Raw genomic sequence first — 40,417 nt, 5'->3', positions numbered from 1 at the left:
GGTACTGCAGGGGGGACCCTGTGGGAGAGTAGGACGCCGCCGAACAATCATTGTGGGAAAGCCCCGCACCTTATGGTGCGGGGCTTTTCTGCGTTTAGGGTACGGATATGCGATACGACCTGGTCATCTTCGACAACGACGGGGTGCTCGTCGACAGCGAGCCGATCTCCAACACGATCCTGGCCGGCTACCTCACCGAGCTCGGGCACCCCACCTCGTACGAGGACTCGTTGCGCGACTACATGGGCGCCGCCGTGCATCGCGTACACGATCTGATCGGGGAGCGCACCGGGCAGCGGCTGCCCGACGACTTCGACGAGACCTTCCACGCACGGGTCTTCGCCGCCTTCCACCGGGAGTTGGAGGCCGTCGCCGGTACGGCGGGGGTGCTCGAGCAGCTCGTCGAGGACGGGGTCCCCTACTGCGTGGCCTCCTCCGGAAGTCACGAGCGGATTCGGGTCGGACACCGGAAGACCGGACTCGACCAGTGGTTCCGGGACGAGAACGTCTTCAGCGCCGAGGACGTCGGCCGGGGCAAGCCCGCCCCCGACCTCTTCCTCCACGCCGCCGCACGCATGGGAGCCGCCCCCGAGCGGTGCGTCGTGATCGAGGACAGCCGGCTCGGTGTCCAGGCGGCCCTCGCCGCCGGGATGGACGTGTACGGCTTCACGGCGATGACACCCGAGGAGAAACTGGCCGGAGCGCGCGGATACTTCGGCGACATGCGCGAGCTCCTGGCCCTGCTCGGCCGGCGGCCGACGGAGATTGGGTAGGTGATCCATCTACCCATGGGTAGACCCGGGTCCTACGCTGTGCCGCCATGACGGATGCGCGGTTGCGGCGTGGGCGGGGCTCTCTGGCGGTCAGCTTCTTCGTGCAAGGGGTGACGTTCGCGCTCCTCGTGACCCGCATACCCGCCATCCAGGACCGGTACGGGATCTCCGACGCGTTGCTGCCCGCGTTCCTGGCCGCCGTGCCGATCCTCGCCGGAGTGGCCAGTGTCGCCACCGAGAGGATCGTGGCCCGCGTGGGGCCCGGGAAGGTGCTGCGCGCCGCCCAGCCGCTCGTCCTCCTGGCGCTCCTCGCGGTCGGTGCCGGAAGCGGGATGTGGCAGGCCGCCGTCGCGCTCGGGGTGTTCGGGCTCGCGGTCGGCGCCCTGGACGCGTCCATGAACATGCTGGGGGTCAGCCTCCAGCGGGAGTACGGGCGGAGCATCATGCTCGGCTTCCACGCCACGTACAGCCTGGGCGGGATCGTGGGGGCCTCGCTCGCCTGGGCGGGGGCTCACTGGGACCTTCCGCTCGTCGTCTCCTATCTTCCGGTGGTGGCCGTGCTGCTGCCCGCCGCGTGGATCGGCGGCCGGTGGTACGTCGACGGGAAGCCGGGGCCCGAGGCCGAGGGAGCGGGGGCCGCGGGCGGTACCGGGGTGGGGTTCGCACTGCTGCTGCCGCTGTGCCTCGTCATGACCTTCGCCTACATCGGGGACTCGACGGTCTCGAACTGGTCCGCGAAGTACCTGCAGGACGTGCTCGGCGGCTCGGAGGAGCTGGCGACCGTGCCGTACAACGCGTACATGGTCACCACGCTGCTCGGGCGGTCGGTCGGGGACTTCGGGGTGCGGCGGCTGGGTGCGGCGGCGGTGGTGCGGTGCGGGGCGGTGCTGGCGGCGCTCGGGTTCGCCGTGGTGGCGCTGGCGCCGGGGCCCTGGGTGGGGATGGCCGGGTTCACGGTCCTCGGCCTCGGCCTCAGCGTGATCGTGCCCCAGACCTTCGCCGCGGCCGGGAGGCTGTTCCCGGGGGCCAGTGACGCGGCCGTCGCCCGGCTGAACGTCTTCAACTACGTGGGGTTCCTGATCGGGTCGCCGTTGGTCGGGGCGCTCGGGGACGCGTGGAGCTATCGGGGGGCGATGCTCGTGCCGATGGTGTTGGTCCTGGTGACGGTGGCGTACGCCACGTCGTTCGGTTCTCAACGGGCCCGATACGGTGACGGGCATGAGCGGCCGCGCACTGTTGATGTGGGATGAAGCTGTCACCGGGTACGACTTCGGGTCCGAGCATCCGATGGACCCCGTACGGCTCGCGCTGACCATGGGGTTGGTGCGGGCGTACGGGCTCGACCGGGCCGTCGACGTGGTGGCGGCGAAGCCGGCCGGGGAGTCGACGCTGCGGCTCGTGCACCGTGAGGACTACGTGGCCGCGGTGCGGGCCGCCTCGGCGCGGCCGCGGGCGGCCGACCAGGCGTACGGCCTGGGGACCGTGGACGATCCGGCGTTCTCCGGGATGCACGAGGTCTCGGCGCTGATCGCCGGGCAGTCGGTGGGGGCAGCGGAGGCGGTGTGGCGGGGGGAGGCCGCGCACGCGGTGAACTTCGCCGGCGGGCTGCACCACGCGATGCCGGGCAGCGCGTCGGGGTTCTGCATCTACAACGACGCGTCGCTGGCGATCGCCCGGCTGCTCGAGCTGGGCGCGGAGCGGGTCGCCTACGTGGACGTGGACGTCCACCACGGGGACGGGGTGCAGGCCGCGTTCTGGGAGGACCCCCGGGTGCTGACGATCTCGCTGCACGAGCACCCGCGGACGCTGTTCCCCCAGACCGGATGGCCGGAGGAGACCGGAGCGGCGGGGCCGGGGGAGGGCTCCGCGGTGAACGTGGCGCTGCCGGCGGGGACGGGCGACGCGGGGTGGCTGCGGGCGTTCCACGCGGTGGTGCCCGAGCTGATCGCGGACTTCCGGCCGCAGGTCCTTGTGACCCAGCACGGGGCGGACACCCACTTCGAGGACCCGCTGGCGCACCTGGCGGTGTCGCTGGACGCCCAGCGGGCGGTGCAGGAGGCCTGTCACGACCTGGCGCACGCCCATGTCGAGGGCGGTCGGTGGGTGGCGCTCGGCGGGGGCGGATACGCGGTGGTGGACGTCGTACCGCGGTCGTGGACGCATCTGGTGGGGATCGCGGCGCACGCTCCGGTCGAGCCGGAGTCGGTGATCCCGTCGTCGTGGCGGGACGAGGTGTACGCGCGGACGCGGCAGCTGGGGCCGGCGCGGATGACGGACGGCCGGTGGCCGGTGGAGTGGCGGGACTGGTCGGAGGGGTACGACCCGGCGGACCGGCTTGACCAGTCGGTGCTGGCGACGCGGCGGGCGGCGTTCCCGCTCCGGGGGCTGCTGGCGTAGGACGCCGGCGGGACGGGTCCAGCAGAGGTCCGTGGTTACGCCAACTGTGCGGTCTCGAGGCGCTTTTGGCCCCGAGAGGGCCTCGCTCGGGCAGCATCGAGAGGGTGCTGAGTACCGGAGCGCTGCGGGCGCATCTGTTGGCGGCGGGGTTGGCGGGGACCGTGGCGACGTCGCGGGAGGAGAGCCTGCGCAGCTATCGGCTCTTCGCCGCGCGGGATCCCCGGGTGATGCTGGGGCTCGATCCCGCCTGGGCCTGGGGTGAGGCGGAGTTGCTGCACCTCATGGCCGACAAGTGCGGGGTCTCGCCGGATCCGGCGCACCGCGCGGGGCCCGATGTCATCGATCCCGAACGGACGTTGAGCGGTCTCGACGCGTTCGCGGCGCGGCTGGGGGAGGCGGCGAGGCGGGGGGCTCCGGTGCTGTTCGGGACGGGCCATCCGCACCGGCTCCTGGGGTTCTACGCAGCGCTCGCAGACGCCCTATCGGCGGTGGGATGTCTTGTCCTCACACCCGCGCAGGGGAGATCTGTCGACATAACGACCCGGTTCGGTCTACGCACGTACCTCCTCGACTACGTACGAGGTGTCGCGTTGGTGCGAGAACCCGGTCTGTCGGCGACCGGGCGTGAGACGGGGGCGCACACGCATTCCCCGCTGCCGGTTCGGGCCGCCCTGGAGGGCGCCGTGGAGGGCGGCTGGCCGCTTCCCGAGCTCGTCGTCGGTGACCACGGATGGGTCTGCGGTGCAGGTCAGCTGGGTATCGAGGCCATCGGCCTCGCGGACACCGACGATCCCGCGCTGTTCGTCGGAGAGGCCGAGGGGCAGGTGTCCGTGGCCGTTCCGCTTGATGACGCCGTACGGTCCGACTACTACCGTCCGCTCACTCGCTATGTACTCAATCGAGCGCGTCTGTCACGGTAAACGGCCGATGGCTGCTCCTCTTCCCCACTCGTACCACCCGCCCCTAGTCTGGAGCGTGAGCGCACAGCGACGCAGGGTCACCGGAGGGGAAGCCGGTGGGCGTCGTGTGCGGAAGGTACAGGTGGGTCATGGCTGCTGGCGATCGGCCTCTCAACGAGGTCAAGTTTCTGACCGTGGCGGAAGTCGCCTCGGTGATGCGAGTGTCGAAGATGACCGTGTACCGCTTGGTGCACAGCGGTCATCTGCCGGCGATCCGGGTGGGAAGGTCCTTCCGGGTCCCGGAACAGGCGGTTCACGAGTACCTCAGGGAGTCGTTCGTGGGGGTGGAGACCGCGTAGCGAGCGCGCGGCCGGAAGCTCAGGGAGTCCCGGTGGGCCCTCGGATTACAAGGTGCGGCGCTCATGCCGGTAGGCTAGGCCGACGTAGGTCGTGTGGGCCCAGACGCCCCGCACCAGTGAAGAGAAGTGAGCGAGGGTAGTCGTGGGCTCTGTTATCAAGAAGCGGCGCAAGCGGATGGCCAAGAAGAAGCACCGCAAGCTGCTCAAGCGCACCCGCGTTCAGCGTCGCAACAAGAAGTAAGCGACGGCTGTAACGACGGCTGATTGTGCGTCGGGCGTGGCCCCCCACCGGTTCGGTGGGGGGCCACGCCTTTTTGGTCCCGTTGCCCACGCCGGTCGCCGCGGGGCGGCGACGAGGCGCTACGGTGGCGCAGAGGCCCCTGGGGAGCACCCGGGGCATCGAACCGACGGAAGGCGCGGATCTTGGGCAAGGTCGTGCTCGTCACCGGTGCGGCCCGGTATCTGGGAGGGCGGTTCGTACGACGCCTTCAGCGGGACCCCGAGGTGGACCGGGTGGTCGCCCTGGACGCGGTCGCGCCGGCGCACGACCTGGGGGGAGCCGCCTTCGTCCGGGCGGACATCCGCCAGCCCGCCATCGCCCGGGTGCTGGCCGAGTACGACGTGGACACGGTCGTCCACATGGACGTCACCGGGACGGCGCTCGGCGCCGGCGGCCGTACGTCGGTCAAGGAGACCAACGTCATCGGCACCATGCAGCTCCTCGGGGCCTGCCAGAAGTCGCCTCGGATCTCCCGGCTGGTGGTGAAGTCCAGCACGAGCGTGTACGGCTCCGCGCCGCGTGACCCGGCCGTGTTCCTGGAGACCACGCCGCCCAAGTCGCTGCCGAGCGGGGGCTTCGCCAAGGACGCGGTCGAGGTCGAGGGGTACGTACGCGGTTTCGCGCGGCGCCGTCCGGACGTGGCCGTGTGCGTGCTGCGGTTCGCGAACATCCTCGGGCCGCGGGTGGATTCGCCGCTCGTCGAGTACCTGTCGCTTCCGGTGATGCCGACCGTCTTCGGGTACGACCCGAGGCTTCAGTTCGTCCACGAGGACGATGTGATCGACGTCCTGCACGTCGGGTCGAAGGAGCCGCGGCGAGCGACGCTGAACAGCGGCACGTTCAACATCGCGGGCGACGGGGTGCTGCTGCTGTCGCAGTGCGCGCGGCGGCTGGGGCGGCCGACGGTGCCGGTGCCCATGCCCGCGGTCACCTGGGTCGGCTCGGCGCTGCGGACGGTCGGCGTGACCGACTTCTCGCCCGAGCAGATCCGTCTCCTGACGCACGGCCGGGTCGTCTCCACGGTCCAGATGCGCGAGACACTCGGGTTCGCACCGAGGTTCACCACGGCGGAGGCCTTCGCCGACTTCGCGGACAGCCGCGGTCCGGGGCTGCTGCCGCCGGAGCGTCTGGCCGGGGCGGTGGACCGGGTCGCGGACCGGCTGACGCACACCCCTGTTGAGAGCGGCGACTAAGGAGCCCACGTAACGATGGCGGACGCCAAGGTCATTCCGTTCGACGACGACCGCTCACGGGCGCGGCGGCGCCCTGCCCGGGCCGGGCAGGAGGCCGCCGTGCGTTCCCTGCCGGGGCAGCAGGGCCCCGAGGAGCATCTGTCGGCCGCCGGACCGGGTTCCGGGGCCCCGGAGGACTCCGAGGGCTCCGACGGCCCCGTGGAGGCCGAGGGCGGCGCGCGGCGTGCGGCCGAGGGCCGGGGCGGCTGGGAGCGGCGGCTCGCGGGCGGGCTCGCGTTCCTGCGCCGGAGGGTGACGGGCGAGTACGAGGTCGACGAGTTCGGTTACGACAAGGAGCTGACCGACCAGGTCCTGATGTCGTTGCTGCGCCCGCTGTACGCGAAGTACTTCCGGGTGGAAGTGAAGGGCATCGAGAACATCCCCGCCGAGGGGGGCGCCCTGGTGGTCGCCAACCACTCCGGGACGCTGCCGTTGGACGGCCTGATGATGCAGGTCGCCGTGCACGACAACCACCCGGCGGGCCGTCACCTCCGGCTGCTCGCCGCCGATCTGGTCTTCATGCTGCCGGTGGTCAACGAACTGGCCCGCAAGGCCGGCTCCACGCTGGCGTGCGCGGAGGACGCGGAGCGGCTGCTGCGGGCCGGGGAGATCGTGGGTGTGATGCCGGAGGGGTTCAAGGGCATCGGGAAGCCTTTCGGCGAGCGGTACAAGCTGCAGCGCTTCGGCCGGGGCGGGTTCGTCTCGACGGCGTTGCGGGCCGGGGTGCCGATCGTGCCGTGCTCGATCGTGGGCGCGGAGGAGATCTACCCGATGATCGGCAACGCGAAGACGCTGGCTCGGGTGCTGGGGATTCCGTATTTCCCGATCACGCCGACCTTCCCGTGGTTGGGGCCGCTGGGCGCGGTGCCGCTGCCGACGAAGTGGACGATCCAGTTCGGCGAGCCGATCGCCACGGACGGGTATCCGTTGGAGGCGGTGGAGGATCCGATGCTGATGTTCAATCTGACGGATCAGGTGCGGGAGCAGATCCAGCACACGCTGTACAAGCTGCTGGTGCAGCGCCGATCGGTGTTCTTCTGAGCTGTTCCGGCGTGGCGCTGTTCCGGCGCGGGCCGAGGGGTGCGCCGACGGCACGCCTGGCCGAACGGCGGTTGACGGTACGGGAAGGGGGCGCCCCGAGGTGGTGGGGCGCCCCCTTCCCGTGTCAGCGGGCGTCCTCGCTGTCGATGCCGAGGCCCGGGAGCAGGCCCGGCAGCAGCGGCGGGATCTCCACGTCCGGCACGGGGGGTGGTGACTGGTCGCCCGACGGGGTCGGGGTGGTGCCGGGCGGCGGCGGGTCGAGCAGTCCCCCGGTGTTGCCGCCGAGCAGGCCGTCGTTCTCCGCGGAGCCGCTGCCGGAGCCCGAGGGCTGGGGCCGGCTGGTGCCGGCGCCGGTGGAGGGGGCGGCCGGGCTGGACGGCGGGCGCTGGGTCCGCGGTCCGGAGGAGGAGTCCTGGCCGGTGCTGGGTGTGCTGCTGCCGACCGCGCCCTTCTCCGGCGTGCGGGGGAGCATCGCCTGGAGCGGCTCGACCTCCTCGTCTATGGCGACGAAGACGTCGTTCACTTCGTTGCCGACGTCGGTGAGCTGGACGGGCAGGCGCTCGCGCAGGCCGTTCCAAGTGGTGCGGTGGGCCTGGGCGAAGGAGTTGAGCCGGGCCATCGGGGCGATGGCTCCGTCCCGCTCGTACGCCTGGCGCAGCAGCCGGTGGCCTTCGGAGGCGTCGTGCTTCATGCCTCCGAGGACGCGGCGGATCTCGCCGAGGGACTCGTGGTCGAGTGCGCCGGCGCGGCCGCGTTCCATCAGCCTGCGGGCCTCGCTGAGCCGGGTCGATGCCTGGTCCAGATAGATCCCGCCCCGGTCGGCGTCGTCGTCCGCCATCCCGAGCTTGATGTCTTCCATGCCGCGCTTCAGCCCGTAGAGCGAGTCACCCGGGAGGGCGTCGGAGCTGGCAGCGGCGACACCGCTGAAGGCGCCCGCCGCCACACCGACCGTGAGGCCGCCCGCGGCGATCCCCTTCGACCAGCGGGAGCGGGGACGCAGTTTGCGCAGGGGGGAGGCCCGGTGGGCTCCCCGTCCGCTTGAGGTCCGCTGCTCCGGCACGGTAGGGCCCGCGGCAGCGCTCCCCTCCGCGAGCATCGCTTCCATGGCGGCGACGAGCTGGGCTCGTTGCACCACTTTGACCTCGGGGTCCATCTTCGGTCTCGGCAGTTCGCCGAGACCGTTCGCCAGCGCCAACAGCCGCCCCTGCCCGGCCGGTTCGGCCGATGCCTCGGGCTGCTCGGCCGCCGCGCCCTCGGACGCCCGATCCTCCAGGGCCTGGGCGAAGGCGTTCGCCCGCCGGTGCGCCGATACGTTCGCGATCACTGGCGGCACCTCCTCTCGTCATGACGGTCGACTCCCCGGGGTGTCCGGAAGGTTGCACACCTTGAACACATCCACACGAAAGAGTGAGTGGCTGCGGGCAAAGCGTGACCACAGGGAGCCTGCATTCCGCACAACGAGCGGCGCGGCACTTGGGTTACGCGCGAAAGATGATCGGACCAGTGCGTCATCGAGGCGTCACCGACTGTGAGTTGGACGGGGGTCGGGGGGTGTGGGGGGAGGTGGGGGACGGAAGGGGGGAGCAGGGGGGTGGGAGCGCGTGTGGGGGGCGCCGGGTGGTCAGCGGGCGTCGTCCGGGAGGAGGCGTGCCAGGGTGCGCACGGCCCGGTACTGGAGGGTCTTGATCGCGCCCTCGTTCTTGCCCATGACCCGGGCCGTCTCGGCGACGGAGAGGCCCTGCAGGAAGCGCAGGGTCACGCACTCCTGCTGTTGGGGGTTGAGCCGGCGTACCGCGTCCAGGAGGGCCGCGTTGGAGAGGGACTCCAGGACGGAGTCCTCGGGGCTGCGCTCGACCTCGTTGGCGTCGAGCATCTCTCCCGTGGTCACTTCCAGCCGGAAGCGGCTCGACTTGAAGTGGTCGGCGACCAGGTTGCGGGCGATCGTGACCAGCCAGGCGCCGAAGTCGCGGCCCTGCCAGGTGAAGGTGGAGATCCGGCGCAGGGCGCGCAGGAACGTCTCGCTGGTCAGGTCCTCCGCCGTCGCCTTCCCGCCGACGCGGTAGTAGATGTAGCGGTAGACGGTGTCGCTGTACTGGTCGTACAGGCGGCCGAAGGCCTCGGCCTCGCCGGCCTGGGCGCGTTCGACCAGGTCCATCATGCGAGCGCTGTCGCTGTCGGCGGTGGGGCGGCGGGCGGCGGTCGAGGTTCCGGTGCCGCCGCGGCTGCCCCTTCTGCCGACAGCGGCACCGCTCTCGGCCAGGGCATAGCAGGGACCGGCGGGTGCCGGTGCGGCGAAGGCAAAGGCGGGGACAGGGACGGCGTACGCGGTGGGGACGAAGCCGCGCAAGTGGTCGAGGACCGTTGCGCGCAGCGTAGCCAGGCCCGAGGCGTCAACCCCGACGTGTGGGTACACGGGACTCCCAGAGGCAGAGCTTCCATCACGAGCAGTGCGGGACCGTTCACTCGTCGTGGCGACGTGTGGGTTCCGTTGTGCGTCTGAGGAGAATAACGCTTCGTACAGGCAGCGCTACACCCAGTTGCTCAAATCATCGATTACGTCGTATCTGTTACCGCTTGCGGGCGGATACGTGTGTACTTCGTGACCGCTTGTTGATCGGATTGCTTCCGAGTGTGACTACGTGCACGCTCTGTTGTGCTCGAGTCCGGGGCGGGGGAGTGATCTGGGCCGCTGCTGGGTAGGGAGCCGCGAATGCCTCGGAGTCGACCTGTGCGGCGTTGTTCGACCACGTACGGGTGACGAGTGCTGGTCCCGTGTTGTCGCAGGTGATCGCAGCCGAAACGTATCGGCAGTCCGGCGGTGTCCCGCGGGGTCGGAAGGGCCGCTCAGCGGCGGCGGCGGTGCAGGGCGACCGCGGCGGCCGTCCCGCCCGCCAGCGCGCCGACGCCCGCCGCGGCGGGGATGCCGACCTTGGCCGCCTTGCGGCCCGTGCGGTAGTCGCGCAGTCGCCATTCGCGGGCCTTGGCGTACCGGCGCAGCTTGGTGTCCGGGTTGATGGCGTAGGGGTGGCCGACCAGCGACAGCATCGGGATGTCATTGTGGGAGTCGCTGTAGGCGGCGCAGCGGTTCAGGTCCAGGCCCTCGGCGGCGGCCAGGGCGCGCACCGCCTCGGCCTTGGCCGGGCCGTGCAGGGGCTCGCCGACGAGCCTGCCGGTGTAGACGCCGTCGACGGACTCCGCGACGGTGCCGAGCGCGCCGGTGAGGCCGAGGCGGCGGGCGATGATCGTGGCCGTCTCGACGGGGGCGGCCGTGACGAGCCAGACCTTCTGACCGGCGTCCAGGTGGGCCTGGGCCAGGGCGCGCGTGCCGGGCCAGATCCGGTCCGCCATGTACTCGTCGTAGATCTCCTCGCCGATCGACATCAGCTCGGAGACGCGGTGGCCCTTGACGATCGACAGGGCGCTCTCGCGGGCGTCCTGCATGTGCTCGGGGTCCTCGACGCCGGCCAGCCGGAACCACGCCTGCTGCCAGGCGAAGCGGGCCAGCTCGCGGCGCTGGAAGAACTGCCGCTTGTAGAGGCCGCGGCCGAAGTGGAAGATCGCGGCGCCCTGCATGACGGTGTTGTCGAGGTCGAAGAAGGCGGCGGCCTGTACGTCGCCCATCACGGGGAACTCGGGCTCGGACGGCGCGGCGCCCCCGGCGGCCTCCTCCCGCTCGCGCTCGAGCTGCTGCGAGGTCTTGCGCGCTGCCTCGGCAGCGGCCTCGCCTGCCAGGACGCTGCGCGCGGTGGCGGAGCGCCGGTGAGAGGTGAGCCATCCCAGTGCGGCCATGGCGTGAGCATAGCCAGTCTGTTCGGTACTTCCCGACCTGTGGGGATGCCGAGGCGTGAACACTCCGCGACGCTCCTGTCGACGGACGGTGGAGCGGGCGGGGAGCAAGGGTCCCGCGCGGGGCCGGGCGCGGCGTAACGGCGGAGGTCCCGGGCCGGGCCGGGCGCGGCGCAGAATGGAGGGATGTTCGGACGGACGAAGAAGAAGGACAGCCCCACCGCTCCCGGGGCCTCCGCCCCGCGGACCGTGACGCTGATCGGCAAGCCGGGCTGTCACCTCTGCGACGACGCGCGCGCCGTGATCGAGGCGGTCTGCGCCGAGACCGGGGCGAGCTGGGAGGAGAAGGACATCACCCGGGACGAGGAGCTGCACCGGGCGTACTGGGAGCAGATTCCGGTGGTCCTGGTCGACGGCGAGCAGCACACCTTCTGGCGGGTGGACCCCGCGCGCCTGCGGCGCGCACTGGGTGGCTGACCGGAAGGCGGCTACCATCAGGGACGTTTTGGTGGGTTCCGGGGGCATGATCGTAAGGAGAGTGTGCGGTTATGCCCCCTTCGTGTTCCCAACGGGTTGACGGGCTCCGCGGTTCCGTCATGGCGCGAACCGGTCGCGTGACCCCGGTCACTTTGGCCGGACAAAACGGACACCATCTTTGTGCACGCGTTCACAAAGACATAGCCTGCACTAGACGGGGCGGTCGAGGGACACAAGGCCGCCTACAGCCCCGCTCATCCCGCAGGAGCACCGTGGCAACTGGCCGAACTCACCGACCGGCGACCCGCAGCCGAGGAATTCCCGAGGCCACCGTCGCCCGCCTTCCGCTGTATCTGCGTGCGCTCACCGCACTGTCGGAGCGCTCCGTACCCACGGTCTCCTCCGAGGAGCTCGCAGCCGCCGCGGGGGTCAACTCCGCGAAGCTGCGCAAGGACTTCAGCTACCTCGGGTCGTACGGGACGCGCGGCGTCGGCTACGACGTCGAGTACCTCGTCTACCAGATCTCGCGCGAGCTCGGCCTGACCCAGGACTGGCCCGTGGTCATCGTCGGTATCGGTAACCTCGGCGCCGCCCTCGCCAACTACGGCGGGTTCGCCTCCCGTGGCTTCCGCGTCGCCGCGCTGATCGACGCCGACCCCGCCATGGCCGGCACGCCGGTCGCCGGGATCCCCGTCCAGCACACGGACGAGCTCGAGAAGATCATCGAGGACAACGACGTGTCCATCGGTGTCATCTCGACTCCGGCCGGTGCCGCCCAGCAGGTCTGCGACCGGCTCGTGGCCGCCGGAGTCACCTCCATCCTCAACTTCGCCCCGACCGTGCTGTCCGTGCCCGACGGCGTGGACGTGCGCAAGGTCGACCTCTCCATCGAGCTGCAGATCCTCGCCTTCCACGAGCAGCGCAAGGCCGGCGAGGAAGCGGACGCCGTGGACGCCGCCGCCGCGGCGCCCGCCGTTCGCGGCGGCGCCACGGGCCCGGCCCGGAAGGGACCCGACGGGGACGTCCCCGCCGTGATGCCGGCATGAGCCTCCTCGTCGTCGGGCTGAGCCACCGCAGCGCCCCGGTCAGCGTCCTCGAGCGGGCCTCGCTCGCCTCGGACACGCAGGCCAAGCTGCTGCAGGACACCCTCGCCGCCGAGCCGGCCGCCGAAGGCGCGGTCCTGGCCACCTGCAACCGCATCGAGCTCTACGCCGACGTGGACAAGTTCCACGCCGGTGTCGCCGAGCTGTCCACGCTGCTCGCCCAGCACAGCGGCGTCGGCCTCGAAGAGCTCACCCCCTACCTCTACGTGCACTACGAGGACCGGGCCGTCCACCACCTCTTCTCGGTGGCGTGCGGGCTCGACTCCATGGTCGTCGGCGAGGGGCAGATCCTCGGCCAGATCAAGGACGCCCTCGCGCTCGGCCAGGACCTGCACACCGCAGGCCGGCTCCTCAACGACCTGTTCCAGCAGGCCCTGCGGGTCGGCAAGCGGGCCCACAGCGAGACCGGGATCGACCGGGCCGGGCAGTCGCTCGTCACCTTCGGTCTCGAGCAGCTCGCCGACGGCACGGACGTCGACGTCTGGGCCGCGGGCAAGCGCGCCCTCGTCATCGGCGCGGGGTCGATGTCCTCGCTGGCCGCCGCCACGCTCGCGCGCGCCGGGGTCTCCGAGATCGTGATCGCCAACCGCACCGCGGCCCGCGCCGACCGGCTCGTCCAGATCCTGACCGAGCCCGGGGGCCCGGGTGTGGCCGCGCGCGCGGTGGACATGGTTGCCGTCGGCGACGAACTGACACGTGCCGACGTCGTCGTCTCCTGCACCGGCGCCACCGGCCTCGTCCTGACCGCCGAGGCCGTCGAGACCGCCCTGGCCGGCCGGACCTCCGCCGAGGCCACGCCCGACGGCGCCCCCGCCCTCGCCCTGCTCGACCTCGCCATGCCCCGCGACATCGACGCGGCCGCCCACCGGATGCCCGGCGTGCGCCTCGTCGACATCGAGTCGCTGGCCGAGGCATCGGCCGACGCGCCGATGGCCGCCGACGTCGACCGGGTCCGCTCGATCGTCGCCGACGAGGTGGCCGCCTTCGGCGCCGCCCAGCGCGCCGCGCACATCACCCCGACCGTGGTCGCGCTGCGCACCATGGCCGCCGACGTGGTCGCGGGCGAGGTGGCCCGGCTCGAGGGCCGGCTGCCCGACCTCGACGAGCGGCAGCGGGCCGAGATCACCCAGACCGTCCGACGCGTGGTCGACAAGCTCCTGCACGCGCCGACCGTACGGGTCAAGCAGCTGGCCAGCGAACCCGGTGGCGCCGGGTACGCCGACGCGCTGCGGACACTCTTCGACCTCGACCCGGAGACGGTCGCCTCCGTCTCCCGGGCCGACCTGAATGACGCCGACGTCAAGAACCGAGGGCGAGTATGACCGAGAGGGCACTGAGGCTCGGGACCAGGCGCAGCAAGCTCGCCATGGCCCAGTCCGGGCAAGTGGCCGACGCCGTCCGGCAGCTGTCCGGCCGGCCCGTCGAGCTCGTGGAGATCACGACGTACGGGGACGTCTCCCGCGAGCACCTCGCGCAGATCGGCGGTACGGGCGTGTTCGTCGCCGCCCTGCGCGACGCGCTCCTGGCCGACGAGGTGGACTTCGCCGTCCACTCCCTGAAGGACCTGCCGACCACCCAGCACCCCGATCTGGTGCTGGCCGCGATCCCGCGCCGCGAGGACCCGCGTGACGTCCTCGTCGCCCGCGACGGCCTGACGCTCGACCGGCTGCCCGAGGGCGCCCGGATCGGCACCGGCTCCCCGCGGCGCACGGCCCAGCTCAACGCGTACGCGCGCAGCCACGGGCTGACCATCGAGACCGTGCCGATCCGGGGGAACATCGACACCCGCGTCGGATACGTGCACAAGGGCGAGCTGGACGCGGTGGTTCTCGCCGCGGCCGGTCTCCACCGCATCGGCAGGACCGACGAGGTGACCGACTTCCTGTCGGTCGACTCCGTCCTGCCCGCCCCCGGCCAGGGGGCCCTGGCGATCGAGTGCGCGGCTTCCGCCACCGACCTCGTCGCCCTGCTCGCCGGACTCGACGACCCGTACACCCGGGCCGCCGTGACCGCCGAGCGTTCCCTGCTCGCCGCCTTGGAGGCCGGCTGCTCCGCACCCGTGGGTGCGCTGGCCGACCTGCTGGCCGAGGATTCCGGCCGCGGGCAGACTGTCACCGAGATGCGCCTGCGCGGCGTCGTCGGCACCACCGACGGCTCGACGCTGGTGCAGCTGTCCACCACCGGTCCCGTACCCACGTCCTACGACGAGGCGATGGCGCTCGGACGCGAACTCGCGGACGAGATGCTCGCCAAGGGTGCGGCCGGTCTTATGGGGGAGCGAGCACTTTGAGCCCCACCAGCCCGACCACCAGCCCCCTGTCCCCGGTCTTCGCCGGCCACGGGAACGTCACCTTCCTCGGTGCCGGACCAGGCGATCCCGGACTGCTGACCCTCCGGGCCGTCGAGGTCCTGGCCGGGGCGGACGTCCTGATCGCCGAGCCGGAGGTTCTCGAGGTCGTCCGCGGCCATGCGCGCGCGGGCGTGAGCACGCCTGAGCTGACGGTTGTTGACGAGGCGTCAACAACCGCCGGTGTCCCGGTGTTGAGGGACGCGACCAATCTTGTCATGGAGGCCGCGCGGGGCGGCAAGCGGGTCGTCCGTGCGGTGACCGGCGACCCCGGGCTCGACGGTGACGCGGGGAGCGAGATGCTCGCCTGCGCCGCGGCGGGCATCCCCTTCGAGGTCGTACCCGGTGTCGCGACGGCGGTGGGCGTACCCGCGTACGCCGGTGTCCCGCTGCGCGACGCGCAGGGCACGGACGTGCGCTTCGTGGACGCCCGTACCGCCGACGACCGGTGCTGGAGCGAGGTCGGCGCCTCGGACGGCACCGTCGTCGTGTCCACGTCGCTGGACTCGGTGGCGGCGGCGGCCGGAGAGCTGGTGGCGGCAGGCCGTAAGCCGGACACCCCGCTCACCGTGACCATTGCCGGCACGACGACGCGCCAGCGGACGTGGACCGCGACGCTGGGCACGATCGCGCAGGTCTTCAAGCAGGGCAAGGTGCTCCCCTCGCCCGAGGGCCACCGGCCCGTCATAGCCGTGGTCGGCGAGCGCAGCGCACCGGCGCAGCGGGACCAGCTGGCGTGGTTCGAGTCGAAGCCGCTCTTCGGGTGGCGGGTGCTGGTGCCGCGTACGAAGGAGCAGGCCGCGTCGCTCTCCGACCAGTTGCGCAGCTACGGCGCCGTGCCGCACGAGGTGCCGACGATCGCCGTCGAGCCGCCGCGTACGCCGCAGCAGATGGAGCGTGCGGTCAAGGGTCTGGTGACCGGCCGCTACGAGTGGATCGCCTTCACCTCGGTCAACGCGGTCAAGGCGGTGCGGGAGAAGTTCGAGGAGTACGGGCTCGACGCCCGGGCGTTCGCCGGGATCAAGGTCGCGGCCGTGGGCGAGCAGACGGCGGCCGCGCTCGTGGACTTCGGTGTGAAGCCGGACCTCGTGCCGAGCGGGGAGCAGTCGGCGGCGGGCCTCCTGGAGGACTGGCCGCCCTACGACCCGGTCTTCGACCCGATCGACCGCGTCTTCCTGCCGCGTGCGGACATCGCGACGGAGACGCTGGTCGCGGGCCTGATCGAGCTCGGGTGGGAGGTCGACGACGTGACCGCCTACCGGACGGTGCGCGCGTCGCCGCCGCCGGCGGACACGCGCGAGGCGATCAAGGGCGGTGGCTTCGACGCCGTGCTCTTCACGTCCTCGTCGACCGTGCGGAACCTGGTGGGGATCGCCGGGAAGCCGCACAACGTGACGGTCATCGCCTGTATCGGCCCGGCGACCGCCAAGACGGCGGAGGAGCACGGCCTGCGGGTCGACGTGCTGTCGCCGGAGCCGTCGGTGCACAAGCTGGCGGAGGCGCTGGCGGACTTCGGGCTGCGGCGGCGGGAGGCGGCGCTGGAGGCGGGCGATCCGGTGACGCGTCCGAGCGAGCGGAGGCCGGGGGCGCGGAGGCGGCGGACGACCTGACGGTCGTGGCGTGACGTGACGCGTTCGGTGGGGTGCGGGGCCTTTTCAGGCTCCGCGCCCCTTCGGCGTTTGCGGGGCCGGGTGGGGGCGTCGGGGTCGTGGTGGGCGGGAGGTCGGGGCGGAGGCGCCCGCGAGGGCGCCGTCCCGTTGTGCCCACCCGTCCCGCCCCCCGCGGGACGAATGCCCACAACGGTGGTGCCGGGGTGGGGCGTGTGTCCGCAGCGGTGGTGCCGGGGTGGGGCAACAGGGTGTCGGTAAGTGGAGGGGTGGGGCGGGCGTAGCCTCGGGGGCATGAACTCGTACGGATCCTTTCCCGGGGCGCGGCCGAGGCGGCTGCGGACGACTCCCGCCATGCGGCGGATGGTGGCCGAGACGCGGCTGAGTCCGGCCGATCTGATCCTTCCCGCGTTCGTGCGGGAGGGCATCGGTGAGCCCGTGCCGATCGCCGCGATGCCCGGCGTCGTGCAGCACACGCGGGACACCCTGCGGAAGGCCGCCGTGGAGGCGCTGGAGGCCGGGGTCTCCGGAATCATGCTCTTCGGCGTCCCCGAGGACGCCAAGAAGGACGCCGCCGGTACGGCGGGCACGGACCCGGACGGGATCCTCCAGGTCGCGATCAGGGACGTGAGGGCCGAGGTCGGGGACGACCTCGTGATCATGTCCGACCTCTGCCTGGACGAGTACACGGACCACGGTCACTGCGGGGTCCTGGACGCGAGCGGCCGGGTCGACAACGACGCCACGCTGGAGCGCTACGCCGAGATGGCGCAGGTCCAGGCGGATGCCGGAGTCCACGTGGTGGGGCCGTCCGGGATGATGGACGGCCAGGTCGGCGTGGTCCGCGACGCGCTGGACACGATCGGCAAGGAGGACGTGTCGATCCTGGCGTACACGGCGAAGTACTCCTCCGCCTTCTACGGGCCCTTCCGCGAGGCCGTCGGCTCGTCGCTGACCGGCGACCGCAAGACGTACCAGCAGGATCCGGCGAACCTCCGCGAGTCGATGCGCGAGCTGGCGCTCGACCTGGAGGAGGGCGCGGACATGGTCATGGTGAAGCCCGCGGGCCCCTACCTCGACGTGCTGGCGAAGGTCGCCGAGGCCGTGGACGTGCCGGTCGCGGCCTACCAGATCAGCGGTGAGTACGCGATGGTCGAGGCGGCGGCCGAGCGGGGCTGGATCGACCGGGACAAGGCCGTCCTGGAGACCCTGACCGGGATCAGGCGCGCGGGCGCGCGGATGATCCTGACGTACTGGGCCACCGAGGCCGCGAGGATGCTCAGCCGCGAGGTCTGACGAGTCCTCGGCAGGGACGGAACCGCACGGCGGTTCCGTCCCCTTCGTCGTCGTGGGCGGTGAGGACGCGCACGGCCTTGCCGTCCTCGCCGCGGTGGACGTACTGGGCCACCCCCGTCTCGGACGGGGCGGTGCCGAGCGTGCGGAGAGGCCCCTCCCGGAGGACGACCGAGCGTTCGTAGCGATACCGGCCGGGCGGGCCGACCGAGATCAGGGCCTGGACGGAGTCGGCGATGGCCCGCTGGTTGGCCGGGTCGGCGGCGAAGGCGTGGTGGGCGGCGGCGTCGGTCCACTGGGCGTAGTTGAGGATCGTCAGCCCGTCGGAGCCCGCCAGGCAGTAGCGGCCGAGGAACGACTCCGGCAGCCGGGCCTCCGCCCAGGCGTCGATGACGCCGTCCATGACCGCCTGCCGGCGCTCCGCGTCCGGTGTCCGCCACTCCGAGATCAGCACCAGGCCGGCGTCCGGGCGGCCGAAGTCGGGGAACGACGAGGACTCCACTAAAACGTTAGTCATACCTAACAGTTTCCGGACCTGGAACCGACCGTGCAAGTGAATTAACGGAGAGTGAGCATCGGCGTGAGCCGGGACAGTCCGTCCGCCGCGTGCCCGGCGGCGACGGCCCGGTCCAGGAGCGCCTGGAAGGGCTCGAAGAGCTCCCCGCTGATCCCCTGGTCGCGGTAGGCCGCCAGGAAGTTCGGGAAGGCCGCCCGGTTCACCGCCAGGCTGGAGACGTCGGTCAGGTGCTGCCCCGAGTCGACCGCCCGGGCCATCTCCGGGACCGTACCGAGCATCGCGGTGATCCAGGCCACCAGCAGCTCGCCGAACTCCTCGGCGCCGACGTTCTCCGTACGGGCCAGGGCCAGGGCCTGCACCACCCCGATGACCATCCCGTACATGCCGGTCAGCAGACCGAGGTCGTACAGGGCCGCGAGCCCCGGGTCGCCGCCCGTCCAGCGGGTGCCGCCGAGGGCCGCGAGGGTGGGGCGGTGGGTCTCGTACGCCGTCTCGTCCCCGCTGTAGAAGACGTACGCGTGCGGGCCGGCGATCATCTGCGGGACCGCCATGATGCCGCCGTCGACGTACCGGGCGCCGTGCCGCTCCGTCCACGCGGAGAGCGCGCGGGCCTGTGCGGGGGTGCCGTTGGTCAGATTGACCAGGGTCCTGCCCTCCAGCCGGTCGGGGAGCGTGGCGAGGAGGCCCTCGACGTCCTCGTTCGTCAGCAGGCACAGGACCACGAGCGGGCTCGCCGCCACCGCGTCCGCCGCCGACCCGGCGGGCAGGGCGCCCCGCGCGACCAGCGGGCCGGTCTTGGCGGGGGAGCGGTTCCAGACGGTGACCCGATGGCCGGCGTCGAGGAACGCGGCGGCCAGGGCGCTGCCCATCATGCCGAGGCCGAGGACGGAGACCTGGGCGGGGCTCCGGGCAGGGTCCTGGGCAGGCTCCTGGACGGGGTCCTGCCCAGGACCCTGGACGGTGGGCTCGGCGCGGGGGCTGACGTTCTCGGACAGGGGAGTGGACGGGGTTTCGGGCATGGGGGTGCTCCAGGACTCGGGACCGGGGTGTCGGGCCGCCGTCTCGCGGCCCGACGCCGATCCTTCTCCGGGGCGGTTCGCCCCACAAGTACCGACTTTCCGGTCAGCTACGCACCGATTGGTAAGGATGGGCCGGGCGGCGCACCCTGGTAGTACCGCTGGAGGTGGTCCTCATGCAGACACTCGTCGGCTGGCACATCGAGATGGAGTTCCAGGAGGACGGCGACCGGACCAGGGCCGCCGCCATGGTGAGGCTCGGCGACGGCACGGAGTACCGCGCCCAGGGCAGCGCGCACCGGCATCCCTCGGATCCGGAACAGCTGCGGGTGGGAGAGGAGATCGCGGGCGCACGCGCGCTCATGGACCTCGCCTCCCAGCTGTTGCAGAAGGCGCACACGGAGATCGACGAGGTGTCGGGAAGGACGTCCCACCCCCTCGGCTGACCGGCTCAGAAGGTCAGTGCCTGGTCCATCTCGCGCTGCCAGTACGTGACCCTGGCGTCGTCGTCGGCGTACGTGCCGCTCGGCGCCGCCAGCGTCGTACCGCTGCCCACCGAGCCGCCCGAGCCGCCGCCCGGGGCGAAGTGGACGGACAGCTTCTGCACGGTCCGGCCGTGCGCCTCGGGGCCGCCGCCCCGCTCGCCCGAGAGCAGGACGGAGGCGTGGGCGGAGGCGCCCGGGGAGAGGGTGACGACGGCCTGCGGGCGGGACGCGTCGACGACGCCGAGGGGGGCCTGGGCGTCGTCGAACCCGACGAACGGCGCGCCGTAGGCGTTGCAGGCGCGGCTGCCGGTGTTGGTCACGGTCAGGAGAAGGTGGTTGAGGGGGCGGGTCACCTTGCTCGCGACGACCTTGGTCGTGGCGCCGGTGCAGGGCGTGGTGACCGGGCCGTCGTCCTCCGCGTCGGCCCGGTGCTTTCCGCCCGGCTTCGACGACCGACCGGGCGACCCGTTTGCGGACGAGGCGCCCGAGGACCGCTCGTTGGACGGCTCGGTGGACGGCTTCGCCGCCGGGTCCTGCCCGGTCGAAGGCGTCGACGCCGATGGCTTCGGGGCGGAGGCGGCGGGCTCGCCGCCGTTCCCCTGGCAGGCGGTGAGCGACAGCGCCGCGAGCAGGGCGGTGGCGGCGGTCGTGGTGACACGAGTGGTGAGGCGCATGGGTGTTCCCCCGTGAAGTCCGATGAACGGCCTGATCAATGACGGTTGATCAGCGCGATGACGATGACGGTGCAGGCGATCAGCACCGCGGCGGCCACGGCGTCCGTGGCCCGGCTGCTCGGCATGGCTCATACCCTGCGGCCCCCGGCGCTCCGTCGGCAATCGGCACGGGACAATGGGGGACGCTGGAACGCACGCACCTACCGTGACCTGGGGGAACGACCCTTCCCTGGAACGCGTTCCTGAGACGGCGAAACGAGGGGGACGGGGCAGGTGGCAACGGAGACGGGCGGTTTCGCGGAGCTCGTACGCGGACTGAAGGAGCGATCCGGGCTCAGCTACGGGGCGTTGGCCAAGAAGCTGCACATGAGCACGTCGACGCTGCACCGGTACTGCAACGGGGACGCCGTCCCCACGGAGTTCGCGCCCGTCGAACGGCTGGGGCGGCTCTGCGGTGCGACGCGCGAGGAGATGATCGCCCTTCACCGCAGCTGGATCGTGGCCGACGACACCAGGAGGCGGCGATCGGTCACGGAGCCGGCCGCCGCGGTCACTCCGGCTGCTCCGGCTGCTCCGGTGGTGGACGTGGCGGCTGATGAGGTGGCTGAGGCCCGTGGGGTCCCTGAGGCTCCTGGGGGGCCGTCAGCCGCCGAGACGGCAGCTGACGCGGCGGTCGAGTCGGTCGAGACCGCCGGGATCACCGAGTCGGCTGGGAGCGCGGGGACTGCCGCGACCGCCGGGACCACCGAGGCCGCCGCGCCTGCCGTGTCCGCCGAGCCGGGCGACTCGGAGAGGGACCCGACCGGCCGGCCCGAACCCGTCGTCACCGTCGGAGCCTCCTCCCCGGCCGCTCCCCGCTCCCGCAAGCGGCTGCGGATGGTTCTCGCCGCGGCCGCCGTCGTCGCGCTCGCCGTGCCCTTGGCCTACGGCATCGGCCGGACGGTTTCCGAAGATCCCGTCGGCGGGAACAAGGGCGGGCGGGCCGCGGCCGGTCCCTCCGAGGTGCCCGGCGTGCGCGTCTCCCCCAGCGGCTCGCCGGCCACCACCTCCCCGTCCGCCTCCGCACCCACCGCCTCCGCGAAGCCCTCGGGCGCGTCCGCGCCTCCGAGCCGTACGAAGGACACCGCGGCGCCCGGCGGCAAGTCGGCCGGAACTCCCCTGCGCGCGGGCGTGAGCTCGTACAACTGGGCGGGACCCTGCGGGCAGCACTACCTGCTCGACCGGCGGCCCGACCAGGTCCCGCCGCCGCCCTCGCCGCAGGAGTCCCGCCGCTGGGCGGCGCCGTTCGACGGGGTCGACGCCGGCCATGTGTACCTGGAGCTCACGGCCACCGGCCGCACGGACGCCGCCGTGGTCGTCACCGGCATCCACGTACGGGTGGTGGAGCGTGCCGAGCCCCTCGACCGGGCGGTCTACGCCATGGGCGAGGGCTGCGGCGGCGGCGTCACGCCCCAGACCTTCGACATCGACCTCGACGCGGCGCGCCCGTCCGCCAGGCCCATCGCGGGCCAGGACGGCGACAACAGGGTGCCCGCCAAGGACTTCCCCTTCAAGGTGTCCACGAGCGATCCCCAGGTCTTCAACCTCGACGTGCACACCGAGGGACATGTCGTCTCCTGGTACCTGGAGCTGGAGTGGAGCGACGGCGAGCGGCGCGGCACGATCGTCGTCGACGACGGCGGCAAGCCGTTCCGGGTCAGCGCCATGGAGGGCAGGAAGCTCTACACCTACCAGTACGACAAGAACGAGTGGGCCGCGGGGGAGTGAACGAAGGCCCCGGCGCCGTACGGATACGGTGCCGGGGCCCTCGTCGTGACGCGGTGTCCCGTCAGAGACGCTCGGGCGTCCGGATGCCCAGCAGGGCCAGGCCCCGGTGGAGCGTGCGGGCCGTCAGGTCGCAGAGGAACAGCCGGTTCTCCGCGACCTCCTTCGGCGGCGCCGGCTTGATGACGGGGCACTGGTCGTAGAACGTCGTGTACAGCGACGCCAGCTGGTACAGATACGCCGCGACCTTGTGCGGGGCGTACTCCTCGGCGGCCTCGGCCAGGGTCTCCGCGAACCGGTCCAGGTGCAGACCGAGCGCGCGCTCCGCCGGGGCCAGCTCCAGCTCCGGGTGGGCGACCGGAGTGAACTCGCCCGCCTTGCCGAAGATCGACCTGATCCGCGCGTACGCGTACTGGAGGTACACCGACGTGTCGCCGTTCAGCGACACCATCTGGTCCAGGTCGAACTTGTAGTCCCGCGCCGCCGACGTCGACAGGTCCGCGTACTTCACCGCGCCGATGCCGACGAACCGACCGTTCTCGGCGATCTCCGCTTCGGTCAGGCCGACCTTCTCGGCCTTCTCGCGCACGACCGCCGTCGCACGGTCCACGGCCTCGTCCAGCAGGTCCACCAGCCTGACCGTCTCGCCCTCACGGGTCTTGAACGGCTTGCCGTCCTTGCCGAGGACCGTGCCGAAGGCCAGCTGCACGGCCTTGACCTCGTCGTTCAGCCAGCCGGCCCGGCGGGCCGTCTCGAAGACCATCTTGAAGTGCAGGGACTGCCGGGCGTCGACCACGTACAGCAGGGTCGTCGCCTTCAGGTTCCGCACCCGGTCGCGGATCGCCGACAGGTCGGTCGCCGCGTAGCCGAAGCCGCCGTCCGACTTCTGCACGATCAGCGGGGTCGGGTTGCCGTCCGGGCCCTTGACGTCGTCGAAGAAGACGCACAGCGCGCCGTTCGACCGCACCGCGACGCCCGACTCCTCGAGGATGCGGCAGGTCTCCACCAGCATGTCGTTGTAGCCGGACTCGCCGACGACGTCCGGGTCGCGGATGTCCATGTCGAGCTTGTCGAAGACGGAGTAGAAGTAGATCTTCGACTCGTCGACGAACCGCTGCCACAGCGCGAGGGTCTGCTCGTCGCCCGCCTGGAGGTCGACGACCCGCGCCCGAGCCCGCGTCTTGAACTCCTCGTCGGAGTCGAACAGCGCGCGCGAGGCCTTGTACAGCCGGTTGAGGTTCGACATCGCCTCTTCGCCGGAGACCTCCTCGCCGGAGGAGTGGTCCAGCTCGTGCGGGTGCTCGATCAGGTACTGGATGAGCATGCCGAACTGGGTGCCCCAGTCGCCGATGTGGTGGCGGCGGACCACCGACTCGCCGGTGAACTCCAGGATCTCGACCATCGCGGCGCCGATCACGGCGGAGCGGAGGTGGCCGACGTGCATCTCCTTGGCCACGTTCGGCTGGGCGTAGTCGATCACCGTCGTGCCCGCGTCCTCCGCGAACGGCACGCCGAGACGGTCGTCGGCCGCGCGGGCGGCGAGGGTCCGCACGATCGCCTCGTCGGTGACCGTGATGTTCAGGAAGCCGGGGCCCGAGACCTCGATCTCCTTCAGGACGTCGTTCGCCGGGATCGCGCCGACGACCTGCGTCGCCAGCTCACGCGGATTGCCCTTGAGCCGCTTGGCCAGGGCCAGGATGCCGTTGGCCTGGAAGTCCGCCCGGTCGCTTCGTCGCAGCAGCGGGTCGGCGGAACCGGCCTCCGGCAGGGCTGCCGAGAGACCTTCCGCGAGGCGCTGCTGCACGGTCGAAGCGAGGGAAGGGACCGAGGCCATGAGCTTCCGTTCCTGAGTCGTCGTGTTCCGGTTCCCGGGTCGGTTCCGGAAGGGCTGTTTCGCCTGTCAAGTGTCCCATGGGCGGGCAACGCGTTTTCGCCGCCCGCTCGCGCCCCTTCGGCCGGTGGTTCGGCCGGTGGACGGACTCGGACCTGTGGACAACCTCCGAGCGCGTCGTTCCGTCTGGGAGAATGACTGACGTAAGGCTGTAAGGCTCCGAGGGAACCAAGGAAGAAGGACGAACCGACCGTGGCTCAGAGCAGCACCGAGACCGACTGGGTCTCCCGTTTCGCGGACGAGGTCATCGCCGAGTCGGAGCGACGTGCGCCTGGCAAACCGGTGGTCGTCGCCTCCGGCCTCTCCCCCTCCGGCCCCATCCACCTGGGCAACCTCCGCGAGGTCATGACCCCGCACCTGGTCGCCGACGAGATCCGCCGCCGGGGCCACGAGGTCCGGCACCTCATCTCGTGGGACGACTACGACCGGTACCGCAAGGTGCCGAACGGCGTCGAGGGCGTCGACGCGTCGTGGGAGCAGCACATCGGCAAGCCGCTGACGTCCGTGCCCGCCCCGGCCGGATCGGCGTACGCGAACTGGGCCGAGCACTTCAAGGCCGCCATGGTCGAGTCCCTGGCCGAGCTGGGCGTCGAGTACGACCCCATCAGCCAGACCGAGCAGTACACGGCCGGCACCTACCGCGAGCAGATCCTGCACGCGATGAAGCACCGCGGCGACATCGACGCGATCCTCGACCAGTACCGCACCAAGAAGTCCCCGGGGAAGAAGTCGCAGAAGCCGGTCGACGAGGCCGAGCTGGAGGCCGAGGAGGGTTCCGGCGCGGCGAGCGAGGACGACGGCTCCGGCGGCGCCGGCGGGTACTTCCCGTACAAGCCCTACTGCGAGCGGTGCGAGAAGGACCTGACGACGGTCACGTCCTACGACGACGAGACGACCGAGCTGGCGTACACCTGCACGGCGTGCGGCTTCGCCGAGACCGTCAAGCTGAGCGAGTTCAACCGCGGCAAGCTGGTCTGGAAGGTCGACTGGCCGATGCGCTGGGCCTACGAAGGCGTGATCTTCGAGCCGTCGGGTGTGGACCACTCCTCGCCGGGCTCGTCGTTCGTCGTCGGCGGCCAGATCGTGCGGCAGGTCTTCGACGGCGTCCAGCCGATCGGCCCGATGTACGCCTTCGTCGGCATCAGCGGCATGGCCAAGATGTCCTCCTCGCGCGGCGGCGTCCCCACGCCGGCGGACGCGTTGAAGATCATGGAGGCGCCGCTGCTGCGCTGGCTGTACGCGCGCCGCAAGCCCAACCAGTCCTTCAAGATCGCCTTCGATCAGGAGATCCAGCGGCTCTACGACGAGTGGGACAAGCTGGAGTCCAAGGTCCAGGACGGGAGCGTGCTGCCCGCCGACGCCGCCGCGTACGCCCGTGCCGCGCGCACGGCGGCCGGTGAGCTGCCGCGCACCCCGCGCCCGCTGCCGTACCGGACGCTCGCCTCGGTCATGGACATCACGGCCGGACACGACGAGCAGACCCTGCGCATCCTGACCGAACTGGACCCGGAGAATCCCGTCAGGTCCCTGGACGAGGTGCGGCCGCGCCTCGACCGCGCCGAGAACTGGATCACCACCCAGGTCCCCGCCGACCAGCGCACCATCGTCCGCGCGGAGCCCGCCACGGAGCTGCTCGGCTCCCTGGACGACGAGGGGCGCGAGTCGCTTCGCCTGCTCCTGGAGGGCCTGGACACGCACTGGTCGCTCGACGGCCTGACGACGCTCGTCTACGGCGTCCCGAAGGTCATGGCCGGACTCGACCCCGAGGCCAAGCCGACCCCGGAGCTGAAGGTCGCCCAGCGCGCCTTCTTCGCCCTGCTCTACAAGCTCCTGGTGAGCCGCGAGACCGGACCGCGTCTGCCCACGCTGCTCCTTGCCGTGGGCGCGGACCGGGTGCGCAAGCTGCTCGGAGCCTGACGGCCCGCGGGAGGCCCGCGCCTGCCACCGGCCGCCTGGCGCTTGACGCCTGTAAGCCTGGCGAACGAGAAGGCCGCCGCCCGAACCCCGGGCGGCGGCCTTCCGCGTCCCCATGGCTCTCGGCGCCTTCCGCGACTCTCGGCCTCCCGCGGTCCCTCGGGCCTTCCGGCGCCTTCCGCGGCCCTTCTGCATCCTTCGGACGAGGCGCGATTCGGTCGTGGGCATGACGCACACGCGCGAGAGGCGGGAGACCGTGGAGGCATGAAGAACGAAGCCATCGCAGTCATCGGCTGGATCGCCCTCGTCCAAGGGGCACTCGGCGCGGGAGGGCAGCTGTTCGGGGACAAGCCCTGGGGACTGCTCCACAAGTGGTGGGACATCCCGACGGCCGGCTACCTCGTCATCGCGGCCGCCGGAATCGCCCTCGCCCTGTGGGGCGAGAGCGCGAAGAAGCGCCCCACGACCTGAACACCGCGCGCGGTGATCAGGCGATGTGGTTCTCCGCCAGCTCCTGCTCCATGCGCTGCCGCAGAGCGGGCATCAACTGGCGCAGCATCGAGGCGCTGCGGGGGTGCCGCACGCCGTACCGGTCGCTCAGCAGTATGTCGAGCTGCTCGACGCTCGGCGGCTGCTGGTTCTCCTCGACGTACATCCACATCGCCTTGTACGCGACGTCCGCGAACTCCTCAAGCGGCGGCTCCGGCTCGACGTACTCCGCGTACTCCTCGAACCGCTCCGGGTGCTCCGGGCCCGCGGCCGGCACGTCCTCGGGGCCCTGCGGAACGGCCACCGGCGTGGGCTCCAAGCCCTCGACGTACTGGGGGGCGTAGGCGTTCTCGTACGCCTCCGGGGGAAGCTGCTGGGCCTGGAACCACGGGCTCTCGTGGTTCGCGGCCGCCAGCTCCTGCGCCGCGAGCTCCTGCGCGGTCGGCTCCTGTCCGCCCTGCGCGCCCGGTCCGGTCCGGTCCTGCGCGGCCTGGCCCCGCGGGCCCCGCACCAGCTCCGGAGTCTGCGGCTGGGCCTGCACCTGCGCCTGGGGACGGCCCGAGGCGAGGGACCCGAGCGGACCGGACGCCGCGGGCGCCGCGGGTACCAGCGCCGGCTCCACGCCCGCCGCGGCGAGACCGGCCGCGGCCGTCTCCGCCAGCGGCACCCCGTACTTCGCCAGCCGCAACGGCATCAGCGCCTCCACGGGCGCCTTCCGCCGCCACGCCCGCCCGAAACGGGCCTGCAGCCGCGCCTGGTAGATCAGCCGGTCCTGCTCCAGCTTGATGACCTGCTCGTACGACCGCAGCTCCCACAGCTTCATCCGCCGCCACAGCCGGAACGTGGGGATCGGCGACAGCAGCCAACGGGTCAGCCGGACGCCCTCCATGTGCTTGTCGGCCGTGATGTCCGCGATCCGGCCCACCGCGTGCCGCGCCGCCTCCACCGCGACCACGAACAGCACCGGGATGACGGCGTGCATGCCCACACCCAGCGGGTCCGGCCACGCGGCCGCGCCGTTGAACGCGATCGTCGCCGCCGTCAGCACCCACGCCGTCTGACGCAGGAGCGGGAAGGGGATCCGGATCCAGGTCAGCAGCAGGTCGAGTGCGAGCAGCACACAGATGCCGGCGTCGATGCCGATGGGGAAGAAGTAGGAGAAGTCGCCGAAGCCCTTCTCCACGGCGAGCTCGCGCACGGCGGCGTACGAACCCGCGAAACCGATCCCGGCGATGACCACCGCGCCGGCGACCACCACCCCGATCAGAATCTTGTGCGTGCGTGTCAGCTGCACCGCGGCCACCCGCGATCCCCTCCCGTCATTCGACATCTCGCGGGCACAGCGTGGCACACGTGTGCGGAGCCCGGCCCTCGGGGGAGGGCCGGGCTCCGCGGAAACCTGCGCATATGCGGGTGTTCGAGGTGAGTCGAGAACCTACTTGTTGGCCGCCGCGACCGCTGCCACGGCCTCCCGGGTGGCCTTCACCGCGCCGTCCAGGATCGTCTTGTCGCTCGGGGTGGCGGCCCCGGCGTAACCGGCTCCGTTGTAGGAGAGCAGCACGACGACGTTGCCCGTGCGCGCCACGATCGAGGCGTACTCGAAGTCCTCGTTCGTCTTGCGCAGTTCGTAGGTGACGGCGCTGGCCTCGTCGCCGATGCCGCCCGCGGCGGTCGTCCGCAGCTTCTTGGCACCCTCGGTGGCCTGGATCTTGGCCAGTTCCTTGGCGAGGTTCTCCTGGGCACGGTCCTGACCGCTGCCGAGCGAGTCGTCGGACGTGTACCGGTAGAAGGAGATGTCGAGCCAGCGGTACTGGGAGCCCTTCACGCCCTTCTCGTCCAGACCGTTCCACGAACAGCCGCCGCGCCGGGTGAGGTCGGTGGACGCCGCCGCCGTGCCGTTCTTCGTCTTCGCCTTGGGCACCAGGGCCGCGGTCGTCTTCGACGAGATCGACTTGCAGAAGTCGGGCAGCTTCGCGTACTTCGCGGGCTCGACCTTCGGCTTCGACGGCGTGGGCCGCGGGGCGGCGGAGGACGCCGACCCCTTGCCCTTGTCCGGAGCCGAACCGGAACCGCCGTCGGAGTCCGAGGAGCAGCCGGCGACGACGAGCATCACCGGGACGGCTGCGCAGGCGAGTATGCGGGTGAGTCGCGGGGCTGATCGGTGCATGGTTCCTTCAGTCGCTTGTCGTACGGGTCGGTCGCTTGTCGTACGGCCTGGGCGGCGGCCACGGTACGCCGACACGGTACGTGGTCGCCGCGGCCTCACGGAGCGTCGCCGTCCGGCTACTCCTCCAGGCGCTCGGCGAGCAGACGGGCCAGATTCTGGGCCCTTTCCTGCAGCTCCCGGCTGTCCGGCGCCACCGTGGGATCGGTCACCTGCTCCAGATATTCGACGGTCACGATCACGTTGGATGTGCGGAACACCACGCTCACCGCGCGATGGTGGTCGCTGGATCCCCCGGTGACGAGGGCGTCGTCGAGGAAGGCCACGTCGCCGAGGCCGTCCAGGACCCGGGGCTCCAGACCGGTGGGAGAACCGGTGGCCGGGGCGGTCGGAGGCGTGCCGGTAGGGGTGCCGGGGCTGCCGGTGGTGGCGGTGGGACTCGGAGTGCCCGAGGCGCCGGGTGTGCCGGTGCCCGAGGCGGCGCCGGTCCCGGGTGTATCCGGGGTGCCCGGCGTGCCGGCGGGAGTCTGCGGGGACGGCTGCGTCCGGGCGGGCTGCGGGAGGTCCGCCGCCGTCTGCTTGCGGTCGAACACCTCCTGCGCGCGGTCGTCGTCGCTGACGGCGGGGTCGTACGACACCACGCGTTCGATGTCGAGGACGAGACGGTGCGAGGCGTCGGGGGCGTCGGCCTTCCAGGTGCAGCCGACGCGGCGGTCGGTGTCGTACGTGGCGGTCGCCGTGCCGCGGTACGCCTTGTTCCGCTCCGGCTCCGGCAGTTCGGCGGCGCCGGGCAGCAGGTCCTTGAGCGTGGCCGGCGCGACGGCGCGGCAGGGCTCGAAGAGGGTGCGGTACCGGCCGGGCGGGGCGACGGCGGTGACGGGGCCCGCCTTGGAGTCGACGGTCGCGTGGCCGCCGCCCCCTCCCGCCGAACATCCGGTGAGGCCCGCCCCGATGCCGATCCCCAGCGCCAGCGCGGCCGCCGTGAACGCCGAGGGCCGTGTGCGGCCGGGTCCGTACGCCTGTCGCTGCACGCTCCCAGGCTCCCTTCTCCCGGGGTCGCCCCCGAAAACTGTTTGCCGCCGGATGTCGGCCGATGGACACAATGTGTATCGCACGCACTGCCGTCGATGCCGGTCCGTCGTCACCTGTACGGGCCTTGGTGCCGGTTTTTGCGTTTTCAGGCTTTTCGGGGGAATCGAGGAAGTATGTCGTACGTGGAAGTACCGGGCGCGCAGGTGCCCATCCGGATGTGGGCCGATCCTTCCACGGTCGAGGGCGGCGCCATGCAGCAGCTCCGGAACGTGGCGACGCTGCCGTGGATCAAGGGCCTGGCCGTGATGCCGGACGTGCATTACGGCAAGGGCGCGACGGTCGGGTCGGTGATCGCGATGCAGGGGGCGGTGTGTCCGGCGGCGGTGGGCGTCGACATCGGCTGCGGCATGTCGGCGGTCAAGACCTCGCTGACGGCGAACGACCTGCCGGGGGACCTGTCGCGGCTGCGGTCGAAGATCGAGCAGGCGATTCCGGTGGGCCGGGGGATGCACCGGGACGAGGTGGATCCGAAGCGGCTGTACCAGTTCCCGACGTCGGGCTGGGACGACTTCTGGTCGCGGTTCGACGGGATCGCGGATGCGGTCAAATTCCGTCGCGAACGTGCCGCGTTGCAGATGGGAACGCTCGGATCCGGGAATCACTATGTCGAGTTTTGTATCGATGTGTCCGGTTCTGTCTGGCTTACCCTGCACTCGGGGTCGCGGAACATCGGCAAGGAGCTGGCCGAGTACCACATCGGCGAGGCGCAGAAGCTGCCGCACAATCAGGGGCTGGTCGACCGTGACCTGGCGGTCTTCGTCGCGGACACGCCGCAGATGGCGGCCTACCGGAACGACCTCTTCTGGGCACAGGAGTACGCGAAGTACAACCGCGCGATCATGATGGCGCTCTTCCAGGAGGTCGTGCGCCGGGAGTTCCGCAAGGCGAAGGTCACCTTCGACCAGATCATCTCCTGTCACCACAACTACGTGGCGGAGGAGCGGTACGAGGGCATGGACTTGCTGGTCACCCGTAAGGGCGCGATCCGGGCCGGCTCCGGAGAGTACGGGATCATTCCGGGTTCTATGGGGACGAGCTCGTACATCGTGAAGGGTCTCGGGAACGAGGCGGCGTTCAATTCGGCTTCCCACGGCGCGGGCCGGAGGATGAGCCGGAGCGCGGCGAAGCGCCGTTTCACGACGAAGGATCTGGAGGAGCAGACGCGGGGCGTCGAGTGCCGTAAGGACTCCGGCGTCGTGGATGAGATTCCGGGTGCCTACAAGCCGATCGAGCAGGTGATGGAGCAGCAGCGGGACTTGGTGGAAGTAGTCGCGAAGCTGAAGCAGGTCATCTGTGTGAAGGGTTGAGCGGTACGGCGCCGGAAGAGGGCCGACGCTCAGCGGTGGCCCCCTTCCGGCGTCGGGGTCAGCTCTTCTTCGACAGCCGCCAAAGGCGGAGCTTGCAGGATGATGGGGTCCTGCCCAGTCGGGCAGCGACCTCATCGATGCTTGTGGCGTCGATCAGGGCGTGATCCTCCATGGCGGTCCACGAGCGTTTCTGGCGCAGCGGGGGCATGTCGGCGGGGCGGGCCCAGGTGCTGACGTCAGCTGCCGCAGCCCTCTTGCGTTCGAGCGCGAGGGCGCCAGGGGTGTAGAGGTGTCGGGCGACCGCGACGCCAGCCTCGCGCATGTACATGATGTTGTAGACGCCGTCACGCGCATTACGCCCGGCCAGTCGCTGGATGCCGAGCGCTCGCTTCGTGTAGTGACACAGGTAGGCGGCGATGGCCGTGCTGGCGGTCGTGAGGCTCACGAACGGGAGGCCGTCCTTGGTGAAGCCCACCGATCCGTCGGCGTCGATGATGCCTCGGAGGTAGTCGGGGCGGGAGAAGGGAACGCGTGGGGGAGCGATTCCTTTCGACTTGCGGCCGTAGGGGAGGCCAAGCCGATTGAGGGTGGTCCGGGCCTCCAGCGCGCACAGGGTCCAGGTCGCCGAATGATGGTTCTGTGCGAAGTTCGTGGTGCGCACCCGTTCGGTGATGCGGGTGCTGTAAGGGGTCATCTGCTGGAACGCACGGAGGATGGCGATGTCCCGCACGTTGAGTTCCACGGTCAGTCGCCCCTTGAGGCCGGTACCGGCTGCGAGGTGGCCGTCGGCTTGCAGAAAGCCGAACATGTAGGCGTAAGCGGGGTCTTCCAGATCCATAAACGAGGCGGCCGTGGGTCCGAGAGCGTTGATGTCGAAGAGCGCGGGCGCGCTAGGGTCCTGTTCAGCCATGGGAAGTCGAGCCTTCTGATGGTGAGGCCCTCGGCCGGGATTGCCGTCCCGGCCGAGGGCCGTTCTGTATGGAGTTGTCACCGAAGTTAGGCCGGGTCTTCGAAACGCGTCCTGGTATTCGCGATCGTTCACACGGACGTGTGAACGCATGGTCAGATCTCGCGGTGGACCTTGGTGTTGGAGGCCTGGGCGCGGGGGCGGACCACCAGGAGGTCGATGTTGACGTGGGAGGGGCGGGTGCAGGCCCAGGTGATGGTGTCGGCGACGTCGTCCGCGGTAAGGGGCTCCGACACGCCCGCGTAGACCTTGGCGGCCTTCTCGGTGTCGCCGCGGAAGCGGGTGGTCGCGAACTCGTCGGTCTTCACCATGCCGGGGGCGATCTCGATGACGCGGACGGGGGTGCCGACGATCTCCAGGCGGAGGGTCTCGGCGAGGACGCGGGCGCCGTTCTTGGCGGCGACGTAACCGCCGCCGCCTTCGTAGGTCGAGTGGCCCGCGGTGGAGGAGAGGACGACGACCGTGCCGTCGCCGCTCGCGATGAGGGCGGGGAGCAGGGCCTGGGTGATGTTGAGGGTGCCGATGACGTTGACCTCGTACATCCGGCGCCAGTCCTCGGGGTCGCCGGTGGCGACGGGGTCCGCGCCCAGCGCGCCGCCCGCGTTGTTGACCAGGACGGCGATCGTGCGGAAGGCCGTCGCGAAGGTGTCGACGGCGTCCCGGTCGGTGACGTCGAGGGCGTACGCCGTGGCCTGGTGGCCGGCCTCGTTGATCTCGGCGGCGAGGGTCTCGATGCGGTCCTTGCGGCGGGCGGTGAGGACCACGCGGTATCCGGCCGCGGCGAGCTGCCGGGCCGTGGCCGCGCCGATGCCGCTGCTCGCTCCGGTGACGACGGCGATGGGGGTGGCGGCGGCAGTCATGGCGTGCTCCTCGCGCGTGGGTTCGATGACGTCGATCGCTTGGTCAGGATAGGTGGCGGGCGTCGTCGCCCGTCAGCGGGCGCGGGGCGCGTACATGATCACGGCCATGCCGGCGAGGCAGATCAGCGCCCCGATCACGTCCCACCGGTCCGGGCGGTATCCGTCGGCCACCATGCCCCAGGCGATCGAGCCGGCGACGAACACTCCGCCGTAGGCGGCGAGGATGCGGCCGAACTCGGCGTCGGGCTGGAGGGTGGCGACGAAGCCGTAGACGCCGAGGGCGATCACTCCGGCGCCGATCCATGCCCAACCGCGGTGTTCCCGGACGCCCTGCCAGACGAGCCAGGCGCCGCCGATCTCGAAGAGGGCGGCGAGGGCGAACAGGGCGGCGGAGCGGGCGATCAGCATGCGGTCAGCGTGCCATGGGGACACGCGGGCTGATGGATAGTCAGACGATATGCGGATCTATCGGTATCTTCGGGGCATGTGTGCGATGCGCAAGGCTCTGCTCGGTGCGGCCCTGGTGGCCGCTGTGATGGTCGGTGCGGGCGGCACGGCCCGTGCGGCCGGTCCGGAGGCCGCTCCCGAGGCGGACCTGGCCCACCACGGTCATGTGTCCCTCTGGGACGCGCGGCTGGGGCTCCGGCTGGTGAGTGAGAACCACGGGCCGGCGCACGTGTCCCAGGCGACCGTGCGACTCGGCTTCTCCCATCCGCTGGCCGGCGGGCAGCGGCTGCCGGCGGCCTGCCTGTGGGTCAGCGACCGGATCATCGCCTGCCGGACGGGTGAGCTGCGGGCCGCGGGGGCGGCCGGCGAGCTGACCTTGGACCTGCGGGCGGCAGGATCCCCGGACGAGCTGACCGTCGACATCGGCACCGTCTGGAGCGACGGCGCCGCCGACCGCAACCCGGAGAACGACCGGCACCGCGTGCTCGTCCTGGCGACCGGCGACCCCTACGTCTTCTGACCTCGGGACAGGGCTCTCAGCCGCTCGCGCGGCCGGTCCGGAGTGCGTAGCCGTCGGGGCGGACCAGCAGCACCGTGCGGCGGGCGGGGTCGGCCCAGGTCGCCCGTATGAGACGCGCGGGCGAGACGGGGGCGGCCGGTGGGAGGGACGGACGGGCGCCGGCGGGGGCGATGAGGACGAATTCGCCCCCGCGCAGCAGTTCGTAGAGCCTGCCCTCGCGCAGTTCGACGTCCGGGACGCGCGCGCCGTCGCGGCCGTACGCGATGCCGATCCCGCTGACCATGCCCATGATCTTGGCGGAGACGGGCCTCATGAGCGTGACCAGAGGGGGGACGACGGTGCGGGCGGCGCGCAGTAACGGGCCGCGCGCCATGGCGAGGCGGATGATCGCTCCGCTGCTGCGCAGCACGGCCGCGCCCACCGGGTGCCGTTCGGTCTGATAGCTGTCGAGGAGGGCCTCGGGCTCGGCGGTGTCCCCGCGCAGGACGGCGGCGAGCTTCCAGGAGAGGTTGGCGGCGTCCTGGAGGCCGGTGTTCATGCCCTGTCCTCCGGCGGGGGAGTGGACGTGGGCGGCGTCCCCGGCGAGGAAGACGCGGTTCACGCGGTAGGCGGGGGCCTGGCGCTCGTCGCTGTGGAATCGGGAGATCCAGCGCGGGTCGTGCATGCCGTAGTCGGTGCCGAAGGCGCGGCGGGCGATGGCGCGCACCTCTTCGAGGTCGACGGGCTCGCTGTCGGGGACCTGGCGGCCGCGGTCCCAGCCCATCACGCGATACCACCCGTCACCGAAGGGGGCGATGAAGCCGAAGGCGTCCCCGACGCCGTTGACCGTGAGGAGCTCCGCCGGCGCCTCGGCGAGGCGGACGTCGGCGAGCACGAGGGAGCGGATCACCGACGAGCCGGGGAAGGGCAGTCCGAGCGTGGCGCGCACGGCGCTGCGCACACCGTCGGTGCCGACGACGTACCGCGCGCGGAGGGTGCCGGGGGTGCCCTCGGGCCCGGTGATCGCGGCGGTCACGCCGTCGGTGTCCTGGGTGAGCCCGCGCAGCTCGGTGTCGTGACGGAGATCCACACCTGTGGACAGCGCGCGGTCCGCGAGCAGCTTCTCCACTTCGTACTGCGGGGTGACGAGGAGGTACGGGAAGCGGGAGGGGAGCCGGCCCAGGTCGAGGGTGAGACGGCGGAAGAGGCGCAAGCGGGTGATCCGGCTGCCGGTGGCGACCAGGTCGTCGGCGAGGCCGCGGGCGTCGAACAGCTCCAGGGTGCGGGCGTGCACGGCGAAGGCGCGGGTCATGTTGGCGATGCCGGGCGGGCGCCGCTCGATCAGGGTGACGCGCGCGCCGGAGGCGGCGAGGTCACCGGCGAGGAGCAGGCCGGTGGGGCCGGCGCCGACGACGAGCACGTCCGTGTCCAGGTGGTGGTCCATGACTGCCTCCCAGGGCCGGGGCCGGCGCGCGGACGCGCCGACACAGGGGCTGCGACGTAGGCCAACGGGTGTTGGTCAACGCTTGTTGGCAACGTTACGGCCGCCTGCGATGGAGTGTCAACACCCGTTGGCCTACACTTGTGGACATGACGACCGCCCGCCGCTCCGACGCCACCCGCGCCGCGATCCTCGAGGCCGCCCGCGAGCGTTTCGCGACGGACGGCTACGAGCGCGCCACCATCCGGGCCATCGCCCGCGACGCCGACATCGACCCGTCGATGGTGATGCGCTACTACGGCAACAAGGAGGGCCTATTCGCGGCGGCGTCCGAGTTCGACCTGCGCCTGCCCGAGCTGGGCGCGCTGCCGGACCGGCACGTGGGGGCGGTTCTCGTCACGCACTTCCTCGACCGGTGGGAGCGTGACGACGTCCTGACCGGGCTGCTGAGGGTCGGCGTCACCAACGCCGTCGGCGCCGAGCGGATGCAGGCGATCTTCGCCGAACAGCTCGGTCCCGTCACGCGCGGAGTCTGTCCCGACCCCGCCGACGCGCCTCGGCGTGCCGCGCTCGTCGCCTCCCAGATCCTCGGCGTGGCGCTGACCCGCTACGTCCTGCGACTGCCGCCCGCGGTCGAGATGTCCCGCGACGAGATCGTCGCGTGGCTCGCCCCGACCGTCCAGCGGTACCTGACGGCCGAGCGGCCATAGGTCACACCGGCCGTGGAGGACACCGGCCGTGGAGAACACCGGCCATAGGCCACACCGGCCGTGGAGGACACCGGCCGTGGAGAACTTCGGCCGTGGAGGCCATGGGCCGTGAAGAACACCGGCCGGAAGGAAGCATGCCGGCAGGAAGCCAGGCGGAAGGAGGCCAGGCGGTGGTGGCGGGAAGGCCGTCACCGGCTGCCCGCGTGGGCCGCCCGCGTGGAACGGCCGGTCACGCGGCCCGACCCCCGGGAGCGCCCGTCATCCGGCCGTCCTCATCCGGCCCAGGTCCGCCGCCGCCCGTCATCCGGCCCCGGTCAGCGGGCCGTCGCGCCGCCGAAGTCGCGCAGGGCGTCGGTGACGATCGCCTCCAGGCGGGCGTGGTGGGCGCCCCGCCAGTACACCCGCTCGCACGCCGTGCACCGCGCGAAGACGTCGTACGTCTTCTCCGTGCCCTGCTCCAACTGCTCGCGCACCGAGTCCTTGTCCGCGTCCGTGAGCTCGCCGTTGCAGGCGGTGCAGCGGGTCCACGGCCTCAGGGCCGGAGCGAACCGCTCCAGTACGTCCCGGAGCTGGTCCTCCGGCCGGTCGCTGTACACGTACGCCCCGGCCCACAGCTCCCGCCTGCGCAGCAGCCCCCGGTCCCGCGAGAGCATCACCCGCCGCTCCCGGGCCGACAGCGCGGCCAGCGCCGGATCGCCGATGTCCTCGCTCTCGTAGGCCGCGTCGACCCCCAGCAGCCGCAGGCGCCTGGCCAGCGTGCCGAGATGGACGTCCAGCAGGAACCTGAGCGGGGCGCCGGGCACCGGCTGGGGACGTTCGACGCCCTCCACCTCCACCGTCTCGCCCGCCGCCGGGATGTGCGAGACGCCGACCGGGACCCCGTCCACGAACAGCCGCCCCGCCTCGGTCAGCGGAACGCCGAGCGACTCCACGACGTGGCCGAGCGTCGAGACGCCGTCCGTCACCACGGTGGTGCGCCCCGAGCGCCGGTCCGCGGCCACGAAGAGCCGCAGGCCGGGCGCGAAACTGATCTGGATCTCCGGTCCGTTCACGGGGACAGGATGTCACCGGCGCCCGCCGTCCGGCCAGGGAATTCGGACCGCCGCCCCGGCCGCCACCCCTGCGATACGGTCCCGCCATGAAGATCATCGACCTCCCGCCCGGCGACCCGCGCCTGGAGTCCGACCTGCTTCCCGTCCTGAGCGAGCTGCGCCCCCACCTGACCCCGCGGCTCTTCGCCGAGGTGTACGACCGCGGCCACGCCCAGGGGCTCCGCTTCTCCGCCGCCTACGGCGACGAGAGCACCTGCGTCGGCGTCGCCGGCTGGCGGATCGTCGACAACACCAGCGCGATCCGCACGCTGTACGTCGACGACCTGGTGACCGCCGCCTCCGCCCGCTCCACCGGTGTGGGACACGCTCTCCTGGCCCACCTGGAGGAGCACGCGCGCGAGGCCGGCTGCCACGCGCTCAATCTCGACTCCGGCACGCACCGCACCGGTGCCCACCGCTTCTACCTCCGCGAACGCCTCGACATCGTCGCCTTCCACTTCGCCAAGTCGCTCGCCGCCCCTGCCGAGACTCCTTAGCCGTTCCGTCCCGGCGGGAGCAGCTCCAGACGCCAGTCGTTGCAGCGCATCGGGCGGCCGGGCGGGTACTCGAAGGCCTCCTCGCCGAGCAGTTCGAAGCCGGCCTTGCGGCACACGGCGTTCGAAGGACCGTTGTCCGTCGAGGGGAAGGCGTGCAGGAAGCGGTACGCGCCCCCGGTCCGGGCGCTCTCGGCCCGGGCCCGCTCGGCCACCGCGCGCGTGGCGGCGGTCGCGACGCCGCGTCCCTGGAAGCCGGGGAGCACCGTCCAGCCCGTCTCGTACACCTGCTCCCCGTGCCAGGTCTTCTTCCAGAAGCCGATGCTGCCGACCGCGACCTCCTCGGGGAGGAGCACGATCCGGAACATCCGCCCCGCGCCGGTGGTGTCGGCGCTGAGATCCACGTAGCGCCGGTGCCGCCCGGCAAGAGCCTCCTCCGGCTCGGGGCCGCCGAGATGCTCCATGAGTTCCGGCGCGTTCATGGCCCGCAGCAGCTCGACGTCGGACGCGGCCCACGGCTCGAGACGCACGGGTGAGGCAACGAGGTCCATGGCCGGACTCTAGGGCGTGCGCCGCGCGGCCGGATCCGTGACCGGGATTCCGGCGGCCGGAGTCCCGGGGCGGGCTCAGCGCAGCCGGCCTGCCGAGCCCAGGGAGAGCCGGGAGACCACCTGGCCGAAGGTGTCCTCCTCCGCCGCGGTGAGCGGGATCGTCTCCCTCGGGTGCCAGACCCGGTCCAGAGGGGTGGCCGCCCGCGCGCGGCGGGCGCGGGAGCGCAGGCCGTAGGCCGTCCCCAGCGCCGCCGAGACGGCGAACAGGCCGAGGAGCGAGAGCACACGGGGGGCCGAGTACGGGCGGTGCGAGGACGACATGGCTGACTCCAGGCGAGAGGGCCGCTACGCCGGTGCGCCTCGGTGGACGATGCGTACCTCCGGCGCCCGCGTACGGCGCTGACGGTTCCTACTGCTTCCTCCCGACCTGTTCAGTAAACACCCGTCGACGGCCTTTCGGCAGGGCGGGCCGGAACGGGCCGCGCGCGGCGGCCGGGATGCGCCGGAGGGAGGCGCCGAAGACCGCCGGAGGCGCTCTTGTGCGGGTGCGGGAAGCCCTCCAAGGTGGCGGGCAGAGGGTTATTTCCGGCCGGGGAGGGAGCAACCGGATGTCGGACGCGGGTGTGTGGGAGTTCGTCGACGACAGGGGCGCGGCGGTGACGGCCGCGCGGAAGCCGGAGCGGGTGGTGGCCTACGTGCGGGCCGGGGCGGCGCTGCGGGACCTCGGGGTGACACCGGTGGCGGTGTACGGCTCCGGGCACGACGGGACCGTGCTCGATCCGGTCAAGGCGGGCGACCTGGCGGCGGCCGGTGTGCCGTACCTCGGTCCCGGGCGGAGCCTGGACGAGGAGGCGCTGCGCGGCCTGCGGCCCGACCTGGTGGTCGAGGTGACGTACGACGGGAAGAGCCCGTACGCGCTGGACGAGGCCGTCGCCGAGCGGGTCGGGGTGCCGCTGGTCGCGCTGTCGGTGGGCAACGAGACGACCCTGGCGGAGATCATCGGACGGTTCGGCGAGCTGGGGGCCGCGCTGGGGGCGGCCGACGGGGGCGCGGGGCCGGGAGCGGGCGCGGATGCGGGCTCCGACGTGGACTTCCGCGCGGGCTCCGGGCCGCTTCCCGGTGCGGGCTTCGGCGCGGTGGAGCAGGCCGAGGACACCCTGCGGGCCGCCGTCTCCGACGGAGGAGCCGAGATCGGCGTCCTCGTGCTCTCCGGCGCCGGCCGCGACCAGGCCCACCTGGCGCGTCCACACGCCTGGCCCGAGCTGGCGCGGCTCGTCGAGCTGGGGGTGCGGGTCCTGGACCCGGGGCCCGGGCCCGGCGCGAACTGGCTCACCGCCGACTGGGAGCACGCCGCACGGCTCCGGCCGGATCTCGTCCTCTTCGACAGCCGGGCCAACGCCGTCCAGCCCTCGGACCTCCCGCCCGTGGGCCACGCGCGCGTGGCGCCCTGGAACCCGGAGACCCCGCCGAGCCCCGCGGCGTACGCCCGCTTCTTCGACGACCTCGCCCGGGCCCTGCGGGACCACCGGACCGAAGCCGCTCCACCGAGGTAGCCACGCCCGCGCCGCGCGTTCTTTTGGGGCTCGGTTCGCCTCCGGGCGCTGAGAGCCGGGCTCACACGCCCGTACGTGCTCACCCGACTTCCTCTCGGGGGCTCGGTTCGCCCCCGGGCGCTGAGAGCCGGGCTCACACGCCCGTACGTGCTCACCCCCTCGTTCCTCGGGGGCTGCGCGCGTTCGTCCGTGTTCCCCCGGCGCGCCCTTCGGCTCACTCGCCGGGGCCCATGCCTGCGGTTCGCCCCCGGTCAGCCTTGGCCGGACCCGTCCGCGTCGCGGGAGCCCCCCGGTCCGCCTTGGCCGGACCGTCCCCGCCGAGGGCATCCCCGCCGCGCTGGTGCGGCCCCGTCGCGGGAAAGACCGCCACGCGACCGGCCGGCCCTCGGCCGTGCCCGCCGAAGCAACCACGCCCCGCCGGCCCCGGCCCCCTCGCCGCGCCCCGCTCACGCCGGCGTGGTCGTCCCGAGGCAGGCGCGCAGGGAGCCGGCGAACTCCTCCACGCGGGCGAGCTGCTCGCGCAGTTCGGCGACCCGTGCGGTGGCAGCCTGTTCGTACCCGCGAACCCGTGCGGCCAGCGCGGACCGCTCCTCGGGGGAGAGTTCCGCGTCCGTGCCGGGGTGGTCCACGGCGAGCCGGTCCATGGCCTCCAACAGCTCGCGGGTCTCCTCCAGGGTGAAGCCGAGGGGCTTCATCCGGCGGATCACCAGGAGCCGGTCCACGTCGGCGTCCGTGTAGAGCGGGAAACCTCCCGGCGAGGAGGCCGAGGGGACCACCAGGCCACTGTCCTCGTACTGGCGGATGGCCCGCAGGGACAGTTCCGTCCGCGCCGCGACCTCCCCGATCTGCATGGGTCCGTCCGCCACGCGCACTCCGCGTACACCGCTCACGTCGTCG

General features: G+C 71.9%; 41 protein-coding genes. 23 read left to right on the top strand and 18 right to left on the bottom strand.

Features of this window, described 5'->3' with window-relative positions:
• Positions 1–107 precede the first annotated feature (107 nt).
• The 8 genes from ACZ68P_RS24880 (at position 108) to ACZ68P_RS24845 (ending at position 6,981) form a co-directional block, all read left to right on the top strand.
• Positions 108–773: an HAD family hydrolase gene (locus ACZ68P_RS24880; protein WP_471009732.1), complete on the top strand. Its 666-nt coding sequence runs from the start codon at positions 108–110 to the stop codon at positions 771–773.
• Between the two features lie 47 nt (positions 774–820).
• On the top strand, positions 821–2,023 hold the full coding sequence (locus ACZ68P_RS24875; RefSeq protein ID WP_471009730.1) for an MFS transporter: 1,203 nt from the start codon (positions 821–823) through the stop codon (positions 2,021–2,023).
• On the top strand, positions 1,992–3,170 hold the full coding sequence (locus tag ACZ68P_RS24870) for an acetoin utilization protein AcuC (protein ID WP_471009728.1): 1,179 nt from the start codon (positions 1,992–1,994) through the stop codon (positions 3,168–3,170). The genes ACZ68P_RS24875 and ACZ68P_RS24870 overlap by 32 nt, the downstream gene beginning before the upstream one ends.
• A 104-nt stretch (positions 3,171–3,274) precedes the next feature.
• Positions 3,275–4,090 carry a phosphatase gene (locus ACZ68P_RS24865; RefSeq protein ID WP_471009727.1) on the top strand — a complete coding sequence of 272 codons (816 nt, stop codon included), beginning with the start codon at positions 3,275–3,277 and terminating at the stop codon, positions 4,088–4,090.
• 128 nt (positions 4,091–4,218) lie between these two features.
• Positions 4,219–4,428: a helix-turn-helix domain-containing protein gene (locus ACZ68P_RS24860; protein ID WP_158988220.1), complete on the top strand. Its 210-nt coding sequence runs from the start codon at positions 4,219–4,221 to the stop codon at positions 4,426–4,428.
• A gap of 142 nt (positions 4,429–4,570) precedes the next feature.
• Positions 4,571–4,669 (top strand): 30S ribosomal protein bS22, encoded by a 99-nt coding sequence (locus tag ACZ68P_RS24855; RefSeq protein WP_003948845.1) that lies wholly within the window; start codon positions 4,571–4,573, stop codon positions 4,667–4,669.
• Positions 4,670–4,851: 182 nt separating this feature from the next.
• Positions 4,852–5,901, top strand: coding sequence for an NAD-dependent epimerase/dehydratase family protein (locus ACZ68P_RS24850; RefSeq protein ID WP_365717458.1), 1,050 nt, complete (start codon positions 4,852–4,854; stop codon positions 5,899–5,901).
• A gap of 15 nt (positions 5,902–5,916) precedes the next feature.
• A complete protein-coding gene (locus ACZ68P_RS24845) occupies positions 5,917–6,981 on the top strand; it encodes a lysophospholipid acyltransferase family protein (protein ID WP_471009725.1) in 1,065 nt (354 codons plus the stop codon).
• A gap of 124 nt (positions 6,982–7,105) precedes the next feature.
• Here the strand turns inward: ACZ68P_RS24845 and ACZ68P_RS24840 are convergent, their stop codons facing one another.
• From ACZ68P_RS24840 to ACZ68P_RS24830, 3 genes are all read right to left on the bottom strand, one after another.
• On the bottom strand, positions 7,106–8,305 hold the full coding sequence (locus ACZ68P_RS24840) for a DUF5667 domain-containing protein (RefSeq protein WP_471009723.1): 1,200 nt from the start codon (positions 8,303–8,305) through the stop codon (positions 7,106–7,108).
• A 297-nt stretch (positions 8,306–8,602) separates the two neighbouring features.
• Positions 8,603–9,394, bottom strand: coding sequence for an ECF subfamily RNA polymerase sigma factor, BldN family (locus tag ACZ68P_RS24835; protein WP_215069951.1), 792 nt, complete (start codon positions 9,392–9,394; stop codon positions 8,603–8,605).
• A gap of 431 nt (positions 9,395–9,825) precedes the next feature.
• A complete protein-coding gene (locus ACZ68P_RS24830) occupies positions 9,826–10,770 on the bottom strand; it encodes an HAD family hydrolase (RefSeq protein ID WP_471009722.1) in 945 nt (314 codons plus the stop codon).
• 183 nt (positions 10,771–10,953) lie between these two features.
• On the opposite strand from ACZ68P_RS24830, the gene ACZ68P_RS24825 reads away from it, so the two are divergent.
• The 6 genes from ACZ68P_RS24825 (at position 10,954) to hemB (ending at position 17,597) form a co-directional block, all read left to right on the top strand.
• Positions 10,954–11,244 carry a glutaredoxin family protein gene (locus ACZ68P_RS24825; RefSeq protein ID WP_471009720.1) on the top strand — a complete coding sequence of 97 codons (291 nt, stop codon included), beginning with the start codon at positions 10,954–10,956 and terminating at the stop codon, positions 11,242–11,244.
• Positions 11,245–11,516: 272 nt separating this feature from the next.
• Entirely contained in the window at positions 11,517–12,290 is a 774-nt protein-coding gene (locus ACZ68P_RS24820) for a redox-sensing transcriptional repressor Rex (protein ID WP_365717468.1), read from the top strand.
• Positions 12,287–13,669, top strand: coding sequence for a glutamyl-tRNA reductase (locus ACZ68P_RS24815; RefSeq protein ID WP_471009719.1), 1,383 nt, complete (start codon positions 12,287–12,289; stop codon positions 13,667–13,669). The genes ACZ68P_RS24820 and ACZ68P_RS24815 overlap by 4 nt, the downstream gene beginning before the upstream one ends.
• Complete coding sequence (hemC, locus tag ACZ68P_RS24810) at positions 13,666–14,637, top strand: hydroxymethylbilane synthase (protein WP_471009716.1); 972 nt, start codon at positions 13,666–13,668, stop codon at positions 14,635–14,637. Before ACZ68P_RS24815 ends, hemC begins: the two co-directional genes overlap by 4 nt.
• Entirely contained in the window at positions 14,634–16,304 is a 1,671-nt protein-coding gene (locus ACZ68P_RS24805) for a bifunctional uroporphyrinogen-III C-methyltransferase/uroporphyrinogen-III synthase (RefSeq protein WP_471009714.1), read from the top strand. The genes hemC and ACZ68P_RS24805 overlap by 4 nt, the downstream gene beginning before the upstream one ends.
• A 291-nt stretch (positions 16,305–16,595) precedes the next feature.
• Positions 16,596–17,597 (top strand): porphobilinogen synthase, encoded by a 1,002-nt coding sequence (gene hemB / locus ACZ68P_RS24800; protein ID WP_471009711.1) that lies wholly within the window; start codon positions 16,596–16,598, stop codon positions 17,595–17,597.
• Here the strand turns inward: hemB and ACZ68P_RS24795 are convergent.
• Together ACZ68P_RS24795 and ACZ68P_RS24790 are read right to left on the bottom strand one after the other, a co-directional pair.
• Positions 17,581–18,111, bottom strand: coding sequence for a hypothetical protein (locus ACZ68P_RS24795; protein WP_471009709.1), 531 nt, complete (start codon positions 18,109–18,111; stop codon positions 17,581–17,583). The genes hemB and ACZ68P_RS24795 overlap by 17 nt on opposite strands.
• A gap of 41 nt (positions 18,112–18,152) precedes the next feature.
• Entirely contained in the window at positions 18,153–19,130 is a 978-nt protein-coding gene (locus ACZ68P_RS24790) for an NAD(P)-dependent oxidoreductase (RefSeq protein WP_471009707.1), read from the bottom strand.
• Positions 19,131–19,303: 173 nt separating this feature from the next.
• Between ACZ68P_RS24790 and ACZ68P_RS24785 the strand changes: the two genes are divergently transcribed.
• The gene (locus ACZ68P_RS24785) at positions 19,304–19,573 is read left to right on the top strand and encodes a DUF1876 domain-containing protein (RefSeq protein WP_471009705.1); all 270 of its coding nucleotides are present in this window, start codon (positions 19,304–19,306) and stop codon (positions 19,571–19,573) included.
• A 5-nt stretch (positions 19,574–19,578) separates the two neighbouring features.
• On the opposite strand, the gene ACZ68P_RS24780 is transcribed toward ACZ68P_RS24785, so the two are convergent.
• Positions 19,579–20,286, bottom strand: a complete 708-nt coding sequence (locus tag ACZ68P_RS24780) for a DUF4232 domain-containing protein (RefSeq protein WP_471009703.1) — start codon at positions 20,284–20,286, stop codon at positions 19,579–19,581.
• 273 nt (positions 20,287–20,559) lie between these two features.
• Between ACZ68P_RS24780 and ACZ68P_RS24775 the strand changes: the two genes are divergently transcribed.
• A complete protein-coding gene (locus ACZ68P_RS24775; RefSeq protein ID WP_471009701.1) occupies positions 20,560–22,053 on the top strand; it encodes a helix-turn-helix domain-containing protein in 1,494 nt (497 codons plus the stop codon).
• Positions 22,054–22,114: 61 nt separating this feature from the next.
• Here ACZ68P_RS24775 and argS read toward each other — a convergent pair whose 3' ends face one another.
• On the bottom strand, positions 22,115–23,884 hold the full coding sequence (gene argS / locus ACZ68P_RS24770) for an arginine--tRNA ligase (protein ID WP_471009698.1): 1,770 nt from the start codon (positions 23,882–23,884) through the stop codon (positions 22,115–22,117).
• Positions 23,885–24,133: 249 nt separating this feature from the next.
• Here argS and lysS point away from each other — a divergent pair, with 249 nt between their 5' ends.
• A complete protein-coding gene (gene lysS, locus ACZ68P_RS24765) occupies positions 24,134–25,858 on the top strand; it encodes a lysine--tRNA ligase (protein ID WP_471009697.1) in 1,725 nt (574 codons plus the stop codon).
• A 261-nt stretch (positions 25,859–26,119) separates the two neighbouring features.
• Positions 26,120–26,326 (top strand): hypothetical protein, encoded by a 207-nt coding sequence (locus ACZ68P_RS24760; RefSeq protein WP_471009696.1) that lies wholly within the window; start codon positions 26,120–26,122, stop codon positions 26,324–26,326.
• Positions 26,327–26,342: 16 nt separating this feature from the next.
• Here ACZ68P_RS24760 and ACZ68P_RS24755 read toward each other — a convergent pair whose 3' ends face one another.
• The 3 genes from ACZ68P_RS24755 to ACZ68P_RS24745 form a co-directional block, all read right to left on the bottom strand.
• Entirely contained in the window at positions 26,343–27,647 is a 1,305-nt protein-coding gene (locus ACZ68P_RS24755) for a DUF2637 domain-containing protein (protein ID WP_471009693.1), read from the bottom strand.
• Between the two features lie 132 nt (positions 27,648–27,779).
• Positions 27,780–28,511 carry a DUF3558 family protein gene (locus ACZ68P_RS24750; protein ID WP_471009691.1) on the bottom strand — a complete coding sequence of 244 codons (732 nt, stop codon included), beginning with the start codon at positions 28,509–28,511 and terminating at the stop codon, positions 27,780–27,782.
• A gap of 116 nt (positions 28,512–28,627) precedes the next feature.
• Positions 28,628–29,539 (bottom strand): DUF3558 domain-containing protein, encoded by a 912-nt coding sequence (locus ACZ68P_RS24745; RefSeq protein ID WP_471009690.1) that lies wholly within the window; start codon positions 29,537–29,539, stop codon positions 28,628–28,630.
• A gap of 174 nt (positions 29,540–29,713) precedes the next feature.
• On the opposite strand from ACZ68P_RS24745, the gene ACZ68P_RS24740 reads away from it, so the two are divergent.
• Complete coding sequence (locus ACZ68P_RS24740) at positions 29,714–30,907, top strand: RtcB family protein (RefSeq protein WP_471009754.1); 1,194 nt, start codon at positions 29,714–29,716, stop codon at positions 30,905–30,907.
• Positions 30,908–30,965: 58 nt separating this feature from the next.
• Here the strand turns inward: ACZ68P_RS24740 and ACZ68P_RS24735 are convergent, their stop codons facing one another.
• The 3 genes from ACZ68P_RS24735 to ACZ68P_RS24725 form a co-directional block, all read right to left on the bottom strand.
• A complete protein-coding gene (locus tag ACZ68P_RS24735) occupies positions 30,966–31,817 on the bottom strand; it encodes an SANT/Myb-like DNA-binding domain-containing protein (RefSeq protein WP_471009688.1) in 852 nt (283 codons plus the stop codon).
• A gap of 152 nt (positions 31,818–31,969) precedes the next feature.
• Positions 31,970–32,734 (bottom strand): SDR family NAD(P)-dependent oxidoreductase, encoded by a 765-nt coding sequence (locus ACZ68P_RS24730; protein WP_471009686.1) that lies wholly within the window; start codon positions 32,732–32,734, stop codon positions 31,970–31,972.
• Between the two features lie 72 nt (positions 32,735–32,806).
• Entirely contained in the window at positions 32,807–33,142 is a 336-nt protein-coding gene (locus tag ACZ68P_RS24725; protein ID WP_471009685.1) for a YnfA family protein, read from the bottom strand.
• 76 nt (positions 33,143–33,218) lie between these two features.
• Here ACZ68P_RS24725 and ACZ68P_RS24720 point away from each other — a divergent pair, with 76 nt between their 5' ends.
• Entirely contained in the window at positions 33,219–33,701 is a 483-nt protein-coding gene (locus ACZ68P_RS24720; protein WP_471009683.1) for a hypothetical protein, read from the top strand.
• Positions 33,702–33,717: 16 nt separating this feature from the next.
• Here the strand turns inward: ACZ68P_RS24720 and ACZ68P_RS24715 are convergent, their stop codons facing one another.
• The gene (locus tag ACZ68P_RS24715; protein ID WP_471009681.1) at positions 33,718–35,124 is read right to left on the bottom strand and encodes an FAD-dependent monooxygenase; all 1,407 of its coding nucleotides are present in this window, start codon (positions 35,122–35,124) and stop codon (positions 33,718–33,720) included.
• A gap of 146 nt (positions 35,125–35,270) precedes the next feature.
• Here ACZ68P_RS24715 and ACZ68P_RS24710 point away from each other — a divergent pair, with 146 nt between their 5' ends.
• The gene (locus ACZ68P_RS24710; RefSeq protein ID WP_471009679.1) at positions 35,271–35,831 is read left to right on the top strand and encodes a TetR/AcrR family transcriptional regulator; all 561 of its coding nucleotides are present in this window, start codon (positions 35,271–35,273) and stop codon (positions 35,829–35,831) included.
• Positions 35,832–36,145: 314 nt separating this feature from the next.
• Here ACZ68P_RS24710 and ACZ68P_RS24705 read toward each other — a convergent pair whose 3' ends face one another.
• A complete protein-coding gene (locus tag ACZ68P_RS24705) occupies positions 36,146–36,883 on the bottom strand; it encodes a Mut7-C RNAse domain-containing protein (protein ID WP_471009678.1) in 738 nt (245 codons plus the stop codon).
• 86 nt (positions 36,884–36,969) lie between these two features.
• On the opposite strand from ACZ68P_RS24705, the gene ACZ68P_RS24700 reads away from it, so the two are divergent.
• Positions 36,970–37,419 carry a GNAT family N-acetyltransferase gene (locus ACZ68P_RS24700; RefSeq protein ID WP_471009676.1) on the top strand — a complete coding sequence of 150 codons (450 nt, stop codon included), beginning with the start codon at positions 36,970–36,972 and terminating at the stop codon, positions 37,417–37,419.
• On the opposite strand, the gene ACZ68P_RS24695 is transcribed toward ACZ68P_RS24700, so the two are convergent.
• Together ACZ68P_RS24695 and ACZ68P_RS24690 are read right to left on the bottom strand one after the other, a co-directional pair.
• Complete coding sequence (locus ACZ68P_RS24695; protein WP_471009675.1) at positions 37,416–37,967, bottom strand: GNAT family N-acetyltransferase; 552 nt, start codon at positions 37,965–37,967, stop codon at positions 37,416–37,418. The genes ACZ68P_RS24700 and ACZ68P_RS24695 overlap by 4 nt on opposite strands.
• A gap of 75 nt (positions 37,968–38,042) precedes the next feature.
• Complete coding sequence (locus ACZ68P_RS24690) at positions 38,043–38,288, bottom strand: hypothetical protein (protein ID WP_471009673.1); 246 nt, start codon at positions 38,286–38,288, stop codon at positions 38,043–38,045.
• Positions 38,289–38,575: 287 nt separating this feature from the next.
• On the opposite strand from ACZ68P_RS24690, the gene ACZ68P_RS24685 reads away from it, so the two are divergent.
• Positions 38,576–39,520, top strand: coding sequence for a substrate-binding domain-containing protein (locus tag ACZ68P_RS24685; protein WP_471009672.1), 945 nt, complete (start codon positions 38,576–38,578; stop codon positions 39,518–39,520).
• Positions 39,521–39,966: 446 nt separating this feature from the next.
• On the opposite strand, the gene ACZ68P_RS24680 is transcribed toward ACZ68P_RS24685, so the two are convergent.
• Positions 39,967–40,371, bottom strand: coding sequence for a MerR family transcriptional regulator (locus ACZ68P_RS24680; protein ID WP_471009751.1), 405 nt, complete (start codon positions 40,369–40,371; stop codon positions 39,967–39,969).
• Positions 40,372–40,417 lie beyond the last annotated feature (46 nt).

This window comes from Streptomyces sp. NPDC036822, assembly GCF_055609145.1.
The sequence above is the reverse complement of the archived record's forward strand: the minus strand, read 5'-3'. Positions and strand labels throughout refer to the sequence as shown.

Bases quoted from the DNA above. Each gene is read 5' to 3' on its own strand.
- ACZ68P_RS24785 (WP_471009705.1), top strand. From the start codon at position 19,304: ATGCAGACACTCGTCGGCTGGCACATCGAGATGGAGTTCCAGGAGGAC.
- ACZ68P_RS24790 (WP_471009707.1), bottom strand. From the start codon at position 19,130: ATGCCCGAAACCCCGTCCACTCCCCTGTCCGAGAACGTCAGCCCCCGC.
- ACZ68P_RS24795 (WP_471009709.1), bottom strand. From the start codon at position 18,111: ATGACTAACGTTTTAGTGGAGTCCTCGTCGTTCCCCGACTTCGGCCGC.
- ACZ68P_RS24700 (WP_471009676.1), top strand. From the start codon at position 36,970: ATGAAGATCATCGACCTCCCGCCCGGCGACCCGCGCCTGGAGTCCGAC.
- ACZ68P_RS24780 (WP_471009703.1), bottom strand. From the start codon at position 20,286: ATGCGCCTCACCACTCGTGTCACCACGACCGCCGCCACCGCCCTGCTC.
- ACZ68P_RS24695 (WP_471009675.1), bottom strand. From the start codon at position 37,967: ATGGACCTCGTTGCCTCACCCGTGCGTCTCGAGCCGTGGGCCGCGTCC.
- hemC (WP_471009716.1), top strand. From the start codon at position 13,666: ATGACCGAGAGGGCACTGAGGCTCGGGACCAGGCGCAGCAAGCTCGCC.
- ACZ68P_RS24875 (WP_471009730.1), top strand. From the start codon at position 821: ATGACGGATGCGCGGTTGCGGCGTGGGCGGGGCTCTCTGGCGGTCAGC.
- ACZ68P_RS24825 (WP_471009720.1), top strand. From the start codon at position 10,954: ATGTTCGGACGGACGAAGAAGAAGGACAGCCCCACCGCTCCCGGGGCC.
- ACZ68P_RS24720 (WP_471009683.1), top strand. From the start codon at position 33,219: ATGTGTGCGATGCGCAAGGCTCTGCTCGGTGCGGCCCTGGTGGCCGCT.
- ACZ68P_RS24690 (WP_471009673.1), bottom strand. From the start codon at position 38,288: ATGTCGTCCTCGCACCGCCCGTACTCGGCCCCCCGTGTGCTCTCGCTC.
- ACZ68P_RS24860 (WP_158988220.1), top strand. From the start codon at position 4,219: ATGGCTGCTGGCGATCGGCCTCTCAACGAGGTCAAGTTTCTGACCGTG.
- ACZ68P_RS24715 (WP_471009681.1), bottom strand. From the start codon at position 35,124: ATGGACCACCACCTGGACACGGACGTGCTCGTCGTCGGCGCCGGCCCC.
- ACZ68P_RS24815 (WP_471009719.1), top strand. From the start codon at position 12,287: ATGAGCCTCCTCGTCGTCGGGCTGAGCCACCGCAGCGCCCCGGTCAGC.
- ACZ68P_RS24725 (WP_471009685.1), bottom strand. From the start codon at position 33,142: ATGCTGATCGCCCGCTCCGCCGCCCTGTTCGCCCTCGCCGCCCTCTTC.
- hemB (WP_471009711.1), top strand. From the start codon at position 16,596: ATGAACTCGTACGGATCCTTTCCCGGGGCGCGGCCGAGGCGGCTGCGG.
- ACZ68P_RS24710 (WP_471009679.1), top strand. From the start codon at position 35,271: ATGACGACCGCCCGCCGCTCCGACGCCACCCGCGCCGCGATCCTCGAG.
- ACZ68P_RS24830 (WP_471009722.1), bottom strand. From the start codon at position 10,770: ATGGCCGCACTGGGATGGCTCACCTCTCACCGGCGCTCCGCCACCGCG.
- ACZ68P_RS24740 (WP_471009754.1), top strand. From the start codon at position 29,714: ATGTCGTACGTGGAAGTACCGGGCGCGCAGGTGCCCATCCGGATGTGG.
- ACZ68P_RS24735 (WP_471009688.1), bottom strand. From the start codon at position 31,817: ATGGCTGAACAGGACCCTAGCGCGCCCGCGCTCTTCGACATCAACGCT.
- ACZ68P_RS24680 (WP_471009751.1), bottom strand. From the start codon at position 40,371: ATGCAGATCGGGGAGGTCGCGGCGCGGACGGAACTGTCCCTGCGGGCC.
- ACZ68P_RS24685 (WP_471009672.1), top strand. From the start codon at position 38,576: ATGTCGGACGCGGGTGTGTGGGAGTTCGTCGACGACAGGGGCGCGGCG.
- ACZ68P_RS24760 (WP_471009696.1), top strand. From the start codon at position 26,120: ATGAAGAACGAAGCCATCGCAGTCATCGGCTGGATCGCCCTCGTCCAA.
- ACZ68P_RS24880 (WP_471009732.1), top strand. From the start codon at position 108: ATGCGATACGACCTGGTCATCTTCGACAACGACGGGGTGCTCGTCGAC.
- argS (WP_471009698.1), bottom strand. From the start codon at position 23,884: ATGGCCTCGGTCCCTTCCCTCGCTTCGACCGTGCAGCAGCGCCTCGCG.
- ACZ68P_RS24730 (WP_471009686.1), bottom strand. From the start codon at position 32,734: ATGACTGCCGCCGCCACCCCCATCGCCGTCGTCACCGGAGCGAGCAGC.
- ACZ68P_RS24845 (WP_471009725.1), top strand. From the start codon at position 5,917: ATGGCGGACGCCAAGGTCATTCCGTTCGACGACGACCGCTCACGGGCG.
- ACZ68P_RS24750 (WP_471009691.1), bottom strand. From the start codon at position 28,511: ATGCACCGATCAGCCCCGCGACTCACCCGCATACTCGCCTGCGCAGCC.
- ACZ68P_RS24870 (WP_471009728.1), top strand. From the start codon at position 1,992: ATGAGCGGCCGCGCACTGTTGATGTGGGATGAAGCTGTCACCGGGTAC.